Raw genomic sequence first — 53855 nt, forward strand, 5'->3', positions numbered from 1 at the left:
CCGGGCAGCGACACGCCGAAAGTCGTCACCCGCCCACGGCCGACTTTGATACACGCCCTAGGGGCCAGGGGTTGCCGAGGCCGAACCAGTCGGCCTGAGCACGCGGCGGGTCGATGAACTCCATCCGACCGTCGGCGCCGAGGATAGCCCGGCGCCACATCGGCAGCGCTTCAACAGCGTGCTCTGGGTCCGGGTGCTCCCAGATCGTGTGCTGCTGGTTGCCGACGAACGCAGGGTGGAGCTGCTTGACAACGAGCACGGCCGACACCCCGCAGTGGTCCCAGTTGCCGCCTGCATACCAGTAGCCGTTGGCATTGCGGACGACGGCATACGATTCGGTCCCATCCGGCGCAGTTGTGATCTGCAACATCTCGTTGCCGTAGAGGGCGTCGCATACGGCGTGATCGTCCAAAGACATGCTGCTCGAGGCGACCGCTACGATGAACGGTGCGCCGAGCGGGCCGTAGGCCGTGCCCTTGTCGCTCAGCGCTCCGAGGATGCCGCCCTCGTCGTTTACCCACACTGCGTTCCCACCGTAGATCGCCAGCGGCTGGACGCCTTCTCTTCCGCGCACCTCGGAGGGCTTGGGGATGGCCCAAAATTTAATGATCCAGGCCACGTCGTCGCCCTCGGTCTGCTCCTCGTAGAGGTGAGAGGGGAGGTCGTCGCGGCGTCCACCCAGCGTGACTGTGTCGGGGTCCAGTCCGCTGAGCCATCTGTCCAGACAGCCGCGCAGCGGTTTGGCCCGGAGCGGACGAAGCCCTTGCCGCACGACCTCGATCCAGAGGAAAAAGTTGGGGCTGTTCAGTCTGTCGAGTGACTTGTACACCGCGTTGATCCGCTCCGTCGCACCGACAGCGATGTTACTCGGGGATGCCGACCGCGCTTCGACGTAGATCGACCGTCCGTCCTTCTCAGCCAGGAAGTCTGGTCGGCGAGCCGTCCCTTCCAGCACCGGATGGCACGTCACGGTGTATCCCATCCGAAGCAGGCACTCGTGTAGGTACAACTCGAAGAAGGCCCCGTTGAACTGTCTGTCGTCCTTCGATCTCAACCGGCCCCTGACGTCGGCTTGGGCATCAGGGCTCAGGCGGCTGAACCAATCCTCGATCACGTCACGAACTTGGTCCCAGTACGCCCCTGAGACGCGGTCCAAGAACTTGAACCGCCCATCTCCGTGAGCCGCCGGGGACGGATCGGTCCGAGTGATCGCAGAGAAGATGGTCACCACGACAGCATAGCTCGGCGACGCTCATCGTCCACATGCGACAGATTGCTGTACCCGATCATCAAGCAGAAGGGTACAAGCTGAGCGAGCATTCCCGTCGCCGGGATGGCGATGGCGACGCCCTGGTCTACCTGTGGGAGTCGCCCTCCGGGTCGGTGTTGGCGTTTGCCCGCCGTGCGTCGGGTGCTCCGGTGCGCCTGTCCGGACTGGTGGCCCCGCCTCCGCTGCTGCTCCGGCACTGGACAACCTGTACGGCGGTGCACCACAACTACGCCCGGAGGCTGACGGCACCCTGACCCTGCCCACAGCCGGCCCCACCTTCCAAGTGTGGCGCCTCCCCTGACGCCTGTACCGACCGCCGGAGCGGGGAACTGCAGTGTGGAACTGTTGGGGTCGCCCGCCGAGCTCTACAGGCGATATCATGCGGCCATGACGTTCAGCCGGCACACGGTGCACCTACCTGTCCAGAATGCCTCGCAGACCCAATTGGTTGGGTGCGGGTCGTGGTGTCGGAATTCTGATCGGCCGGGGCGACGGTAGTGGCTCAACCGACTCTCATCTGACCATCGATGGTCTACGGCTGCCCAACGGTTCAAAAATCCATATCTTCGATCTTTACGCTACCCAAATTCGATTGACAAGGTCATGTTGCGAGCTCTGATAGCGCGGTATCAACTTCGCATGATGGGGTGGCTGCTGTTCGCCATTGGGCTGATCGCTCTAGCAATCGGATTGCCGGCATTCGGGCTTTCGGCAGGTGAAGATTCCGAAGCTTTCAATAGGCAAGTTGGATGGGCGAATATATGGGCCGGGTCGATCGCGGCTGTTGGTCTTCTCCTAATGCTATCTGGGAGAAGCCAAGACCAATCGAGTGAACTTAACCGCCGAGTAATCTCACTCGCGAAAGCTCAGCGCGACTCGCATAGCAAGCAGCTCGCTCAACTCCTTGGTACCGACTCCTTTGAATCCAGGTCCGCCAAGTTAGAATTTGTGGTCGCGGATGCTCGGACCGGCAAGGCGGCACCTCGTGCGCGAACTGCGGGCGACATCAATACGATCGCAGAGTATTACCGGAAGAACACCTCTGGTCGGTTGTTGATACTTGGGGCTGCAGGTGCCGGCAAGAGCGTGCTGGGAATTACCCTGCTACTTGAGTTGATAGGTGACGTTCTTAGTTCCCAGCCTGCGGACGGTGTAGACCTTAGAGTCCCAGTAATCTTCAATCTGACGTCATGGCCGAGGGCAACTGAATTTCGTGACTGGCTAGCTGATGAGATATCAGTGCGGTTTCGCCTAAGTCCAGCTGCTGCCCGTGAGCTTGTGCGAGATAAGCGCATTTTGCCTATACTCGACGGTCTCGATGAGATGGACAACGAGGCAGAGCTGCCGGATCGCGCAGAATGGGCTGTTGGACAGCTGAACGAGTACATTGCGACGGGTTGGCAGGAGCCCCTGGTGGTGATCGGTAGATCTGGAACTCAATACTACTTTCGATTGCGATCAAGATTTCGTAATATGCAGGCTATCTCGATTAAAGCGATCGGGGTGCGGGAGGTTGAAAAATACCTAGCTGAGCACTGCGGTGCCGAGATAATGGGTTCAATAAGAGATGAACTTAGGCGAGAGTCGAGGAGGCAAAGCGATATGTTCTTCGCGGCAGTCTCCACCCCATGGCGGCTCGCCATGACTGTCGGCTACATCAACAGCGGCAACGACCTTCGAAAGCTGCTACCGACGGCAAATGAGAATCGAATGGCATTCTCGGGCCGACTTGACTCAGAACTCTACGAGACATTCCTGTCGACACGAATTCGTCTCAGTGGGCGCAATGCGCAACACCAAGAGGATCGAGCCCGGCGCCATTTGGCAATGATAGCGCACTTGCTGAACTCGCCTAAGGACGACGAGAAGTCTAGCGACATCGTGCTACATGATTGGTGGAGGCGATTCGGTTTTAGGGTCCCGGCATGGCAATCTCGGGTGGCCTTCGTCGCTGTTGCGATTCAATTCAACCTTCCTTTCGACAAGCTACCTATGGAAGACTACTCACCAGATCCGAATGCTGGTTGGCGCTCATGGGCGATACCATTGGCAAATCTCCTCATGTTAATTACGATAGCTATCGTCACTCCAACTCAAGTGGCCCGGCCAAAAGGGGTGCAAATATCGCGCTTTATGTCAGCGGCAGGATTTACTCGTACGTCTTTAGCGCTAGTGTTTGCCGGGGGATTCGGGTATACCTTTTCCCAGGTAGCTTCGAGTAATGCTTTGGGATTAGCCGGTGGTATGGGCCTCCTCATCTTATTTGCTGCGGCCCTAGGGCGCCGCACTGAGGCCACCAAGGACGCCGCGAGTCCGCACGATCCTATACGTCGAGATTTCATTGCATCCGTGATGTTTGGTCTGGGCATGGGGATATTTATGGGCGCATACATTGCCGACCTCATGGGTCCGATAACGGGCCTACACTTCGGGTTCGCATACTTCTTGGCTATGACCATTGGTTATGCTTCTGGTCGTTACTTCGTAGCCACCGTTCTGGGTTCGCGAGTTGGTCTCCCCCTTCGATTCTCGTCCTATCTCAAGTGGGCGACCCGCGCAGGGATCCTTCGTGTCTCAGGGATCAGCTATCAGTTTCGCCATCGTGAGCTCATGAAGTATTTGTCTGCAACCGTCCCTCCGCCACCTCCGCTCCCGCTTCCGGGACCATTTGGAATACCAGTTCAGCGGCTACCTACTTGGCTGGGAGGTAAGACTGAAATCAAGCCTTAGATCGGTGAATGAGTTCAGGCAAATAGGCGTTTTTTGACTGCCGTCGAAAGACGTCTGGTGGTACAGTCGTTAATTATTTCGGGAGTGGTGTGATGGCTGTCGCCAGCCCGATTTCGTTCGCTTCGTCCATGTCCATGTATTCCTCGGCCGTTGCAACCGCCGGCTACCGGAATCAATTAGCTGGATTGATCCGCCTGGACAGTAATGAACTGCGCCACCTGTTCCATTTCCTGAGCATTGAATCCCTCCGTCGACCTAACAGATGTGCATTATGTGATGAAGACGGACTTGGTGTATCCGGCGGCAACTGCTGCAATGTCCGTTACGGGGATGTATGTCCGAGAGTCGGCTTGACTCGGCTGCGGCTTCGGAGACTGTCAGAGGCTGCTGGGAGAATCGGCCAGTAAGCTTCAGTTCTGATCCGAGAGAGTTCAGATGGCCGCGTACACGTTAGAAGCCAGGACGCTGTGTGCTCGCGCCCTGACATGGTGGGTCGAGTCCAGAGGCATGGGTAAACTGTGACCGCCGAGGAGCAGGGCGAACGGCTTGAGGTCCAAGCCGAGACGTCCGCAGGCGAGGGCGACGCTCCGGTTGAGGTCCAGGTTGAGACGTCCGCAGGCGAGGGCGACGCTCCGGTTGAGGTCCAGGTTGAGACGTCCGCAGGCGAGGGCGACACTCCGGTAGGCGTGGAGCCATCCCCGCAACGGGACCCAATCTCCGAGAGGGTCTCAGCTGCTTACGAGAAGGTGCCAGCGATTGGTGATCGGTGGACCCGCTGGTACGATCTCCCGTACAAAATGTTGTGGTTCCTTCAGACCAGGTGGCGACGCAAGGTTATTCCCAATTTGGTGCTCCGTGCGTTCCAGCGCTGGTCCATTGATCTCAGCCAGTTCAACGCCCTTGAGCGAGATAGAATCTGGGACCCAACGGATCGGTTGCACGATTTCCAAGTGCCCGCTGATGAGCACGTGAATATGCCGAGTATCTGGGTGGTTGAACTGTTCCCGCCGAGCGCTTTTTCTCAACTGGAGCGGGCATTCGATAGGAATGGCTGGGGCCGGAATCGCTGGATGTCTGGCGTCGACGAAACCAACGCCAACTTGCTGCTGAAGTACCGTGCCCGCATGGGATGGAGTTGGTGGCGAATTGCCTCGATTCAGGGTGACAATGGTGCATACCTGATCCCCGATGCAGTGCATGCTCAGTTGCCGCCTGAATTCAGCTACATCGAATTGAAGGCCATGCAGGTTGGCGCCGGCCTAACTGCCGTTGTTGCTCACATCGCACTCTCCGATTTGGGTGCCACTCAAATCGATGAGATATGGCATCAGCCTCACGAGCCGATGCTGACCCGTCGACACGGGCGACTTCACGCACTTGATCGGATGTGGTCTGGGTTTCACGTAACACAGACGGCCCGGGAACGGCTGCATCAGCTGGCCCGGAGGTGGATGAATGATAGCTGTGATGGCGCCTTTGCTGAGGCTAACAGTCCTCAGACGCTAGTCGATATGCTTATTCTGGACCAACACGATCCGACCGATGTGAGCGAGGACCGTGGCCGTGACCAGTTCGACATGTTTCGAGCGCTCGGCATCACGGAGACAGGGATCCACCATTACACCTCTGCTGACATTCCTAAGATGCACTTAGTTCCGACTTCACCGTCGATGGCGCGTGGCATTAGCACTCACCATACATGGGCACTGTGGGGCCAGCGTCAGGCTGTTGCGGACAGCGCTACCCGCATGACTATCTACGGCAACGATCCGAACCAGGCGATAGCGCATCGCTACTGCGATGCAATCGAGAGCCTCTTGGTGGCACTGGCAGTATCTGACTGGCTTGAAACAGTCGAGGCTCGCTATGCGCTGATTCGGGATCGCGCTCGGGCGCAGCATGGCCGCTTTAAGGTCAAGGTCACCAACGATCTCCGCGAGCAACTGTTGACCCTTAGCATTGATGTAGGAACTGTCCAGCGCGACTTGGAACGGTCTTGGAAATCCCGACCGCGATTTGAGGGTGAGGCAGAGTTCACTATTGAGCTCTCGCCACGCTTGCGGGCCGATTCCGATCGGGCAGACGAACCGCTCCATATGAATACCGAGCTGCGGAAGCGTCAGAAAGAGTGGTTCGAGGAACTGCGCGCTGCTGACCGTGACTACCGGGACATCCTCTCGACGGTGGCCTCGCTGGGTGCGTCGGTAGATGCCGCCAAAACTGGTCGCCGCGCGCTGCGGGTTGCCTTCGTGTCGCTGACGGTTGCCTTCGTTACCGTCGTGGTGACCGACATCGGCGACAGTAGTTTGCTCCACGAAGTGATGGAGTTCCTGCGTGGCTGGCTCTGAAGCCGGCTTGCGCAGCGCCCCTGGGTTGAGAACTGCGCCACAGTCAGGGCTGCATGGTTGTCAAGCCGAGGTTAATCTCTTCGGCTGGAGTACTGGTCTATCGATCGCCTACTCGGTGGACTATCGACTTGAACCGGTCATCAACTAACTAACAAGACTTCGGCTTGTATAGACGCAACGTACTGGTGGCCCTCGCGGCGTAACTCGACCAGGTCGACGGACTGGATGACTGTGGCGGCCGGGGGGAGGTGCCGAAGGCTGGCTACCCGCTGGATGAGCGGCAGCGCATCGGCGGCGGCGTTGTGGTACGCGATGCTGACGTGCGGGGCGAATCTGCTTGCCCGTTCGGGTAGGGCTGCCGGTCCGCGCACCTCGGCGATGGAATCTCGGATCACGTCACGGAGCCTGCTGACGGGTTCAGGGGGACCGACACTGAGGCGGACTGCGCCTGGCGACCCGGCAAGCGGGCCGATCTCGACAGGGATGGCGGGGAAGTCGACGCAGCGCCTGCGTACTTCGTTGACCACAGCTGCGGCCACGTCAGGTGAGACTTCGTCGGTGAAGGCGAGCCGCTGCATCGTGATGTGCAGGCTGGCCGTCGGGACCAGGTCGAGGTGGGGTAGGTCGCGCAGTTGCTCTTGACAGTGCATCGCCATTGCGGTGAGGGCGGGGACGTGGCCGAGCATCACCATCCAGTGGTAGGAACGCCGGCCAGGCGTCCACGCCGGGCGGTCCCAGTGGTTGACCATCCGTTGGACCTGTTGGAACTGCGCCCACTCCTGGTCGGCCCAGGGGCGTTCGTGGTCGTGGGCCGGCGCTTTGGGCTGGGCCGTCATCGGTTCCCTCGGCCTTCGCCGAGCCACGTGTAGACCTCGTCTACGAACGACTCGGCGCAGGGATCGTCGAACTTCTCACTGATCATCGTGGCGAGGTCGCGGGTTCGCTGACGTATCGACTCGATCTGGTTGTCCTGGCAGGCTCGCATGGCTTGGCGGGCGATGTCGGTGGCCTGCTCGACGTCAGGTCGGTCCCCGCCTACCAGCGCGGTCGCCAAGTCCAGCCGGACCAGGGCCTGGCTCCAAACAGACGGTGACGTGTCGACGATCGTGACCGCGCGGCCGGCAAGGTTGAGAACCTGCTCGGTACGTCCCAGCGCGAGGTACGCCGTCGCGGCGTTCGACGCCACCCGTGCCTCGCTGTAGAGGCCGAACGAGACACACGAACTCATGCCGGGCTCGGGCGACAGGTCCGAGAGCACCTCGTAGGCGGTGCCGATCGCCTGTTCTGCCTCCAGCGTCTGGCCGAGCTTCGCGTGCGCGCGTGCCTCGCCGTTGACGGCGAGGCGTACCGCCTGTGCTCCACGGCCGGCGAACCGGCGGCCGTCCGCGGCGTAGCCGAGCGCCTTGCGGTACTGCCCGTCGTAGAACTCTGTGAAGCTCTGCGTGCCCCGCACCCATGCCTTGAGTTCCCGATCCTCCGCGTAGTCGGCAAGCTGGAACGCCTCGATTCCGTAGGCCCGCGCCGAGCTGAATCGGCCGAGATTGACCGACATGTAGCTGAGCAGCCCAGAGAGCTGCCCGGCGATGGCGAGCAGCCGCGCGCTGTAGCGGGGCTGCATCCGCAGCGGGATGAGGCTCTGCACCCAGCGTCGCTGGCGCACCACGTCGGCGGCCAGCGTGAGCGGCCCTTCCTCCTCGTAGCGTGCGACGACATCCGAAACGTAGAGATCCAGAGTGTCCAGCAGAGCATGGCTGACGCTCGCGTCGTTGTTCTCGCGGATCCGGGCCAGGATGACCGAGGGCTGCTCGACCAGCCCGCCGGCACTACCTACGCTCCGGGTAACGGGTACGACCCTCCTGTTGTCGGAGACGGCACTGCTCTCGGAACCGACAACAGCAGTATCCTGCCGCGCTACCGTGCGGGGGTTGCGGAATCCGAGTTCGTCGTCGGTGTCGGCGTTGAGGGCGATGCGCAGGGCAGTGCGGTAGTCCTCGGCGGGGTAGCGGATCTTGCCGTTTTCGAGTTTGCCCAGGTAGTTGGCGGTGAAGGCGCTGTGGGCTGCTTGTCCGGGGTCGGGGTAGAGGATCTTGTTGACTGCGTCGGTGAGTTGCCGGCGGGTCAGGCCCAGGCGTTCGCGTGCTGCGGTGAGTGGATGGTTCTGCATGACACCCCCGAAGTGTGGCGCACGATTGATGCGTGGTGGCGCGAACTGCCTGTGGCGGTAATCGATTTTGGACAGTATCCCACCTGGTGAATGCCGGCTTCAACCATCTGCGTCGAGCAATTCCTGTCCCTGCCAGGTAATACGTCAACGACGGAATGTCAATAGGGAGGGCAGGGGATGGTTCCCGCCAACGGGAAGCATCCCTTCCGGTAGTGCGGGATCGCCGCCAGCCACCGGCGGAAGCCGCCGCGGCCGGCGGCAGCAGACTCCGCGGAAGCCATGTCCACTGATCCACGGGTGCGTCGGCCTCATCGTGTCGGCGGTGCTGGTGACGATCCGGGGCGCTTCGGTAGTCTCCAGGTCCTCGATCGGTAGGCCTGGACGGGACCGTCCGGACTATGTCTCGCCTTGCTCGCGGATTTGGGTCTGCCGGTTAGTTTGTAGCTGGCCTGTGTGCTCGGCGTCCCACTCGGCAAGGACCTTCGTAACAAGGTGGTCGATGACAGGCCGGATTGCGTCGTCAGGAACGCCATTGATGTCGAGCCGGGCGATTAGGTCTTTATACATGTCCCGTAATCTCTCCTCCCGGTCATCCGGAGAATCGTCGATTCCGAGACGAGACAGGTGCGTACGCACCTCCGCAGCCTGCTTCAAAGTGGCCATTAGGCCAACAAGGCGCAGTTTCCGTGCCATCCCCTTGCCGATGGTGAACAGCAACGGTGGGAGTACCCGCTGGGCGTGGCCCTCGCCGTACCGGATGAATAGCTCCGTCGGTGCGGCGAGCTGGTTCGCGATAGCTCCAGCCAGCAGACCGACGCAGGCGTCGGTCAGACGAACCGGCGCCCGGCGAGCCCACGAGTTTGCGGGCTTGGTTGAGTAGCGATACTCGGCCGTTACATGTCGCAGCAGTGCCGAGGTGCTTGCGTGAGTGAAGTACTGCGACGCTGGTCGATACGCCATGTCGTACAGGTGGATCGCGAGCGTGGCGCCGGTCCGAGAGTCAATCTGTTCGGTCATCGACCGTACGTTGGGGAGTTTGCACGGATCGCCGAGAGCGCGTATCGCCTCTCGGATAACCGAGTCAGGGATGATCCCGGTGCTTGACATGAAGGTCAGCAACGTCGGCGCGATCTTGATTTCGGACTCGCGGAGCTTGCGGACGGCGTCGGGACCGTGGAGACACCACAGTCCGACGATGCAGGTCTCCATCGCGGTGCGCGCTAGCAGCGCCGCTGACTCCCGCTGATGTGTCTGCACCGCTCGGCGTGTCGCGCGCTGCAACGCTAGCAGCCTCAGTAGCGCCAATCGGGCGTAGTCTTCGCCGGTAGCTGCCGCTTCATCACGCGGCCACGGTTCGCGGATGGCTAGGGCACGGGCACGGCGTCGAACCAGCACACGCCTGGGCAGGTCGGGGTAAGGCAGCATGCTACGAAGGACAATTCGGGCTAGCGTGAACAAGGCGGCTCTCACGATCCGGGATCATTGCAGACTTCTTCAGCCTTGACCTCGGATTTTCGGCACGCCAGAGGAGGCGTTCGACACGGTAACTCCCCGCGTCGCCGGCGCGTCATGCGCCGTTCCCCGTACCCTCCGTCCACAATCCTGGCCATGGACTTGCAGGAGTTGCTCGCTACGCTTGGATCGTTTGTAGTCGGCGGTGGTGTCGCGTCAGCCGGTGCCTACCTTCAGTACCGGTGGACCGCCAGGCGGGAGGATCGCCGCCGCGCGGAGGACGAGCGGGCCAACCGGATAAAGCTTGAGCGCGACGTGACCGCCGATCTAGTCATCGCGATTTACGACTACGTAGAGAGCACCGCGAATCTCAAGTTTGCCCTCGAAAGGGCCAGCCAGGGTGCGACATTGGACAAAGACCGGATCCGGCAGTACCAGGCGAAGTGCGCGCATTACGTCCGGCCCTCGTGCGCGCGCGGTTGACGCTAGGTAATCCAGCAGCCCGGCCGGCACTGGATGCACTCCATGAGCAGGACGTCTGTATGTCGAGCCACTTCAACCTGTTCGTACTGGGAGAACCGTCACCCGATTTCGCCACCCACTTCGTGGAGTTCCAACAGGTCATCGGCAAGTCGAGGGTTGCGCTCGAGGAAGCGGCGCTGACGTACGACGGCGTTCTCCCCGTACGGTCGAGAAGGGCCAGGCCGAGCGTGCGTCAGCGTAGTCCGCAGAAGCTGCATGACGAAGCGCGCAAGCCGGCCCAATGATTGACAGCGATGTGGCACCTGCCGTTGAGTTGTCCAACGGCTGTGGCTGCTGTGCGCTGGCCCATGCAGTACCGCTACGGAACCGGTTTCCAGCCCCAGGGGCGGTTGCCGTACTCGCCGCGGATGCAGGCGAGGCGGTAGTAGGCCTGGTCGCGTAGGGCTGGGTTGTCTCGCGCGAGTTGGGCTGCGAAGGTGACCTTGCGTAGCTCTCTGGCGTCGCGGAGGACCGAGAGTCCCGGCCAGTCGGTGACGTCGTAGCCGTAGTGCTGGCAGAACTCGGTCCAGCCGGGTGCGTACTCGGCGCTGAAGGTCAGGTGGTCGACAGCGACGGACACCAGGTCCCACTCAGGTGGGCCGAGCGCGAATCGTTCGAGGTCGAGCACGACTGGTCCGGCGTCGGTGTCGACGATGTTGCCGGCCCAGGCGTCGCCGTGCACTGCACCGTGGGGGAGGCCGGGAGGAAGCTCGCGGTAACGCTCCTGCAAGCCGTGCAGGTGATCGAGCAGCCAGGCACGGTCGTCGGCTGAGAACACGGTCGCCTCGGCGATTCGCTGCTCCAGGCGTACGAACGGTCCCAGCGGTGGCAGGTCGAGACTCGCCGGCGGCTGCAGGCGGTGCAGCTGTTGCAGCACCTGGGCCAGCTGGCCGATGCTGCCTTCCCGGTGCCGCGGCAGCTCATGCCAGAACGTGACGGCTCGCCCGTCGACCGCGACAGGTTGCGGCAGCTCCTCGATCGCCCGGACAGCCGGTATCCCGGATTCGTTGAGCCAGCGGGACACTCGTACTTCCTTACCGGCGGTGGCGAGCTGGCCGTCGCGGCTAACGCGGGCGACCACGCCGCCGGGCAGGCGGTAGATGACATTCTCCGCAGATCGGATCAGCTCAGCGCCGGTCGCGTCGACCCCGACCTGCTGGCAGGCGAGCAGCAGCGCTTCCTGCGGGTCCGTCATGCGACGGCTCCGACCGTCTCCCGGATCCGGGCGCGTAGCTCCTGCACTTCCGTCAGCTTGCCGTGCGGCCCGGCCATCCGGTGCAGCTCCCGCAGGTCGTCGGCGGCGCGCAGCGAGCGGACCGGCCCGGCGTCGTCGAGGGCCAGGTTGCCGATCGTCACGGCTTCCAGCGGGTCACCTTGCACCATCGTGAGGGACGCCAGCTTGATCCGGGAGATCGCCCTGGAGCGCAGGTACGCCGGGAGATGGTGCTCCACCGAGTAGGCGAACCGCTCGGCCGACTCCGTAACGAGTCTGGTGTGCAGGGCGACGTCGAACAGCGCGTGGGCGGTGTCGCCGTGGTGCTGGGCGTCGTCGTAGAAGCACATCCACGGCGGGTCCTCCGCTGGCGCGGCGTGCGCGAACGCTTCGTCGGCGGCACCGACGGCGGCCAGTGCCTCTTGTGCTCTGCCCGGTCCGAGTTTGGCGAGTGCCCGCGCTCGTACGGTGTGCAGCATGGCGCGCTCGGATGAGGTGAGCCAGTCGGCGCGGACCAGAGCCATTTCGATGTGGGTGAGCCCGTCGTCGGGCTGACCGCACCACACCGCCTGCCGGGCCAGGCTGGACAGCAGCATCGCGCGCTGGTGCCAGTCGCCGCCGATGCTGGCGCAACGCAGGGCGAACGTGAACCGTTGCCGTGCCGCCTCGTGGTGGTAGGCGTCGAAGAGCATGAACGCCACGACTCCCGTCAACTGGGCCAGCGCCTTGTGCAGCGCGGGGCGTAGGTGCGCCGGGCAGCTCACCTCCAGCAGCCGGGACATGCGATGCAGCTTGTCGTCGGCGATCTCCCGGACCAGCGCGCCGCCGTGCGCGTTGTCCCACTGCTCGAAGATCTCCGCTGCCTCAAGAACCTGGGTGATGTGTTCCTGGCTGACCTGACGCGGCAACTCGTCGACGACCGGTGGGCCGAGCAACGACATCAACGGGATGGCGTCGGACGTCAACGAGGCAGCGGCGGCGGGACTCAGCCCTGTTGCCGGGGACTCGTATCGATTTGATCGAACGGCGAGCATGCCTTTCGTTCGCATGCTGATATCCCGCCGGCGGAATCCGAGTTCGTCGTCGGTGTCGGCGTTGAGGACGATGCGCAGGGCAGTGCGGTAGTCCTCGGCGGGGTAGCGGATCTTGCCGTTTTCGAGTTTGCCCAGGTAGTTGGCGGTGAAGGCGCTGTGGGCCGCCTGTCCGGGGTCGGGGTAGAGGATCTTGTTGACTGCGTCGGCGAGTTGCCGGCGGGTCAGGCCCAGGCGTTCGCGTGCTGCGGTGAGCGGATGGTTCTGCATGACACCCCCGATGTGTGGCGCACGATCGATGCGTGGTGGCGCGAACTGCCTGTGGCGGTAATCGATTTTGGGCAGTATCCCACCTGGTGAATGCCGCCTTCAACCATCTGCGTCGAGCAATTCCTGACCCTGTCAGGGAATACGTCAACGACGGAATGTCAAGAGGGGAGGCAGGGGATGGTTCCCGCAACGGGAAGCATCCCTTCCAGTGGTGCGGGAGCGTCACCCCGTCCCGGCCGGGACGCCTACCGCAGGCGGTCAGTCATCGGCCACGGTGTGTGCGGGGTTCGGCACAGACGCCGTACCGCTGAAGTTGCCGGACCCCGACGCGGCCTGCCGCCGCCGGAAGCCCCCGTAACCGGCGGCGGCAGGCCCCGCGAAGAGCCCAGGCCCACCGGCCAACACAGTGGACGTACCCGGAAAGGGGTTGTGATGCTGGAAGCGGTGCCTGCCGCCCCGGTTGCCCGACGACGAGGTCCCGGTCGTGCCGGAGGATGCGCTGCCGGATGTTGGCCATGATGCGCCGGTAGTGCGGCTCGAACTGACGTGCGGACATGCCGAAATCGTGCCCCAGCTCGGCCTTTGCGGGAGACCCGCCGGGGTGGCGTCGATCCCGTGGGGCGGCGCTCAGCTGCTCCTTCGACGATCGGCGCTACCTCGGCGAACCCCATCGACGCCCCGGCCGAGCCGGTGCACACGGCACCGTCGGCCACTGCACGCGACCCAGGAGTGCTCCCGATTGTCGGCGTTCGGCGGAACGTGAGCCGTCGGACGCCCGTACCAGCGGCCCTGTGGGCGTACCGCCGTTTGTGGCTGCGTGCGCAGGGCAGGCGGCCCGACCTCCGCGCCCCCGTTCGGGGTCGGGCCGCCCATCCCACTTTCCCCACCGAGCCGCGATGTAGCGGCGATCCCGTGACCTTCGAAAGGGCGGTCCCACCCGTGCGCAGACTTCTCGACCGTGTCCTGTTCCCTCGGCGTACCCGGCGGCAGGCCCGGCTGCTCGCCAGCCTCGCCGACCGGACCCGGCCGGCCGCCCGGCCTCCCGCCGCTGCTGGCGGCGGCGGGTCGCGTCCGCCGGCCCGGCACGGCGGTAACGCCGGCAGCCACCTCTACTACGGCGCCAGTGTGGTGCGGCCGTCGATCAGCCCCGGGCTGGTCCGCGACCGGCGGTTCGCGGTCCGCGCCCGGCGCGGTTGCGACCCGGCCGAGGTACGCGCCTTCCTGCACCTGGTCGCCGACGAGTTGACGGCGGTGCGGGCCGAGTTGGCGGTCACCCGGGACGAGAACGTGCGGATCAAGCAGGCGTTGCGGGACTGGCAGTCGCGGCAGTTCCAGGCCCAGCCGGTCAGATGAACACAGTGGACGATGCTGGGAGAGGGGTACGTTGATGCTGGATGTGGTGCTCGCCGCGGCTGTCGCGCTGCTGGTCGGCGCGGTGGTCGGGTTCAGTTTGTGTCGGCATCGGCACCGCTGGTGTCCCGGCTGCGGCCGTACCCTGACCTGCCCGGCGTGTCCGACCGGCGGGCTGCTGCCCGCGCAGGTCGAGGCGGCCGGGCGTCGGTGGGCGCCGCAGCCGGCGCGGACCGTGACCCTGCGGCGGACCTGGGTGTGGCCCGGCCGGTCCCGGCGGCGGGCCGGGCGGTGACCGCGCGGGTGGTGGCCGTGGTGGGCCGGGTCGGGCATGTGGCGTGGCGTCCGTCGTGGCGGTGCCGGGCCTGCCGCCGGCCGTGGCCGTGCGAGCCGGCCCGCGCGGAGCTGATGGCGAGCTTCGACCGGATCGGCCGCTGCATGTACGTGGCCCAGCTCGCCGCCGAAGCCGCCCGTGACCTGCCCGACCTGACGCCGGAGCAGTCGTACGTGCGGTTCATCGCCTGGGCGCGGCGGCGGGAGCCGGCATGACGGTCTACCGCACCCAGGCCGCCGCCGCCACGGCTGCTGTTGCTTCTGGTGGTGGGGTGCCGGTGCCGGCTGCGGCGGTACGGGGCCGGTCGCCGCTGCTGGCGGACGAGTTCTTCCTGTTGGCGGCCGATGATGTGACGGGTCGGCCGCGTCTGCCGGCCGGGCCGGTCGGGTACGGTCTGGCCGCCGCCCTGCTGGCCGACCTGGTCGACGCGGGCGCGCTGCGGGTGTACGACGGCCGGTTGTGGCTGGCCGCGCGGCACGTACCGGTGGACGCGCTCGGCGGCTGGATCCTGCGCTGGCTGGCGGCGGAGCCGAGGCACCGGCGGGTGGGGACGTGGTTGGCGTTGCTGGCGCCGCGGGCCCACGGCCAGGTCGCGCGGCGGCTGACCGCGGCGGGCGTGGTCCGGCCCCGGACGGTACGCCGCCGGCTGCTGACCACCGCCGTGGTCCATGTCCCTACGGACATGAACCGGGCCGCCTGGGCCTGGGCCCGTCTGACCGTACGCCTACAGCGCGGCGAACCGTTGCCGGCGTTTGAGGCGCGGCTGGGCGGGTTGTGTCTGGTGACCGGGCTGGACGACTTCGTGCTCACCGGCCTGCCGGCGGCGGCCCGCCGGCATCTGCACCGGGAGACCGCCGCCCGGTTGCCGGCCGAGATCACCGAACTGTTCACCATCGCCCGCCACCGCCTCGACGGCGCCGCCCACCGCCGCCGCCGCTGACCATCCCCAGCCTTCCCTCCGTTACCCCTTGACAAGCGGGCTCGACGCTCGGCGGCAGGAGTTTGGCATCCTGGCGCCATGGCTGACCGGGAGCGGTTCCTGACGTTCGATCACGAGTACCGAGACGGGCTGCACGTCTACGTCGCTCGTCCGACCGAGGCGGAGCTGCCTGGCCCGGCGTGGACGGGGTTGTGGGAGCAGGACTATCCCGAGGAGCCGCACCGGAACCCGTGGCGTCGGTACGCGATCAACAACAACGACGGGGAAGCGCTCGCGGTCTGGCGGGCGTTCGCGTGGGCGCTCACCGCCGGCCGGAGTCGGTACGCCATACCCGCCTACTACCGGGATGAAGCAGCGCGGCTCCTCGGCATCGTCCGGGGAGCGGTGCAGTTGGTCCGCTGGGAGTACGAGGTCGACTCTGAGTCCTCCGAGTGGCCTGCGGCCGACGTCGGGTTCGTCCCTGGCCGAGCCTGCGTCCCAATGCGGCCACCGCCGGATCAGTGGGAACGCGACCACGCTGGGTTTGCTGGGTTGTTCACGCTCGACAGCTTCGACGATCTCCTCAACCTGCACCTGGCTGTCTCGTTCGATGCCAGCTCGGAGCTCACGCTCTTCGCGCTCTCCGATCCAGACCGGACCGAGCCTCTGATCGCAGCCCTCAACCAGGATGACCGCCCGAACCTGGCGGACATCCTGCAGCCCGGTGACATTCTCGTGGACTTGACGGTGGCGCACGATCTAGGCTTCACCAGCAAACTCACAGTGAAGGCTGCCGAGGCGGTCGAGGAAATTGGTCGGCTTGCCGACCACTTTAGCCAGGCGTTTCGCCGCTACCTGGGGAAGCTCGACCGGATCGATAGCTTCGAGGAGTTCTACGCAGCGATCGACGATCTGCTCGCGCCGCCCCACGCAACACGCGTCTCCTGACGGACGGCCCAACCGTGGCAGCGATCCACCCGGCTGCCTGCCATCGGTCAACCTGCCGTGATCAGCTCGCGGTACAGCGGAGAGTCCAGGAACCTCGGGACGATCTCGCCGTACGCCCGTCCGAACTCCAAGGTGCGCACGTCGGTGCCGGCCACGAACCGCATCGCGGCACCCTCCCCGCAGACCACATCCTCGTCCGTGGCGTCGGTTGGCGCGTAGAAGATCGAGAACTCGCCAACCGCGCCGGGGAACTTCGCCGACGGGGCGAGGCCCCGCCAGAACAGGCGCAGCTCCGGCACGGAGAGGCCGGTTTCCTCGATCAGCTCCCGGTGAGCGGCCGTCAGTGGATCCTCGCCCGGATCGACGTTCCCGCCCGGCAAGCACCAGCGGTACGGGTCGACGCTGGTATTGCCGTCACGGAGCTGTAACAACAACCGACCTGCCGGATCGACCAGGATCACGCCGGCAATCCGAGCATCCACTCGTACGGCCACTCGAGCAGCCTACTGCTGCACGCCGAAGGGTGGCGTCGATCCCGTGGAGCTGCCGGTCGGCCGGATACGGTGCTGCCATGCCGTTGGAATGGTCGCTGAGGAAGTGAGCGAGGCTGACCTCGTGGAGGATCTACCGGGCCTGACCGTCGCCGACGTCCGTGTAGCGTTGCGCTCCTCGGCAGAGCTTGGCCCGTCTGGCCAGCGGACGCTTGCTGCCCGTGCGGCCGGTCGGAGCGGGCACGACGACATCTCCGAGCGCGTCGAAGAGTTGCTGCGCACTGGAGCCAGTACGCCCCGCCGGTATGAGTGGATCGCGGTTGATCCAGCTCAAGCGTGGGGAGCACCGGATCTCACCGAGGAGGGACTCGATGGACGGTGACAAAGGTCTGGACCGCGCAGAAGAGCTGGTCCTCTGCCCCCTGGAGGATTCGCCGCTTCCCCTGTGGGAACTCGGCTGGGACGAGGCCGAGTCAGCGAGTTGGTTCGCTGAAATCCTCGGGCCGGGCCTGGTCTCGTTGGTGGCCCGAGGCCTCGTCGAGGTGCGCAGATTCGACGGCTGGCCAGCCGAATGGGATCACGGCACCCTTGTGGCAGGTGACGAACTGCTGCGAGAGAGTGGGCGCGCCGAAGCTTGGCGCGACGATGGAGGACACAGGGTTCTCGCGGCGCACATCACGAGAGCCGGCGTCAGGTTTCTGTGACCCTGGGCTGTCCCCGGAAGCCGTTCCTGTCTCCAGCTCAGCCAAGAGAACGGGTAGCCAACGCATCCGCCACGGGAGCGGTGTGCTGCGCGGTTCGTCAATCTGGCCGTACGGATGTCTGCTCGAAGATGGCCTCGGGGTCGGCACCGAGGCCGCGCAGTAGTCGAGCGGCTGGGCCGTCGCGGTCCCGCAGGATGCCCGCCAGCAGGTGTGTCGTGCCGGCGAACGGGTGACCGGATCTGACCGGCGGTGTTGTGCTCGGCGACCGGCTCCGGCAGGTCCACGCCGGCAGCGTGTAGCTGCTCGTCCAGCTCCAGGATGCTCAACAACACCTCGACGGTGCCGGTGCGCGCGCGGCCGAGCCGGATTGCCTGTAGGGCGGCATCCCGCTCCACGACGCCCCCGTCGAGGCGAGTCGGAAAGGCGAGAGTGGCGGCACGGCGTCTATGGAGGCGACTGGCCCGATCTGACGGCTTGCGATGGAGCAGGCCTCGATCCAGTCGATCCTGGCCGCCGAATACCGCGTGAGCTGGTCGGCGGCCGTTCCCACGCGTACACCTTGGAGCTGATCTCCCGGGCCGGGTTCGACCTGCCGCAGGTGCAGCGGCCGACGGCCGGCGACTACCTTGAGGTCCGTGGCGTGCGGTTCGTGCAGGAGCTTCAGCCGTCGGCGCTCGCCCCGGCGTACGCGCAGGCGGCGATGCGCGCCTACCGGCGCGGCGTGATCAGCGCGGACCGGGTCGTCGAGCTGCTGCACCGGACCGTGACCCTCGACGACCTGCCCTCCCCGCACCCGATGCCCATCGAAGCGTCGCTGCGAACCAGCAGCCCATGATGGCCAGCTGACAGGTACGGCACGGCAATCGTCACCGGTCGCAAGGAGCACTATGTTCCATGAATCCGTTCAGCACGCCTATCCTGGCCTTGCTGTGGCCTCGTTCTGGGACGACAGCGAGTACGCGCTTGACACCTACGTCGACGCGCCGCCGTCGGACGCTCTGATCGCGTCGGTGCAGGCCGAACTGGGCTTCCGTCTGCCGACGTCGTACCTGACGCTGATGAGGTCGCACAACGGCGGGATACCGCGTGACCCGTGCTGCCCTGCGCCGAGCCGGACCACATGGGCGCAGGATCACGTCGCCGTGGACGGCATCATGGGGATCGGGAGGAAGAAGCGATACTCGCTGGCAGGTGAAGCCGGCAGTCGGTTCTGGATCGAGGAATGGGCCTATCCGCCGATCGGCGTGTACTTCGCGACCTGCCCCTCTGCTGGGCACGACATGATCGCGTTCGACTACCGGGACTGCGGCCCGGACGGCGAGCCGCAGGTGGTCCATGTAGATCAAGAGTGGGACTACCAGGTGACCGTGCTCGCCCCAGATTTCGTGTCCTTCCTGCTGGCGTTGCGGCCCGAGAGCGAGTACGACGACGAGTGCTGAGAGAAGCGGACGTCATGGGATCGCCCGAATAAGTGACGACAGAGCTCGTCGCCCGTACTGCGGGCGGCGGACACGGGTGTTGAGGCGGCGGGGACTTCATCGAGGTGAGGCTCAGATACCTCACCTCACGATTTTGACGTGCGTCAGCCTCACCTCGACGACACATTTGGATGCCAGACCAGCCCGGCTACCCGCCGGCACGTGAGCACGCGCGCCGGCAGTAGGCAGGAGCCTGATCATGATCGATCGGCGTAGTCCGGCGACGACAACGACCGGTGGGCTGGTGGACGAATGGCCAGGCGACGACGCACACCGTGGCGCATCCGGCGGGAGGCGCCAGGCTGATCGTTGAGGGCTGACACCTCGAAGGGTTCAAGCTCGGGACGCTCCGCGAGGGCGAGTGCGCAGGCATACGGCCTGACGTCAGGCAGCCGCAGCATCATCAGCCTTTGCGCCAGTACGCCGAGCAGCACTGTCCGGTCGGCGTTCGGGTGCCGGGCGATCGTGGCGATCAGGCGGTTGCGATCCCATCGGTCGAGGTCGTCTGTCGGCAAGGTAGACAGGGTTCGTGCGTCGGCGAGCGGATGGTCGGCGACCGCTTGGCGCACGAACGAGTACGGGCTGGCTGCCAGAGCCCGCGGCAGGAGTTCCCCGACCTCGCACGCCACTACCACCGGGCCAACAAGCTCTCTGGTCGGGCTCGTACTTCGCCGGCTCCGTCGGCGGCGCGCCACCGAGCATCGTGAAGCAGTACATCGAGCGGCAGAACCGGCCAGGTTAGGGCACTGCTCGGGCCCTGGCGGCCCTCCCAGCGCGGGCCTACCCCCCCGGCCTGAAGGCCGGAGCACTGGCCCGCATTCCGGTAGCTCTATGTTCAGGCAGCGTTGAGCTTTCGCAAGACGTACTGGTTGAGGCTCATGCCGTCCTCAGCTGCGCGGATAGCGAGTTCGCGGTGCAGGCTCTCACCGACGCGGAGGTTGAACTTGCCTGAGTAGCTGCGGTCAGCGAACGGCTGCGGCACCTGTTCGCCCTGCTCCTCCATGTCGGCGAGCACCTCACGCAGTAGATCCTGAAGTCCCTGGAGAGCCTTGATCTGGGAGGATGCCAGCCACGAGAGGGATGGGAACTCGGCGCAGGTAGCGAGAAACTCGCCGTCCTCGGCCGACCACGTAACGCGGTAGGTGAAGTGAGACACCTCGGGCCGGTCAGCGGACTGCATCACAGCACCTCCTTCTTCTCGATCGCCTTGAGCACCTGCCGCACCTGATACGCCTTGGCCTTGCCTTTGTCGTTCTGGATGTTGACTCGCGGATCGCCTGGCCAGGGCATCTTGAACACCGCATGGGAGCTGCTGTCTTGTCGCGGCTTCCCGAAGTAGTGCTCGCACACCCGGTAGAGGTCGTTGTAGGCGATGTTTTGCTGGCTTCTTCGCATCGCTTCGACGAGCTTCTCTACGGACGGCATGGCTTGATGGTACCGCCGGTGGTACTACAGCTGCAACCTGTCGGGGCATGGAAGGCGCACTAGATCTTGCCGATCTATCCTTCAGCGGTGTGATTTTCACACCGGCGAGGCAAGATTGGGGCTGTGATGCGTGCGCCGTTGCGAAGCTGGGTGGAGGTGGGTGGCCGGGTGGCCGCCGCCCGCGAGCTGGCCGGGTTCAGCCAGCGCGAGCTGGCCGAACGACTTGGCGTCCATCGCTCGGCGTTGACCCGTGTCGAGCTCGGCCAACGTCAACTGGACGCGCTTGAGCTGGCGCGGATCGCCGAGCTGCTCGGCCGTACCGTCGAATGGTTTCTCACCGCCCCGGCGGAAACCCTCGCCAGCCGGCGGGCCGGGATCTCGGCCGACCATGACGTGCAGCGACTGGAAGACGCGCTGGACCAGGTCAGCCGCGACGTCGAGCTGCTGTCCGACGTCGGAGCACTGACGCTGGCGGCCACAGGCCTGCAATCGGGCGTCACCACACTCGCCGAAGCGGAAGCCGGCGCGGCCGAAGCGCGCGCCCTGCTCGGCTGTGGGGACGGCCCCTTGGTCGACCTGCAGGCGATGGTCGAACGGCTGGGCCTGCTCGCGTTCTCGCTCGACCTGGGTCCGGGGGTGATCGACTGCGGCTATCTGCGGACCGGTCAGGTGGGCGTGGCGCTGGTCAACGGTGCCGCGATCGCCGGTCAGCGGCGGGTGAATCTCGCGCACGAGCTCGGTCACCACCTGCTCGCCGACGAGTACGCGGCGGACGTCAGTGGCGGCTCCGGCCGGTCCGAGCGGGAAGCGTTGATCGACGCCTTCGCGATCCACTTCCTGATGCCCGGGCCGTCGGTCAGGTCCCGCTGGGCCGAGCTGTCGGGCGAGTGGGACTACCCCCGTCAACGACTGTTCGTCCTGTCGGCCGAGTATCGGGTGAACTGGTCGGCGGTTGTTTCCCACGCGTACACCTTGGAACTGATATCCCGGGCCGAGCGCGACCTGTTGCAGGCGCAGCGGCCGACCGTCGGCGACTACATCGAGGTACGTGGCGCGCGGTTCGCGCAGGAGCTTCGGTCGCCGGCGCTCGCCCCGGCGTACGCGCAGGCGGCGATGCGCGCCTACCGGCGGGGCGTGATCAGCGCCGACCGGGTCGTCGAGCTGCTGCACGGCACCGTGACCCTCGACGATCTGCCCACCCCCGCATCAGATGCCCATCGAAGCGCGGCTGACGGCCGACGTGCATCGAGGTGACGCTCGGACACCTCACGGGGCAATTTTGACGTGCGTAGGCGTCACCTCGACGGAGCATCCGAAGCGGCTGCTGGAGTTGTACGAGCTCCGGGCTGCGACCACAGCCGCCTGGAGGTGCCCGGGGTCGACTCCGCGAACGTTGAGCGGCGGGTGCACGCTCCGGACAGAGTTGGGCCTCGATCGTTTCCGGCTCCGCGACCTCCGCCCAGGTCAGGCGCAGGTTTGCGGGCATCCACGCGGTCAGCCGGTTTCACCCTCAGGGATCAGGACCACCCGATCGGTCCAGGTTGTCCGGTACCCCTCGGACACCAGATGCCCGGCCAACGTACGACGCAAGGTCGAACTGCCCGAACGCCCCTGGTGCTGGCGGACCGATCAGCGGGCTGCGCGCTACCGGCGGCACGTGGTCAGTTGATTGCGCCCTACGATTGTTCGCCGGGACCCAACAGCCGAGCGCCATGGAGCAGATATGCCGTTGACGCTGCGCCATGCCCTGGATGATCCGCCGCTGCGGCCGCTGCCGGCTCCGGTCGGTGACCTTCTGCTCAGGCTCGACGCGCCGCCGCGGCTGGCCGCGCATCTGCGCGCCGTATACGACGTCGCCGCCCAGCTCACGGGCTGGCTGGCCGTCCACTACCCGGCCCTGGCCGTCGATCGCGACGCCGTACTCTTCGGCGCTGCCACCCACGACATCGGCAAGACCGTTTACGTGGCGGAGTTGTCCGGGCCGGGTTCGCGGCACGAGCCGGCCGGTCAACAGATCCTGCTCGACGCCGGCGTCGGCCCGTACCTGGCGCGCTTCGCCGCGACGCACGCCAGTTGGCAGTCGCCCGGCATCGAGTGCGAGGACCTGCTGGTCAGCCTGGCCGACAAGATCTGGAAGGCCAAACGGGTCGTCGACCTCGAACAACTCGTCGTCGACCGCCTCGCTGCCTCCTCCGGGCAGGAGCCCTGGCAGGCTTTCGTCAACCTCGACGATCACCTTGACGGCATCGCGGCGGACGCTGACCAGCGGCTCGCCTTCCAGAACAGCTACCCCATCACGGCCGGCTGACGTCGGTGCGCGCTTCGTTGGCGGTCTATCCCGGTACGTTCGACCCGTTCACCCCGGGGCACCGTGACCTGGTGGCCCGTGCCCGGGTGATGTTCGACCGGATCATTGTGCTGTTGGCGGTGAACGCCGACAAGCAACCGACCGCCGAGGCCACGGCCAGGGCGGTACGCGTACGCGACGCCCTCCCAGCGGACTGGGGCAATGTCGAGGTCGACACCTGGACTGGCCTGACCGCCGCCTACTGCCTGCGCCGTGGCGCCACGGTCATCGTCCGTGGCGTGCGTACGGCTGCGGACCTCCACTACGAGCACCAGCTCGCCGGGATGAACGAGCGGCTCGGCATTGAGACCGTCTGGTTGCCGACCCGTCCGCAGCTGACCGCCACCTCGTCCACCGTCGCACGAGCACAGCATGCGGCGAAGTCGGCCCGTGCGTCGTACGACGCTGGGGGTCGGGTCAGTTCTCCACGAGGGTCCGCAGTGTCCGGCGAAGCTGACTTGTCGCACTCGGACTGATCCCGGCCAGGAACGCACTTTCGGCCTTCCCGTACGCCACCTGTGCCGCGTCGTAGGTCTGCAACCCCTGTTCGGTGAGCTCAACGACGTTCCTGCGCCGGTCTGTGGGGTCCGGTCGGCGCGTGATGATGCCCTTGCGCTCAAGCACATCCAGCAAGGCGACCATCGTGGTGCGGTCGATGCCGAGGGTCTGCGCCACCTGCAGCTGCGAGGTCGGTTCCCGGTGGGCCAGGACCCGGAGCGCTCCGAAGTCCTTGCTGTCGATCCCCAGCGGCTCGAGCGCTGCGTCGGTCAACGCGGTGAGCTTCAGGGCCGCGTGCTTGAGGAGGTACCCCAGGACCTCGTGCGGGTCAGCGGTGGCGCTCGGCTCGGTGGACACGGCTCCCATCTTAGGCATAGTCTGATCGTCAGTATTGCTGACGATCAGACTTATCGCGAAAGGCTCGTCATGATCCTCGTTACCGGAGGGGTCGGTTTCATCGGCTCCCACACCGTCCGCGCCCTCGCCGAGGCCGGCGAGGAGTGCGTCCTGCTCCAGCGCCGCACCCCCCGAATCCCCCCACACCTGGCGGACCTGCCCATCCACGTCGTCCAGGCCGACGTCGCCGACCTCGACGCGCTGCTCGCCGTCGGCCGGCGGTACCCGATAACCGGAATCGTGCACCTCGCTCTCGCCCTGCCCTGGCCGGCGACCGACGTCGACCCGATTGGAGCGACGGGAGGAGCCCTGGAGGCGTTCCTCAACATCGTCCGCGTCGCGCGGACCTGGGGTGTGCGCCGCGTCGTCACCGCCAGCACCATCGGCGTCTACGGCTTCACCTCTGAAGGCGCGCTGACCGAGGACGTGCCGATCCCCTTGGGGCACGGCCACGCCATCCCGACGTTCAAGAAGATCACCGAACTCCTCGCCGGCCACCTCTCGGACGTGACAGACGTCGACATCGTCAACGCCCGCATCTCCGGCACCTGGGGTCCCGGCGGACACCTGCCCGACCCGTTCTTCGCCGCGCCCTCCCTGGCTCATGCCGCAGCCCGGCGCAGCGAACCCGACCTGTCCGGACTCCTCGCACCGCCGCACGCCGAAGACGCTCTCGACCTGCTCTACGTCAAGGACACCGGTCGCGCACTCGCGTTGCTGCAGCTCGCCGAGAAGCTGACCCACTCGACATACAACGTCGCCTCTGGTCGTGCCACGAGCAATGCCGACGTCGTCACCGCGATCGCCTCCGTCGACCCCGGCTTCCGGTGCGAACTTCCCTCGGGCGGAGACCGCCCGGTGAGCTGGCTCGACATCACCCGCCTGCACGAGGACACCGGATTCAACCCCCGGTACGACACCGCCGCGGCTGCCGCTGACTACATCGCCTGGCTGCGCGCGGGAAACCAGCGGTAACTCCCGGCTGACTGTGCGGGTGAGGGGGTGTGGTCCGGCCTGGCCGGGCTGCCCGGCAGCGTTGCTCCTACCTCATTCGGCCCCGGTAGCCGACAGGGCCCTCTCCGACCCGCTGATGGGTCCCCAGGAACGCGCCGTCGTCAAAGGCGATCGTGCCGGTTCCGCCCCGGTTGTCGCGCCAGGCCAACCGGGTGAGCGGGCGACCACCCACCCCCACCGCGAGCAGGAGGTCGTGCGAGGGGTACCAGCCACCACCCCAGCCTTCCTGGGCCACGTATCGCGAGGCATCGCTGGTGGCGGGACTACGTTCGATGAGCTGGCCGCGGAACTCCTTCGGTCGCTTGCCCGGCCGGCGACACCACCCGTAGAAGGCAGCCTGCTGGGCCTCGAAGGTGACGGCGTACTCGGCGCCGGAATCGTCGGCCCAGGCCACGTGCTCGAGAAGGCAATGCTCGCCCCGGTCGATGAAGATAGTGACCTCACCCCGCCTGGTGGCGTACCTCAGCACCGGTTCCGCGGTCAGCTGGCTCTCGAGCGCCGACCTGGCCTGGTCGTGCGCGTGCATCGGGTCGATCGTCACCCGGTACAGCCACAGCATGCTCTCGGCGTCGTTACCGCTCTCCACCCGCAGCGTGTTGCGGCCGGCCAGCAGATCCTCAGCCGGGACCGCGAAGATCAGCCGCTGCGGCAGCCCGCCACCATTCGGGATCCGCAGCCGGTCGGCCAGTGGCCTGCCGTTGAGGCGAACGGTGAGCGGGGCGTATCCGGGCGAGTCAGAGAGCATCGACGCAAGCGCCACGACGGCGACGCATGCCTCGCCGACGACCTCCGGGTCGGGTACGTCGAACTCCAGCTCGACCGAGCCGCCTGCCCCGACGGCCAGGTGACCGTCGGCGTCCCTCGCCCGGTCGATGTCGGTGATGCTGACGTTGCCGGTGCGTGCCGGGTCGGTGCCGAAGTCGGCGTAGGTGGGTTCCATCTGGACCCCGGCGCGGTCGCTGACACGCGGGGCAGGAGCCGGCTGCGGGTCCAGCAGCACCTCGTACGTCGCGACCGTGCGTTCGTTCTTGCCGTACCCGATGTTGGCCGCGCCGAAAGCGGGCCGCACCTTGCCGACGTGCAGCGCGCCGTTCTCCTCGTAGCCGTGGGGAACGGCGCCGGGCGGGATCTGCCCTGCGCTGGCGGTCTCCCAACGGTATCCGCTCTCGGAACTCTCCATCCAAGGAGGATAGATCTACTCCTCGGGCCGACGGCCACCCTGGGTCGTCAGGACGCCGTCAGGGTCTACCTGTCCCGGGTGCCGTCCTGCTGTTCCAACCAGGTCAGGATTGCCCGGGTCGTTTCCTCCGGCTTCTCCTGCTGGATCCAGTGACCGCAGTCCAGGGTGACCACGTCCACGTTGGGCACGAACTCTGCCAGTCGGTCGGACTTCGCGATCATGTCCCGGTCGCCGTAGATCATCAGCGTGGGCTGCTGGATGATCGGGTCGACGTCCGCCAGCAGATGCCAGTTGCGGTCGAGGTTGCGGTACCAGTTGATGCTGCCCGTGAACCCGGTCGACTCGAAGGCGGAGACGAACACGGCCAGTTCGCTGTCGCTCATCACCGGCTCACCGAGCGGTGCTGCCGCCCTGGCCAGCTCGATGAACGCCATGCCGGGCTGAGGTTCCATCAGGGGCAGGTTCTTCCGGTACAGGTTGCGCAGGAACTGGAAGGTGTTCTCGTCGAACACGGCGTCCGCGACCCCCGGCTGCCGGTTGAAGTGGACGAAGTAGAAGTCGCCACCGAGTACGGCTTCCATCAGCTCGATCCAGGGCGTCTCCCCGCGCTCCTGGTACGGCAGGCTCAGGTTGATCACCTTGTTCACCCGGTCCGGATGCAGCAGGGTCAGCCCCCAGACGACCATCGCACCCCAGTCGTGGCCGACGAAGGTGGCATCTTCGTATCCGTAGTGATCGAGCAGCGCGACGAGATCACCCGACAGGTGCGCGATGTCGTAGTCGGTGACCTCTGTCGGGCGCGACGAATTACCGTAGCCGCGCTGGTTCGGGACGATGACGTGGTAGCCCGCCGCCGCCAGGGCCGGCATCTGATGGCGCCACGAAAAGGCATGCTCCGGCCAGCCGTGACAGAGCACGATCGGCTTTCCGGCGTTCTGACGGCCAGCCTCGAAGACTTCGAGCTGCACGCCGTTGACGGGGACAAGACTGGGTTCGGGAAAGTTCATGCCGCCATCCTGCCGACCATAACCGGTCACCTCATGACCGGTTTATCTGACAATCTTGGCGGCATGCGCACCGACCGGCTGGTGGCCGTACTCCTGCTGCTGCAGCAGCGCGAGCAGGTGACCGCGGCGGAAGTCGCCCGGGAGCTGGAGGTCTCCGAGCGCACCGCCCGCCGCGACCTCGACGCCCTGGCCATGGCCGGGGTGCCCGTGTACGCCACGCAGGGGCGTGGCGGCGGCTGGCGCCTCGTCGGCGGTGCCCGTACCGACCTGTCCGGGTTGACCGCAGGCGAGGCCCGCGCCCTGTTCCTGGTCGCCGGGCCGGCCTCGGCCGCGACACCGGAGGTCAAGGCAGCGCTGCGCAAGCTCGTCCAGGCCCTGCCGGAGCCCTTCCGGGCCCAGGCGCAGGCAGCGGCGTCGTCGATCGTCGTGGACCCGCAACGGTGGGGGACCAGCCGGGCCGACCGCCCGCCGCCACGCTTCCTCGACGAACTCCAGGACGCGGTGATCCGGGGCGTCCAGGTGCGGCTCGGCTACGTCGACAGCACCGGCAGCGTGAGCGAGCGGACCGTCCACCCGCTGGGCGTCGTTGCCAAAGATCCGTGGTGGTACCTCGTCGCCGCCACCGAGGCCGGCCGGCGGACCTTCCGGATCGACCGGGTGTCGGCCGTCGAGCCGACCGACGATGCCGTGCACCGGCCGGCGGACTTCGACCTCGCCGAAAGCTGGCGGGAGATCGCCGACGAGGTCGACCGCAGACGGATGCCCGTCGAGATCCAGGCGGTCTGCGCGCCCGACAGGATCGGCACGCTCCGGATGGCTCTCGGCGACCGGCTCGAGGTGGGTGGCCCCACGACCGACGGCCGCGTCGAGGTGGTGATCCGTGGCTACAGCGAGTACACGCTTGCTGGCGAGCTCGCCTGGCTGGTCGAATGGCTCGAGGTCGCCGGCCCCGCCGGTGTGCGGGACCAGCTGGCCTCGATCGGCACCGCGCTCGTCGAGCGGTACGGCCGAGGCCCCGTCACCCGGTCTGGAGCAGGCCGCGGTTGGCCATGAAGTCCCGTAACGTCTCGACGTCGTCGGCGGACATCAACTCACGGGGGATCACGGTCGCCGGCATCCGGCCCACGTACACGATCCAGAAGCCGGGAGTGTCGAGCACCTTGCTGACCCTGTCCCAGGCGATGTCGCCGAACTCCGTACCGCTGCGCATCGTGATGGTGTCGTCGGTGATGTCGTAGCCGCCGTCGACCGCGTACTCGCCGGACCGGCGCCGGGCGCGTGAGCGCACCCACGGCCCGTACAGCATCGACAGCACGCCGGCGGTGACCAGCGACATCCACAGCAGCGAGAACTGCTCGCCCCAGCCGTACTCCCGCGCGGCGACGAAAGCGGCCACCCCGGTCACCGCCAGGATCGCGCCGATGTAGCCGTACTTGGCCAGCCGCACCCGGCTGAGCGCGGCGGCCGCCCTGCCCGGGTAGTCGGGATCGGCCGGGACGTCGAAACGGATGCGCACCCCAGCACGATAGTGCCCGTACCCGCCAACGCCGCTGTCCGCAGCTAGACATCGGCGAGGATCCGGGCGAGCTCGGCGGGTCGGGTGAGCATCGGCCAGTGCCCGGAGTCGATGTCGACCAGGTCGAGGTCCTTGGCCCGGGCCAGCTCGGGGACCTGCCCGGCGGTGATCATCTCCTGCGCATGGGCCGGCGTGAACTCCGGGCACACCAGCACGACCGGTACGTCGAACCGCCGCTCGTCGGTCAGCCGTACGACACCTCGTGCGCACCGGACCGAGCATGACCGCCCGCGCCGTTCGGACGCCCGAAATCCGGCGGGAACGGCCCGGCGCCACCGGTCGCCAGTGTTTCCGCTGCGGGCAGCGTGGCCTGCAGTTCGCGGGCGCGCCGGCACAGCGTGGCGACCTTCTGGCGGTAGACCGCTTCGGCCAGTGCCTCCCGGGCGCGTGCGGCGGCAATCCGGGGCCGGGCGGTTGGGGTGCGTTGCTGCGCTACGGCGAGATCGAGAAGGAGCCGTGCGGTGGCGAGGCCGGTGCCGCAGCCGCGTCGAAGCGCCGCGCCACGCCGCAGTTGACGGTCCACGACTGCGCCTGAGATGTGGTATTTGATCATGGTTAGGGTGTATCGCCAAGGTGTCGAGGTGCAGCGGTCGGGCACACTGTGCGGATGAGCGTTGCTGGTTGCCTCCGACCGTCCCACCTCCCCGACACCGACCGGGTGCCGGTGGTACGGCGATGACCACCGTCGGGTCGGGTGCCCTCCTGACGGTGGTCGAGGCGGTCAGCCGGTCCCGCGACCTTGGCGAGTTCGCGGAGGCTGGCTGTCGCGAGCTTTTCCGCCTCATGCCCTGTGTCAGCGTGTCGTACACGGAGGTCAACCTCAGGACCGAGGTGGTATCCGGATACCTGTGGCCGTACCCGGGTATCGAGTGGTTCGAGCGGTACGCCGCACCGCTCGGCCGCATCGCACGACAGAACCCGCTGGTCGCACACATTGCCGGCGGCGGCTCAGTGGCGTCCTGGGCGGACGTCGACCCGAAAGACGCATTTCGCCAGACCGCTCTGTTCCAGGAGTTCTACGCCGCGAACGGCATCGAGAGTCAGGCCGCACTGGGCGTCCTCAACCAACCCGGGCTGGTGACCGGCTTCACGGTCAACCGTGACGGCTCGCCGTTCAGCGCCGACGAGTATCAGGTCCTGTGCGACCTGCGCCCGCACCTGATCAACCTGTACCGGCTGGTCAGTGGGTCGGGACGGGCCCGCGCCAACGACGTCGTCCTGGCAGCGGACGGGTGGACCGTGGTCCGGCTCGCCGAGGGCGGCACGGTGTTGACCACGAGCGTGGAGGCGGAGGCGATCGGTGACCGGGTCGGGCTCGACCTGCGCGTCGGAGCCGACCTCACCTCGACGTGGTTCTGGCGGCGGCTCCGCGAGACCATCGGGGCGCGCTGGCAGGTCGGCAGAATGACCAGGCCGATCCATCTCGGTACCGCCGACTGCCCGGTCGAGGCGATGGTCGCCACGACGGCGGTCGGCCCGTACTCGTTGATGTTGCGCGACCGGGACGCCGTACGCCGCCGCCGCTGCCGGGAGTTGGGCCTGACCGGCCGGCAGGCCGAGATCGCCCGGCTGGTCATTGCCGGCGCGACCAACGTGCAGATCGGCCGGGCGCTGGGCATCACCGCCTCCACGGTGCGCAAACACCTGGAGGCGACGTTCAGCGTCGTCGGCGTACAGTCCCGGGCGGCTCTCGTGGCGGTCCTGCTCGGGCCCCGGCCTACGGGCGGGCCGGATGATTTCCAGCGGTCACGGCTTGTCGAGGATGCAGACGATCTCCATCTCGACCGATGAGCCGGCACTGGTCGAGCCCACCAGGCGTACCAGCGCGATGTCCTCGCTCGCGCCCTGGGTGACCGGCCCGGCGATCTCGATCGAGTCGAAGGTGCTCTTGAAGCCGCTTTCCTGGTTGACGTGCCGGAACGTCTGATTCGAGATGGCGGTGAACGACTGGGCGTCGGGGTCGCCGGAGTCGAAGTTGTCGACGCCGAGAAGGAGCCGGACGTCCTCGGCGAAGGGATCCTCGACGGGTTGCGCACCGAGACTCCTGATGAACTCGCACTCGCCCTCGAAGTCCTGGTGAATGGTGCCGTCGACGGTGACCGCCCCGGTGCCTTCGTCGGATCGCTCGTAGCCGTCGCCGTCGGCGGGCGGGTCGTCGGACCCCGGTTGCGCATCGGCGGTCGCGGTGGTCCCGTCGTCACTACTGACGGTCGTATCGGCGGGCTCGCCGGGGGACCCCGAATCGGTGCACCCGGCCAGGGCGATCGTCGAGAGGACAGCTATGAAGGCGAGGCGGGACCGGAATTTGACCATGGTCGCACCGTAGGGACGGACGGCGCACGGGCCAACGGGACGAACGTCGTATTGCGCCGGCCGCGGTCGTCCACGTCCCTGACTGAAATACCGTTCAATCCGGCGACGTCTGCCCTTGCTCAGTCGAGGCAGAACTCGTTGCCCTCGACGTCCCGCATGACGAGGCACGACTCGCTGACACCGTCGGCGCGCAGCAGCCGTACGCGTACCGCGCCGAGCGCGACCAGTCGTGCGCATTCGGCCTCGAGCGCGGCCACGCGCTCGTCACCGACGAGACCGGTGCCGACCCGTACGTCGAGGTGCAGCCGGTTCTTGACCGTCTTGCCTTCGGGCACGCGCTGGAAGAACAGCCGTGGCCCCACCCCCGTGGGGTCGACACAGGCGAATGCCGAACCCTGACGATCGGGCGGCAGCGCGCGGTCGAAGTCGTCCCAACTGGCGAACCCCTTCGGGGGCGGCGGTACGACGTACCCCAGCACCTCGCACCAGAAGCGGGCGACGCGCTCAGGTTGTGCGCAGTCAAAGGTGACCTGGAACTGCCGGACCGACGCCATCGCCCCAATATAGAAGGCTTCTGTCCGTCGCCACCGCCGGCCCGGCCGCCGCCTCCACCAATCCCGCCGAGGACCTGACCGGCGAACACTGTGACCGCAACCAGTGGCTGCGCGAGCAGGGACGAACGGTCGGCGGCATCAAGCTCGACCTCGGCTACCGCGCCGATGCCGAGCCGGAGGTGCACGAACTCTGCGTACACGTCCCAGGTTCCGACCCGGCGGGCAGCCCGGTCGGCGGGGAAGCCGTACACGCCGGTGGCGATCGCGGGGAAGGCGACCGTGCGCGCGCCGAGTTCGTCGGCGACCTGCAGGCTGCGCCGGTAGCAGGAGGCCAGATCTCGGCTTCGCCGTGGCCGCCGCCTTCCCGGATCGGCCCGACGGTGTGGATGACGTGCCGTACCGGCGGGTCCAGGTCGAACGCGGGTGTCGCCTTGGCGTCACCCGGCTCGCACGGGGCGAGCGCGCCGCCGGCCCGCGCCAGGCGCGGGCCGGCCGCACGGTGGACGGCTCCGTCGACGACCTTGATGACTGCCACGATGCGATCCTGTCTCGCCTTTGGTCGCTACGTCGAAATCCACCGCCTCGATCTCGTTCGCCGGCGGCCACGACGTCATCGAGCAACTGCTGGACGAGGTCCGGACGGTCCGACTCCATGGCGAACGACGCCTGACACTGATAGCCGAGAAACACCCGCTCCGGACCGTAGCCACTCCGCGAACTCTTCAGAGGCCGAGGTGCACCTGCTTGGGAATCTCGTGCGAGGGCCAAGTGGGTGTCCTCGTCAGCCGACGCTCGGCCGGTCGGCGCCTCGTCACCGGGCGGTTAAGTGATCATGCTGCACCACAGTCGGCGGGTGGCCCTCGTCGGGTGAGACGTGTGGTGTTCGTCTGCCGGACAACTCGGTGCAGCGTGCTTGAAAGACTTCTATCGATTTAATGTTCGGCATGAGTGAACCGCACCCCCACCGCTGCCACCACCACCACCACGAGCGCGACGACCACGAGTCGGGCCAGCTGCCGTACGGCCAGATCGATCCTGCCGGGCACCCGACCGGCGGCCTCGGACGCAGATCAATGCTGGCCGCCGCCGGCGGCCTGCTGATGCTCGCCGCCGTTCCCGGCACCGCGCGGGCCGGCACCGCGATGACAGCCGGTGCGGCGTCGGCCGGCGCGCCGGCGATGGCCGCGCCCGGCGCTTCCCGGGCGTCGCGGATCAGCCAGGGGACCACCCTGGTCCACGCCGACCTGCACAACCACACCGTGATGTCCGACGGGGACGGCAGCGCCGACGACGCGTTCGCCTCGATGCGCGAGGCCGGACTCGACGTCGCCGCGCTCACCGACCACGCCACGATGTTCGCCATCAGCGGGCTCAGCCGGTCGGAGTGGCGGACCACCGGTGCGCTCGCCAACGCGGCCGACGACCCCGGTCAGTTCACCGCGATCCGCGGCTTCGAGTGGTCGCACCCGTTGCAGGGTCACATCAACGTGTGGAACACCTCGGACTTCGCCGACCTGCTGCGGGCCGGCAGCCCCGGCAGCCTCTACCGGTGGCTGGCCGGTCGGCCCGGCGGCCTGGCCAGCTTCAACCACCCGGGGCGGGAGATCGGCCGGTTCGACAACTTCTCGTACGACGCCTCGGCGCGGCAGCAGCTCGTCGGCCTGGAGATGTTCAACCGGACCGACGACTACCTGTTCGAGGGCTGGTCGTCCTGGGTGGCATCGCCGCTGGTGGCCTGCCTCAACGCCGGCTGGCGGCCGGGTCTGACCGGGGTCACCGACGAGCACGGGACCAGCTGGGGCTTCCACGAGGGCAAGGGCCGCAGCGGTCTGTGGGTCGCCGAGAACACCCGTGCGGCGGTGTTCGAGGCGATGGCGGCCCGCCGCTGCTTCGCCACCCGGGTGTCCGGCCTGCGGCTGGACGCGGCCGCCAACGGCGTACGGATGGGTGGGGTCATCGGGCTGGTCGCCGGTGACGTCCGGTTCCGGGTGGACCTGGACCGGGGTGCGGTGTGGGACGGCAAGCCGCTGCGGATCCAGGTGCTGCGCCCCGGGACCTCGGTGCCGACCGTCGTTGACGTCGTCGACACCGTCTCCGGGTCGGTCGCCGACTTCACCGTGCCGCTCGACGTCGCCGACGGCGACTGGGTCGTGCTGCGGGTCTCCGACCCGGAGCTGGCCAACCCGACGCCCGGCCCGTCCGGTCATCCGTGCAACGACTTCGGGGTGGCGTACAGCAGTCCATGGTGGCTGCAGCCCTGAGCAGAGGTGGCGGAGGCAACGTCGGCGGACACCCGGACCAGTTTGAGGGATAGACCCGAACGTGTCCGGGTCACCACCAGTGTGGCTCAGGTGTTGACGGTGCTCCTCGACGATCCGCAGGCTGGCCGGTACGGCTTGGAGCTCATGCAGGCCACCGGTCAGCCCAGTCGTGGCGGCCCGTGCCGAGCTCGCGGCCCTGCGGGCGAAACTGCGCCCGCGCGGCGCCGGTGGCACTCGGGCCGCCGACGCCGCCACCTTCACATCGGCGCCGGGGTGGTGAGCACCTTGCCCCAGCGGATCGCCGAGTGGGCTGCTGGCTGCGGCGGCGCGGCGTTGGCCGGCACACCTGCGCGAAGGAGATGAGCCGGGAGTGGGCCGGCGAGTTGTACGCCCTCGGCCATGGGGAAGGCGCTGTCGCTGCGCCGCGGAAGTGGCGGCAGCTCCGCTTCGCGGCCAGTCTCGCGCTCGCCCGCCCGCCGGGCGCGGATCCGGTACCGCTGCCCCGGCTGCCCAGACCCTCACCCACCCAGATACACGCGGGATGGCTGTTCCTTGCGCCGCTGTTCGTGCTGGTCACGGCAGCGATGGCGGTGTCCTCACCTGGCCTGGCTGATCGACGCGGTGGCGCGTACACCGATGGCCTCGGTCATTACCTTCTTCGCCGTGAGCTATGTGGCTTACATCCTTATCGCGGCAGTCGTCGGCACGCTGCTGGCCCGGCGGCTGCTGCGACGACGTGCCGGCCGGCCGGTCAGCCCGGCAGGCTGTGGGTGGGCGACCCTACCCGTGACAGCCGGCCTGCTCACCCTCGATGTGCTGGCCCGTAGCGCGAACAGGGTCTGGGACGGCTCCTGGTTCGCCGTCGCCGTGGCACTTTGTCTGTCGGTGCTGCTCCCGCCGGTGGCGGCGGGCGTCGCGGCGCTGTCCCGCCGCAGGAGTCTGGTGTCGGCCGTCGGCTCGGCCGTGCTGGCCGCTCCCGCCCTGACGCTGGTCAGCGCCTACACGATGGTGCTGGTGGCACCCCAGACACCGGCCGAAGCGGCGGGTCAGCCCTGGTGGTGGCTCACCTATCTGGTACGCGAACCGATCCTGCTGTTGACGTACGACGCCTTCGACACCTCGTTGCCGATAGAGGCCGCCCTGGCGATCCTGCCCAATCTGACCCTCGTCTCGATGGTGCTTGCCCTGGCCCATGCGATCGGACTCGCCCGGCCGATCGAGGCCGCCGCGACCAGCACGTCGACGGCACCCGATCCCGGCCGGGGCATCCCCGGTCAGCGTGGGTCCGAACGGACCAGCCCGACCGTGACCAGCGCAGGTTTGACCGGCGCAGGTTTGACCGGCCAGACCCCGGCTGTCGCACGTGGCCCGTGGTGGCACCGCACCGCCCTCGCCGGTGCGGTCTACTCGGTCCTGGCCTGGGCGGTCACCTTGGCCTACCTGACCCCCAACATCGGGGTACAGAACTCCTGGACGGGCCCTCTGCCGGACGGCTCATGGCCGTCCTCGGAGCCCGCCGGCTGGCAGGGGTGGTCGACCCAGGAGGGGCGGGTGTGGATGCACGAGTTGCAACTGTGCGGCATCGTGTGTGCCGCACTGTGCCTGTTGTGCGCCGCCGCCTACCGAGGCCGACCACTGCGACCGACGCTTGCCGGCTCGGTCGTACTGCTGGGAGTCAACATGGCGGTGGTGCGCGGCGGTTGGGCGGATCCTCGGCTGCTGCCCTGGCTCGCTGCGGGTGGGCTCGTTGTCGGCATTGTGGTCTGGTCGGCGTCGACCCGTCCGGCCGTGACCAGACGGCCGCCCGCGCGACCACGTCGCCTCGTCGTCACCATCACGGTGCTGGCCGCGTTCCTCGTCCCGGGCGGCTTCCTGGCCCGGCTCTACATCGTGCCCGGGGTATCGGCTCCCCCGTCCCTGCTGCTGGTCGCGGTGGGCCTGCCCACCGTACTGACGGTGATCGCCGTCATGGGTGTCCTGGCCACGTCGAGGCGCCGGCCGCGCCGGCCGTTCTGGCGGCTACTCGACAGGGTGGTTCTCGTGGAGTAGTGCCTCGGCTTCGAGGAGAAGTTCGTCCAGTTGCTCGTCCGTCAGCTCCGCATCTTCGACCAGCCGGAACAGGAGCTGTCCCTGAATCTCGGCCATCACGCCGACGTCTAGGTCTTCGACGATCTCCTCGACGCCGGGCATGTCCATGTCCAGCATGGCGTAGATCAGGGCTTCGCCCTCCTTGGCGGGAAGCTCTCGTCCTTCTAGCAGTCGGGCTCGCGCATCCGCTACGAATCGGATAATCTCGCGGGCGTCTTTGTTCTCGGCGAATCGTCGCTGAACGGCGACGAAGAAGCTGTAACCGATGATGGCAACAGGCGTGCCCTTGCCCTCGCTCTGGAACTTTTCGGTGAACGAGTCGTAGGTTTCCCAGTCCTGGCGAAGCAGGGCGCGAAGGAATTTGGTTTCCTCTTCCATTTTCTATCCTTTTTCCTTGGTGTCGTCGTTTCTTGTCCGCCTGCGCATGCGAGACATCAGCTCTACGCCCTTCGCTCCGACGATGGCCACTGCCAGCGCGGCGAGCAGCCCATCACCGACGGGCGCACTTGGCTGGTGAGTCGGCCGGAAAGAAAAATCCGGCGTCTTGCTGACCGCTGTCCCGCCGGAGCCCTTTGCGGCGTCCTGGAGAATTCCGCCCAACTTGCCGAAGTGCTGCAACCCGTCGTCCGAGCTGCGCACCTGGCCGACGCGGCCGAGTGCCTTGGCAGCCAGCGAACCCTTCTTGTGGCCAGGTCTGGCCAACGCCTCGCCAGACGGCATGCCTCCGGTGGCGGAGGTACGGGTCGGGACGGAGCCCGGGGCGACGCGGTTGGCGTAGTGGGAGATCTCGGCTGCTGCTTCGGCGATGAGCCGGGCGATCTTGCCGGACTTCGCGGCGGCCTCGCTGGCCTGCGTGCGCGCTGCGGTGGCGTGAGAGCTGTCAGCGCCCTCGGTCGCGGTCTGGTAGTGCCGCGCACCGGCCGCGGACGACTTCTGTGCGGTCTTTGCCGCGACTGCCGCGCCATCGAGGTCGTCGAGAATCTTCCGTAGCACCGCAATGACGTCGCCGACGCTGCCGCTGCTCACCCGAGAGCCTTCGAGTACCTTTCGGCGCTGTCAGTGCAGCCGTCGATCCTGTTGAGCGCCAGCTCGCCTTCGTGGTCGGCTTCGCGTAGCCGGTGGAGTGCGGTGGTGACGTGGGAGTGCTGGCTGTCGGTGAGGACCGCGATGGCGGCGAGATGACAGGACCGGACGGTCTCCCGTACGGAATGGATGGTGTCAGCTGCCGACCGCAGCGCCTCGGTCCCCTCGCGTAGCCGGCTCTTGACCTCGTTGACGCTCATCGCCGCTACCCGAGGATACCGGCGTACCGGCGGGTCGACTCGCCCGCTCGGTGGATGAGGCCGGCGGACTCCTCCAACTGCCGCTTGGCCTGCTCGCAGCGGCCGATTGCCTCGCTCACCAGGTGATGCCCGGTGCCGGCCGAAACAGCGTGGAGCTGGCTGAGCATGTTGTCCAGGGTCCTCACCGCCGCCATGAGCTGCTGCCGGCTCGTGTTGCCGTGCTCTGCGGCCTGGGCGAGACCGGCCTTGATTCCTGGATGCTAACCAAGTTGAACCACGAGTTCCACGTGTTCCTCCCCGACGTCGGTCCTGCGACGAGCCCGGCTACGGCGGTCACTCTCCTACATGGTCGAAGCCTATCGGAGTGCGTCAACTTCAGGCTACGGAAGGTGATGGCACTTCAGGCGGCTGGTCAGTTCAGTAGCCGCTCGGCCCAGTAGATCTGCCGGTCGGGGCCGACGCTGACTAGGGCGACCATCAGGTCCTCGACGGCGGCGGGAGCGGACGCGATCGCGAACTCCGGCGGGGTCTCCGGATGTGCCGGGTGCAGGACGAAGGAGTACGTGACCGGTGTGGCGTCGACCGACGTGACCACGACGACGCTGCCGGAGGAGTGGAAGCCACCGTTGACCTCACGCGCACCGACACCCTGCAGCCAGGGGTAGCGCTGTTCGACAGCGTCGAGGACGCCGTCGGAGCCTGATCCGACCTGGTCCGGTCTATTCGACCTGGTGGAGATGATCCCGGGCAGGGTGCGGGTCCGTCTGTCGAGCACCGCGATGATCAGCATCGCGCCGGGTTTCGCCTGCGGTGGCGGCGTCCACCTGACCTGGCCGAGGAAGACTTGGGCGCCGTCGGATGGAACTTCCAGCTGTTGACCGTCGAAGGCGGCGTCCGCAGTTGCCTGGTCGACCAGCCGCAGCGTCGCAGTCGGCTTCAGGATCTCCGGCCCGTACGGCGACCGATGGTGCCACCACCGCCACCCGGTGATGCCACCTACCAGAGCGAGCACCAGGACGAGCGAGCTGAGCTTCCAGGCCGAGCGATGTCTCATGCCGGCCAGTGCAGCACACGAAGGCGAGAACTCGCCAAATCCGACGCCACGGTCACAACTACTGCACCAGCCTACTCTGCGATCACATCTTCAGGTAGAAGTGATCCTGGGTAGGTTAGGCCATGCCTATGGTTCGGGTATGGGGGAGAAGGAGCAAAGCGGGAAGGGTAGTGATTCCGGTGCCGGCACGGCATCGGAGGCAGGGGCTGCCTGGAGTGCGTGGAGTTTCGGGGGAGCTTGGCGGCAGCATGCGCTCGCCCGAGCTCTTTACCTTGAGCACCAAAGTCGGCTCCTCTGTTCAGACAAAGATGATCACCGTTTGCGGGAAGCCTGCAAATTTGTCCGAGTCGATGTTTCCCTCGCACGTCAGGCTGCTGGAAGCGTCTGGCCCTTCCGGGGCTCACTCGAACGGACCTGGTCGCACATCCACGCAGCTGAGCTTGTGCTGCTCAAGGTTGCCGATGAGGAGAGGCTGAAGGGCTGGTCGTCATCCGTGCTGGAGCTGGCCAAGAAGCGTCTCCACGAGAATGACTGCAGATTGGTAAAGCTCCGTGAGCTGTGCGGACGAGACGGCATCGGGAGCCATGAGCGAAGGGTGACGGGCGGTTGGCGTAGGATCTTCACGGGTAAGGAAAAGTGTGCCGAGGTGAGTGAACTTCGCTATGCCATGATGGCTGCCTTGGTCGGAAGCTACACCGCGATAAATAGTTGGTATTCTCGGGTGCGCGGCGTGCGGAACATCTTGATTTCCGTGACGATGCTCGCCCTGGCATTGGTTCTCTGTCTCGGTATCTGGGGATACAAGTCTCCCGACGTGCTGAGTCTATGTTTTGGGACGGACCCCAGCACTCTGGTGTGTCCGCATGATCCGCTGACAAAGGACCAGGGCATGCAGCCCACTGCCGAGGACAGGGACCGGCAAGCCGAACCCGACCGGGTCGACGTGACGCTGGTCCTGGCGTTCGGGTTCATCGGGGCAGTGTTGTCCGGGATCCCTGCTCTGGCCAGGCTGCACAGGTCAGCGGTGCCGTACGACCTGCGCCTTACTTCGGCTGCGCTGAAGTTGCCCGCCGGCGCTCTCTCTGCCTTCGTGGGAGTTACCTTCATTCGCGGTGAATTCGTTCCAGGGCTCACCCAGCTCGATACGGGAGCACAGATCCTCGCGTGGAGTGCCGTTTTCGGAGTTTCCCAGTACGCCATAACCCGGCTCGTGGACAACAAGACATGGGAGATCGCTTCGGATCAACGCGGCAACCCCGAGGGGGACGATGACTCCAAGTCCGGCAGCGCGGCAGGTGGTGAAGGGCGCGCCAGGTTCGACTGAGTGACGCCAGGCCTACCTGCCGTGGCGCCGCATCGCGAGCGCTCGCCACAACGGGTCTGGCTGTAGGTGAGAGAAGATCGGCATCGACGACATCGTGCGCGTACACCTGATCGTCCCTGCGGGGCGGCCCTGAGAGTGCCGCTACGCTCTATGTTGCGCTCATCTGCTGCGTATGATGTTGCTGCTGCGTCGCAGTCAGGACGTGAAGGCGACCATTTCCCGAAGCCATTCGGACAGCCGCGCAGCTTCGCTGACTGAGGCGGTTCCCAGGGGCTGTGTGCGGCGGAACCGTTGCGTGGAAACCGCTGTTATGTCCTCGGTGCGCGCCCAGCTGGGGCGGGTTAGTCCGGACTCGGGGGAGTCAATCCGCACATGGTGCTCCAAGCCGCGATCCCGAGTGGTCAGCGGCACCACGATTGCCATACCAATGGGGAACCGGCAGTGGGTGGTGGAGCCGACGATGACGGCCGGACGTACGCCACCCTCTTCGTGCCCGACCGGGTTACCGAAGTCCACCAGCCACACCTGCCACGGTGCGAGTTTGGTGTGGCTCACTCGTTGTACTCCGGGTACTCGTCGCGCCCGGGGGGCATGCCGTCACCGGCGGTGTTGTCGGTAAACGACGTCTCGGCCCGGTAGCTGGCCCATTCTTGCTGGTCGGACTGTAGCTCGGCGTACCGCGTCATGATCTTGTTGACCTGGTGTTCCCTGATGAGCCGCCGAAGCGCCTCGGCAAGGGGGACGCCTGCAAAGTCGCGTCTGGCGATCTCCGCCAGTTCGTCTCGGAGACCCCCGTCGAGCTGCATCGTCGTAGTGGCCATAGCAAACACTATAGCTCATGGTATGGCGAGCGGTCACTGAGCGATTGTCATCGCGTACGAGGACATGCCCAGCGCCCCGCGCCCGGTGACCTGAGCGGCTGGTGACAGCCCAGGTGGTTGCCTGGTCGCCGGCTGGGAGCGGCCGGGCAGCTCCAGGTGCCTGCGCCAGGCGGCGAGGCCGAGGAGGTCGGTGGCGCGGCTTCGCGGCCCTTGTCTGCGGATTGGGCGCAGGGCTGGTACGAACGGCTGCGCAGATAGGCTGGCCGGCATGGGCGAGGCGACGGGTGACGGACGGCCGTTGCTGGGCCGGACTGGCGGCGGCAGTCCTGAGCAGGCCGACGCCCACCGCTGGCAGGTGTTCGGAGCGCGGACCGTGTACGAGCGGCGGCCGTGGGTCAGTCTCGACCTGGTCGACGTCCAGCCTCCCGGTGGCGAGCGGTTCGAGCATCACGTCGTACGGCTGTTTCGCGCGGCCATCGGCGTCGTCGTCAACGATCAGGACCAGGTGTTGATGCTGTGGCGGCACCGGTTCGTGTCGGACCAGTGGGGGTGGGAGCTTCCCGGCGGGATCGTCGACGACGGCGAGAGCCCGGAGACGGCCGTGGCACGCGAGGTCGAAGAGGAAACCGGCTGGCGACCGTACGGAATGCGGCCTTTGGTCTCGTACCAGCCAATGGTTGGCATGGTCGACTCGCCGCACGACGTCTACTACGCCAGGGAGGCGACGTTCGTCGGCCGGCCCGCCGTGTCCGACGAAGCCGGTGAGGTTGCGTGGGTGCCACTCACCAGCATTCGGCAGCTACTCGACCGGAACGAGATCCTGGGTTCCGGATCGATCGTCGGACTGCTGCACGTGCTGGCGTTCGGCGTGCCGGTGGACTAGATATTTGCCCCGATTCGGGCCAATAACTGATTGAGGCGTCGCTGATTCCTGAGCGATCCCGTCCGGCTGGCCAGCGCCCGAGCACGTCGTGCCTCCTGCTCGGCTTCGCGCAGGTCGCCGCCGGCAAGGTGCGCGTGTGCGAGGCCGATCCGCAGGCCAGCCTCGGCACGGGTGAACGTGCCGTCCATTCCAGCCAGAGCGGCATGTAGCTCATCGACCGCCGAGCGCTCGCCCAGCAGGGCATGCGCGTTGCCGCGCCAGCGCGTCAGGTGGGCTTCGTTGAGGAAGATTCCGGCCACCTCCTCGTCTCGCATCTCCGATCCGGCCGGCAGCGTCGCGGCGGCCTGGTCCAGCGCGGCGTGGGCTGCCGACGCGTCCGACAGAGTGGCGGCGAACTCGGCGTGAGCCGCGTGCAGCCACGCCAGCAACCGGGCAGGGGCCTTCCGCTCGGCCAGCGAAACCGCCTCCAGGATCAGCGCGTGGGCAAGCTCCGGCTTGCCGGCATCGACCAGCACGTACGCCTGTTCGCCCATCGCGTGCGCGACCAGAGCCGGACTCGCCGCTTCGACCGCTGCTCGTCGCGCCAACTCGTAGCAGCGCCAGGCGCGGTCGACCGCGCCGACGTCGAGCGCTTGCCAGCCTGCGAGCGTCGCGGCACCGGCGAGCGCCCGTGCGACCGGCCGGCGTGCGGACGGGAGTACGGAGTATGCGAGGGCGTTCTCCAACGTCTCGACGTGGGCGCGCATCTGGTCACCGAGCGCGGGAGCGCCCGCCTGGCGGTCGATGGAGCGGAAGAGTTCGGTCTGCTGCGTCAGCACGTCGACCAACCCGACGTCGACCGACTTGGACGCCTCGATGCGCTTGGCTAACTCGGCGTACGCGCTGTCGAGTGTCTCGCCTTCCGTTGTCGCTGCCCCGAACAGCTCGGCGTCGGTCAGTCCGAAAATCGCCCGCAGGACAGCGCGGTACTCGCCGTTTACTGACCGCCGACCGTTCTCCCACTCGGAGACGTAGACCTTGAGACTTGCCCGAGTGGCGGTAGCCGTGCCAGCGGCAGCACGTCGTCGAGCGATTTCGTGAACGAGTCTCGCCTGCGACCATCCGCGTGACTCCCGTGCTGCCTTCAGCGCGTTCATGCCCCGCCTCCGTCCGGGTCATGCTCAGACTGCCCTACTCGGACTGGGCTTGGCAGGAGTTAACAGCCAGATGTTAACCACTGTGGTCTGCAGAGACGCCGCGATGACGGGTTGACTGGTGACGCCGGCAAGCCGGAACCCGGAAGTCAGTCCTCGCGTTGGGTTGGTCGGTTCTTGTGGATCCACTCGGCAACCGCGTCGCGGGACCAGATGCGGCCCGTGGCGAGGACGTCCAGCGGTGCGGGGAACGACGGGCGGTTGACGATCTCGGATGCCCGCTGACGGGAGACACCACCGAGCATCTGCTGGATCTCGGACATCCCGGCCAACCGCATGTCAACGAACGTACGGAGGTTACGACCAGCACCCCCGTCAACTTGATGCACTTGACACCCGTAAGGGGGATGGGTGATTCTCAGTCGCGCACATCTTCAGAGGAGGGGAGTCGACCGTGACGCAGATGGATGACGACCGGTGGCGGTCGTGTGGGTCGGACTGGGATGACCCGGGAACCGGCCCCCGGCCGGTGCCGGTCGACGTACCGCCGCCGGTGCTCATGCCCGACGCCCGGCGCGGTGACGCCGATGTCCGGCCCCGCACCGCTGCCCGGAGCGCAACCGGGCCGGGTAGCGCGCACCCCGACCTCGGCGACTGCGCCTGATCCGGATTTCCGCAGCTCACGCGGCGGAACCAAGGTCTGCCCCGGTCGCCGTACCGCCAAGGAGGGCTGCGGTGATCGGGGCGGGGGTGGCCCCGCCCGAGTCGGCAAGGGGCAGGGCCACCCCCATCCACCAGACACACCACCAAAGCAGTCACCGCACCACACAGGGGAGGAGCACTGATGATGCGAAGGATGTGGCAACGGACGCGGGTCCGCTGGGGACGCCGGCGGATGGCGTCCACCCCGCCCAGCCGCTGGCCGGCTGGCGACCCCGGCGTCCACCGGGTGCCCGGCACCAACATGCGCTCGGCGGCGTACCGGCCGATCCGGCCCTGGCAGGTTCGGAATCAACGGTTCCGGCCGGTCGGCGTCACGGCCCGCGGCCTCGACCCGGTCGAAGTCGGCGCGTTCCTCGACCGCGTCGCCTACGACCTCGGTGTCCTCTACGCCGAACTCGACCGCACCTGGGAGCAGAACAACCGGATCAAGGACGCGCTGCGCCGCTGGCAGTCCACCCAGGCCGCCATGAACCAAGCCGCGATCAACCAGGCCGCCGTCCGGTGACCGAGCCCGACAACCCCGGCGTCACCGTCGTCGACTGCACCACCTGCGACGGCGGTGGCGTCACCTCCCACCGGTGCAGCTGCACCTGGTACGGCGACCAGCTCATCGTCGACGACGACCAGTTGACCGCCGGCAACCCGGGCGGTACGGCGTACCGCGACTGTCAGGTCTGTCTCGGCACCGGCACGAACTGCGTGACCTGCGACCGCTGCGCCGGGCTCGGCCGCCGCCGCGCCCAACTCGTCTACACCGTCGCCAACGCCGACACCGCCGCCGTCGCCTCCGTCAACATCGTGCCCGGCGCGCTCGACCCGGTGCACCGCGGCGGCCGCTGGTGGCTCGACCTCGACGCCGTCGTCACCGAACTGGCCGACCGGGTCGGCGCCGACCACCTCTACGACCCGGCTGCACCCGAGCGGGAACTTCTCGTCGGCGGGCTGGTGCTGCCCCGCGACTGGCGACCCGACCTGCCGCAGGCACGGCGGCACGCCCTGGAAGCGGCGGCGATCGCCAACTACACGTACCACCCGTGGCAGGTCTGGCTCGGCCGGACCGCCCCGCCGGACCGCCCCGACCCGGCCCGCCACCTCGGCCAACTCTGCGCCCTCGCCGAACTGCTCTGCCTCGACCTGGTCGTCGAAACCCGACCCGACCCGTACGGCGACGACCGCTACGGCTGGCAGCTGCGCCTCGAACTGCCCGACACCGGCGTCGGCGACGCGTTCGCCAGCGGCGTCGGCAGCACCGACAGCCTCGACGCGGCGATCGTCGCCGCCGACGCGACCCGCCTCGCCACCGGGATCGGCGACCGTGGCGTCGACGTACCCGCCCACTACCTGCGCCCCGGCCGACCCGGCCCGCCGATCGGGCCGCCGAAACTCGACCTGGACCAGCTCGAACGCCGCATGATCGCTGACTGCACCGCACTCGGCACCGGTGAGGCCACCCCCGGCGCGCAGGCCATCTGGCGCGACGGCCGTTGGTGGCACACCGGCCTGCGGGTGGTCGCCGTCGTCGAGGAATTCACCGAACGCACCACCGGCCAGATCTCCCGGCGTACGGTCGACAAGCTCGCCCGCTCGTGGCAGCCGCCGCCGCCCAGCTGGCAGGGGCCGGCGATCCCGTCCGAACCCTGCCCGTACTGCGTGCCGGAGCAGGGGTTGCGCCGCTGCGTCTGCACCGTCGGCGCGCCCGCCGCCGACCCGGAGTGCCGCTACTGCGGCGGTGCCGGGCGCAGCGGCCGGTACGCCGCCGGCCTCAGCCGCTGCTTCAGCTGCGGCGACACGCTGCGCATCCGGCACGGTGCCGTCGTCACCGTCACCGACGGGCAGCACTGGGCCCGCCACCTCAACTGGGCACTGCCCGACGAAGCCACCGCCGTGGTGCCGCGGATCGGCAGCCAGCCGGGCGGCAAACCCATCCACCAGGTGCCGCCGCAGTTCCGGCTCCCGGCGCACCTCGGCGACCTGGCGGTACGCGGCCAGCCGATCGGCCCGGACCAGCTCGCGCCGCTCGACGATCACGAGATTTTGCTGGTGCAGGAGCTGTGGTACGGCTACGTTACCCTCGACCACCCTGGGCAGGACCCGCTGACCGCATATTTGGCGAACGTCGCCAACGGGCACCCCGGCGGCCGGGTGCTGCTGCACGCCGCCGAGCCGGACGCGCCACCGCTGGCGCGGGTGCTCGCGTTGGCGTACGGGCTGGGGCTCGCGCTGATCGTCACCGTCGCCGACCATCGCAACGAGGCCGGTACGCCGTACCGCATGCAGGGGGTGTCGTGGGGTGCGTACTTCGCCGCGCCCGGTGCCGCGATCGGCCTGCGGGCCTACCCGCACCGGCCCACCCTCGGGCACGCGCTCGCTCAGGCCGTCGAGTACGTGTGCGGCGCCACCCGCTCGGCGACCCCGGTCGACCCGGGTACGCCGATCGCCGTACCGCAATCCGTACCGCAGAACGTGCCGACGCCGGCGGCCGACGGTGACCACGATGACCTGGTGCCGTCGCTGTCGTTGCTCGCGGGGTACTACGCCGGCGAGACGGTGATCGTCTCGCTCGCCGCGTCCCACTGTGAGGTGCACGTACGCGAAGGTCCCGAGACCACCCGTCGGGTCGCCACCGCCGCCGACCTGCCAGCCGCCGTCACCGCCCTGCGCCTGCGCCCACCCGCCACCTGACGACCTGCGGTGGCCCGCGCCCCGATGTCCTGGTGCCTTGGCGCTCCGAGAGCATTGCTCATGTGGAAGTAACATCCTGCGTGGACCATGGGATAACGGTACGACCGATCGTTGACCTGGCATACGTACTGCTCGGGCTGTTCTTTCCGGCATCGCACAGGATCGTGATGATCGGCGCGGCGGCGGCAAGCAACATCAAGCCATTGGACGGTTGCAACATATGATCGTTGTCACCTTGGCTTTACCGTGTGTGCTCCTCTGTGGCGGTCTTCCTGTGTTCTCTGAGGCCAGGCCTCGAGTGCTTGAGATCGTCGCTGATGGCCAGTGATCAACGGTGATCGGAGGGTGTTGCCATGTGTGGACACCGCGCCGAATAATCCAACCGCTGGCCAGCTCTCGTTGTCCTTCCGAAGTAAGCGGGGAACAGTGAAGAGACTCGCGAAGGCCGTAACTGTTGCTGTGGGTGGCTTGGTGCTCAGTTTGACCTTGGTGTCGCCGGTGCGCGCTGAGGGAAGCTGGTCGAGTAGTGTGAGCAATGCCCTCACCGGATTCACATCCCGGGACTGGACCGACAACAGCAGTGACTCGGCATCGACTCGTACGGTGTGGTCCGGTTGTTCGGTGGTAGCGGGAACCTACCAGAACACTACTCTCGACCTTGCTCGTAACAGGACCTGGCCGCTCCCCGATGTGATATACGGCGAGCGCACCTCGTCGTGTGGAACGTTCAATTGGGGTCGGATGACCGACGTCGGTAGCTACCACTGGACCATCAAGAAGATCAACGGATCGACCTCCGGCTGGCGAGTCAACGTAAACTCGCTGACCACCTACTACTGACCTGATGCCTTGATCATCTAGGATGGGGTGGCAAGTCAGCCATAAGGTCCTGACTTGCCGCCCCATGTCTGCCGTGTTCATGCCTCCAGAGGTTGACCCTGTGCCCGTACTGATCGCGGATTGTTCTTTCCGGTATCGCAAGGACATCCCGGTGTTCCGTGCCCTGACCGTCGAGTTCGAGCCCGGTGCGACCGTGCTGCTCGGCCCCAACGGTGCTGGCAAGTCCACGCTGCTGTCGCTGATCGTGGGGCTGCTGCAGCCCGACGCGGGCACGGTGCGAGTCGGTGACCTGGTCAGCGATGTCCGGCGTACCCGATCGCGGTACCGCCGCTCGGTCGGTTGGCTGCCACAGCACGTCGCCGCGATGCCCGGCCTGAAGGTGCGGGAGCAGGTCGCCTACGCCGGCTGGCTGAAAGGCCTCAACCGCCGTGACGCCTGGGTCAACGCGGCCCGCGCGCTGGGCCGTGTCGGCCTGCAGGACCTGGCGGAACGGCCAAGCAGGGCGCTCTCCGGCGGTCAGCTTCGTCGGGTCGGAATCGCACAGACCCTCGTCCACGACGCGAAACTGATCGTCATGGACGAGCCGGCCGCCGGGTTGGACCCGCAGCAGCGGCGGGTGCTGCGCGAGGTGCTGAACTCAGTTGCCGGCGACGTCGACCTGCTCGTGTCGACGCACCAGACCGAAGACATCAGCGACATCTACCAGCACGTGGCAGTGCTGGACGGCGGTGTCATCCGGTTCCACGGTGAGGTGCCGGCATTCCTGGCGCGGGCCAGGCCCGGTGTCGAGCCGTCCCGGCGGGCCGAGGACGCCTACGTGCAGTTCATCGGCGCCGAGGCATGAGCGCGGACGCGTACGGCGCCATCCGGACGATCTACCCCTGGCGTAGCCGCGCCGAGACCTACGTGACCGTGCCGATGCTGGCCCTCGTGCTGTTCCAAGGTGCGGCGGTCGTCGAAACGGCCACGCCCGGCTACTGGACGGCTGCGGTGGCCAAGGCCAACCTGATGCTGTTCATCGTGGTGCCGCTCTGCGCGGTCTGCGCCGCCTGGGAGGGGATGCGGCACCGCAGTGGCGGTATCGACACACAGACCATCGCTCGGCCGATGTGGACAGTCGTTTTCGTTGCGGTCGGCCCGACGCTGGTAATGGGGCTGGCCGGGGTCGTCGCGGCGGTGCTGTCGACCGCCCCTGCCGCAGTCGGCGCGCCCGGCGGTCCGCACCTCGGGCTGGTCGGCGTCTACCTGCTGGTGATGGTAGGGTACACCGTGGTCGGATACGGGCTCGGTCGCTGGCTGCCGCCCGCGCTCGCGTTGCCGGTCAGCCTGGGCGGCTCCTACATCTGGCTGGCCTACCCGGCCGCCGTCGAGCCGTTCTGGATCCGCCACCTCAACGGGCTGTCCTTTGAAGGCTGCTGTGCGATCGATCAGCAGCCGGACGCGCGGGCGCTGCTGGCCGCCGCCCTGTTCGCCGTCGGTATCGGCGCAGGCACGCTGGTCGCCCTTGCCGGCGCCCGCCCGGGTCACGTCGGCGGTGCGTTGAGCTTCACCGCGTTGCTAGTGGTCGCGGTCACCGTGGCGGCACCGCTCGGCCCGTCTTCCGGCGGCCCGCGCGCCGGAGCGCCACAGTGCGTCGGGCAACGGCCCACGCTGTGCCTGTGGCCGGAGCAGGAGACGGCCCGGGATGCGATCCATCCGGCGCTGGCGTCGGCGTATCCCCGGCTCGCTGCGGTCGGCGTCACGCTGCCCGAGACGGTGACCAGCCAGGAGAGCAACGCGGCCGACGCTGTCTTCATCGTCCTGCCCGCCGAGTCGGACCCGCAGACGGCGGTGCTGAGTCTGGTCTCCAGCATCGTCCCGGACACCGTGCCCGCCTGCGCGGCCGAGGGGGAGTGGCCCGGTGCCCACAATCGTGCGGCGTTGCTGGTGTGGATGGCGCTGGCGGCCGGCGTACCGGCGTCGGAGCTCGGCCCGGTCGCGCCGCCGGAGCTGATCGACCTGGCGGTACGGGTGCGTCAGCTCGACGAGGACCGGCAGGCTGCCTGGTACCGAGCCAACCTCGCGCCGTTGGCTGACTGCACCACCGTGCCGCGCCTCGACCCGGAACTTTTCACGTCGGACGATCCGCAGTGATCTGGTGGTGGCGTACCCGCGCCCTGACGACGGTGACCGTCGCGTACGCCGCGAGCCTGGCCGCCGCGACGGTGATCGGCGGTGAGGTGCTGCCGCTGCCCAGCCTGGCCGGGGCGTTGCTGGTGCCGGTTGTGTTCGCCCTGCTGCTGCCGCTTGTCCCGATCGTCGTCCTCTGGCACGGCATCGACCGCAGCAGCGGTGACCTGGACGCAACGGCGGTACGTTCGGTGGCCGCCCGCGACCTCGGCGTCGCCGCAGCGATGGCGCTGATGACCGCGGTTGCGGTCGGCGTCGCCTCGGCGGTCGGCTGGTGGCAGCTCGGCCCCGGTTACCTGCGTAATCTCATCGGCTGTCTCGGGTCGGCCCAGATCGTCGCCCCGTTCGTCGGCGCACGGCTTGCGGCGGTGGTGCCGGTCGGCGCGGTGATCGTCAGTGCGCTGTTCGGCACCGGTGACGGTGGTCTGGTCCGTTGGTGGGCGTGGCCGATCGCCGATGCCTCCTCCGGGCCGGCCTTCGCCCAGGCCGTACTGCTGCTGGTGGTCGGTGCGGCGGTGGCGGTGTGGCGGTTCAGCCGAGGCTGGCCTGCCAGGCGAGGCGGATGGAGGGCCGCTTCAAGCGCTTCATCATCACCACAGCCACCGCCGTCGCTGCGGCGGCCATGATCCTGACCACCGGCTGTACGCCAGGGTCAGGCGGTTCCGGATCATCCGACCCGAATACCTTCGAGTTCTGGTCGTTCACCGGAATCAACCAGAAGGCATCCGTCGAGGCGTACACCAGAGACCGACCGGACATCGACGTCAGGCTCACCGAGGTGGGCGACACCAGCGAGACGGCCCAGGCGCTCACCGCCGCACTGGCCGGCGGCAATGTGCCCGACCTGGCGGCCCGGCCGCAAGCAGCTGCGGCTATTCGGCGACCGGGAACTCGACACCGGTCAGCTTCTCGCTCTCCGTCCACAGCCGGCCAGCGGTGGCGGCGTTGTCGGCCGCCGGGCTGCGACGCGCGGCGACCGGCGGGCCGACCATGTCGAACAGTCGGCCCGGCCCCCAGTAGCTGCCACCGTCGACCGCCGGGTCGGTGGCGGCGCGCAGCGTCGGTAACGCTCCGTCGCGCGGCGTCATCGCGATCAACCGGCTGACGGTGGTGACGAAGCCACCGGTGTGCCGGGCCAGGTCGGTGGCGGTCCACCCAGGATGGGCGGCGGTCGCCAGTACGGGCGACCCGGCTCCGGCCAGCCGGCGTTGCAGCTCCAGGGTGAACAACAGGTTGGCGAGTTTGCTCTGCCCGTACGCGGCCCACCGCCGGTAGCGACGCCGCTGCCAGTTCAGGTCGGCGAAGTCGATCCGGCCGGCGCGGTGGGCGTTGCTGGCGACGGTGACCACCCGGGCGTTGGCGCCGGCTTGCAGCAGCAGTGGCAGCAGCCGGCCGGTGAGCGCGAAGTGGCCGAGATGGTTGGTGCCGAACTGCAGCTCGAAACCCTGCCGGGTGCGCCGCAACGGGGTCAGCATCACCCCCGCGTTGTTGATCAGCAGGTCAAGCCGCTCGTGGTCGGCGTGCAACACCTCGGCGAACCCGGCCACCGAGTCGAGGTCGGCCAGGTCGAGCCGGGCGCAGCTTACCGTGCCAGTCGGCCGCTCGGCGCGGATCCGGTCGGCCGCCGTGCCGGCCCGTCCGGCATCCCGGCAGGCGAGCACCACGTGGGCGCCTCTGGCGGCGAGCATCCGGGCGGTCTCGAAGCCGATGCCGGAGTTCGCGCCGGTGACGACGGCGGTCCGGCCGCTCTGGTCCGGCAGGTCGTCGAAGGTCCACGGTGTCATCGTCACTCCCGGGTCAGGGCCTCGCCGCCGGCGAACACGATCGTCACTGCGGTCTGCATTCCGGTTCGGTACTCGTCGACCGACGAGAGCTTGTGTTTCAAGCCGAACGAGGTGGCGTGCAGGTGCTCGGCCAGGTCCCGGGCGGACAGGCCGGCTGCCCGCCACCGGTCGGCGACCCCGCTGTCGGCGAGGACCTGCTCAACCCCGTCGACCAGCCCGCGCTCGATCCGCTCGGCCAGCGAGCAGCGCAGCGTGGCCGCGGTGTTCAGCAGCTCCTCGAAGTTGCCGTGCACCGCGGCCCCGACCGACGGGCCCTGGCACGCTTCGAACGCGGCGAGGATCCGCCCCGGCGGGTCGAGGTCGTCGCGGGCGAAGGCGGCCCCGGTCGCCGCGCACACGCCGGTCACCATCCGGTCCACGGCGGCGACGAACAGCTCGTCCTTGGTCTTGAAGTGCAGGTAGAGCCCTTGCCGGGAGATGTCGGCCGCACGGGCCAGGTCGTCCATCGACGTCTTCCGGAACCCGTACCGGATGAACACGTCGATCGCGGTGTCGGCGATGGCGTTCCGCCGGGTGGCGCTCGGTGTCACGCTGGGCGCTCCGTGTGCCCGAGCGCCCCGAAGGGGTACGCCACTCCGCTCAGCTGCTCGCTTTCGGTCCACAGCCGGCTGGCCATGACGGTGTCCTTGGACCGGGCGGAGCTGCGGGCCGGTGCGGGTGGCCCGGAGGTGCCGAGCCGGCGGGCCGGCCCCCAGTAGCTGCCGGCGGGCGCCTGCGGGTCCGTGGCGGCGCGCAGGCTGGGCAGCGCCCCGGCCGCTGGTTGCATCCGGATCATCCGATCGATCCGCGACCGGCTCTCGCCGGTGGACCGGCCCTGGTGACGGCCGATCTCGGTCGAGGTCAGGCCGGGGTGGGCGGCTACGGCCCGCACGGTCGACCCGGCCTCGGTCAGCCGGCGCTGCAGTTCCAGGGTGAACAGCAGGTTGGCGAGTTTGCTCTGTCCGTACGCGGCCCACGGCCGGTAGCGGCGTTGCCGCCAGTTGAGGTCGTCGACGTCGACGCTGCCGGTCCAGTGGGCCAGGCTGGAGACGGTCACCACCCGGGCCGCCGGTGCCGCGTCGAGCAGCGGCAGCAGTTCGCCGGTGAGCGCGAAGTGGCCGAGATGGTTGGTGCCGAATTGCAGCTCGAAGCCCTGCCGGGTGCGTCCCAGCGGCGGTGCCATCACGCCGGCGTTGTTGATCAGCAGGTCGAGCCGGTCGTGGTCGGCGCGGTAGGCGTCGGCGAACGCGGTGACCGAGTCGAGGTCGGCCAGATCCAGCTCGGCCCCGGTCACCGCGCCGGCCGGCTGACCGGCCCGAATCCGGTCCAGCGCCGCTTCGCCCTTGCCCTCGTCCCGGTACGTCAGCACCACATGTGCGCCTTTGGCGGCGAGCATCCGGGCGGTCTCGAAGCCGATGCCGGTGTTCGCCCCGGTCACCACCGCGACCCGGCCGGTCTGGTCGGGAATGTCATCGAATGACCATGCAGCCACGCTGACGCCTCGCTTCTTCGTTGCCTACTTGACAGCCGCGACAAACTTTACGTGATGCACTCAACCTGTCAAGTGTGCTGGTCCGGCGTTAGCTCGAAGAGCAGTCGGATCACCGGGCCGGCGAGCACCGCCGGGTCGTCGTCCGTGTCGTGCGGCAGCGCCCCGGACAGCCACAGGGTCGCGAAGCCGTGCACGATCGACCAGGCCGCCAGGCGGGCGTTGTCCCGGTCGCCGGCCGGCACCCGAGCGTCGTCCAGGCTGGCCCGTAGCGCGCGGCCGGCCCGTTGGCGCGCGGTGACCAGCTCCGGCGCGTCGAAGTTCAGCAGGCTCGGTTGGAACATCACCTCGAAGTGCGCCCGGTGGGACGAGGCGAACCGCACGTACGCCTGGCCGGCGGCGAGGATGTCGCCGCCGGCCGCCGCCAACTGGGTCGCCAGCAGGTCGAGGCCCTCGGCGGCGATCGCGGTGAGCAGGCCGGTCTTGTCGCCGAAGTGGTGTGTCGGGGCGGCGTGCGAGACCCCCACCCGTCGGGCCAGGTCGCGCAGGCTCAGTGCCGCCGCCCCGGATTCGGCGATCGCCTCGGTGGCGGCGGTCAGCAGGGCCCGCCGCAGGTCGCCGTGGTGGTACGGCTGTTGCCGCATCATGCCTCCCCTCATCTTGCCGTTGACAAGATGCTACCCGGAGCGGCTATCTTGTCGGTGACAAGATAGCCGGGCGCGTACGGCGCCGACCCCGAGGAGAAGCCCTGATGAGTACGGCGGACCGATGGCTGACCGTGATCGCGCTGGTCAGCGTCCCGACGGTGATGTTCGGCGGCTACTCGTTGATGCGGCTGGCCGCCGCCCGAAAACTGACCGACTTCCAGCTGTCGCTGTTCCGGGCCGGCCACGCCCACGCCGGCGTGCTGCTGGTATTGACCCTGACCGCACTGAGCATCGCCGCCCGCGCCGGACTGTCCGACCCGTACACCTGGGTGGTTGGCGCGCTGCTGGCCGCCGGCACGATCAGTCAGTCCGGCGGCTTCTTCCTGCACGCCGGGATCGGCCGCCCCGGACAGTGGTCGGTCGGCAACACCCTGACCGTGCTCGGCGCGGGGCAGCTCACCGTCGCGCTGCTGCTGCTCGCGTACGCCGTCGCAACCAGCTGACCTGCCACTACGCCGACCGTAAGACTTTCGCAAGAGATCAACTACGGCCGGCCGGGCGCCGCCGCCGTAGGCTGATCCGCGTGTGGAAACGACTCCTTGCCAACCCGTTGAGCTGGCTGCTCGCCGTCGTCGTAGCCGCCGGACTCGCGTTCGGCGGTTACTGGTTCCAGCCGTGGAAACTGTTCACCGACGACGTGGTCGACGAGGCGCTGCCGCAGGTGCAGATCGCGGCGACCGGCACCCCGGCACCGGACCCCGCCGCGCCCGGGACCGACTCACCCGGGTCCACCCCGTCCGGGACCGCCTCGCCCGGCGCCGCACCGGCCAGCCCGTCCCCGGCCGGTAACCAACTGCTGGCCTCCGGCGAGTTCGTCACCCACGAGCACGAGACCACCGGCACCGCCGAGGTCGTCCAGTTGGCCGACGGCCGCCGTCAACTCGTGTTCCGCGACTTCGCCACCTCCAACGGCCCGGACCTGCGGGTCTGGCTCTCCGACCAGCCGGTGCTGGACGGCCGTGACGGCTGGTTCGTCTTCGACGACGGGCAGTGGGCCGAGCTGGACCGGCTCAAGGGCAACCGGGGTGACCAGGTGTACGA

60 protein-coding genes and 4 pseudogenes (1 of these 64 running past the window's edge) are annotated in these 53855 nt (G+C 67.6%); 32 read left to right on the forward strand and 32 right to left on the reverse strand.

Annotated features, from left to right (window positions below; translation table 11 throughout):
* Positions 1-25: 25 nt before the first annotated feature.
* Positions 26-1228 (reverse strand): hypothetical protein, encoded by a 1203-nt coding sequence (locus ACFHWS_RS11845; protein ID WP_416568173.1) that lies wholly within the window; start codon positions 1226-1228, stop codon positions 26-28.
* 681 nt (positions 1229-1909) lie between these two features.
* On the opposite strand from ACFHWS_RS11845, the gene ACFHWS_RS11850 reads away from it, so the two are divergent.
* Both ACFHWS_RS11850 and ACFHWS_RS11855 read left to right on the forward strand, forming a co-directional pair.
* Positions 1910-4000 carry a hypothetical protein gene (locus ACFHWS_RS11850; protein WP_416568174.1) on the forward strand — a complete coding sequence of 697 codons (2091 nt, stop codon included), beginning with the start codon at positions 1910-1912 and terminating at the stop codon, positions 3998-4000.
* Positions 4001-4518: 518 nt separating this feature from the next.
* Positions 4519-6348, forward strand: coding sequence for a hypothetical protein (locus ACFHWS_RS11855; RefSeq protein ID WP_416568175.1), 1830 nt, complete (start codon positions 4519-4521; stop codon positions 6346-6348).
* Between the two features lie 140 nt (positions 6349-6488).
* Here ACFHWS_RS11855 and ACFHWS_RS11860 read toward each other — a convergent pair whose 3' ends face one another.
* From ACFHWS_RS11860 to ACFHWS_RS11870, 3 genes are all read right to left on the reverse strand, one after another.
* Entirely contained in the window at positions 6489-7184 is a 696-nt protein-coding gene (locus tag ACFHWS_RS11860; protein ID WP_416568176.1) for a 2'-5' RNA ligase family protein, read from the reverse strand.
* Entirely contained in the window at positions 7181-8512 is a 1332-nt protein-coding gene (locus tag ACFHWS_RS11865) for a hypothetical protein (RefSeq protein ID WP_416568177.1), read from the reverse strand. Before ACFHWS_RS11865 ends, ACFHWS_RS11860 begins: the two co-directional genes overlap by 4 nt.
* A 396-nt stretch (positions 8513-8908) precedes the next feature.
* Positions 8909-9721: a hypothetical protein gene (locus tag ACFHWS_RS11870; RefSeq protein ID WP_416568178.1), complete on the reverse strand. Its 813-nt coding sequence runs from the start codon at positions 9719-9721 to the stop codon at positions 8909-8911.
* Positions 9722-10120: 399 nt separating this feature from the next.
* Here ACFHWS_RS11870 and ACFHWS_RS11875 point away from each other — a divergent pair, with 399 nt between their 5' ends.
* Together ACFHWS_RS11875 and ACFHWS_RS11880 are read left to right on the forward strand one after the other, a co-directional pair.
* Positions 10121-10447, forward strand: a complete 327-nt coding sequence (locus tag ACFHWS_RS11875) for a hypothetical protein (protein WP_416568179.1) — start codon at positions 10121-10123, stop codon at positions 10445-10447.
* A gap of 59 nt (positions 10448-10506) precedes the next feature.
* A complete protein-coding gene (locus ACFHWS_RS11880) occupies positions 10507-10731 on the forward strand; it encodes a hypothetical protein (RefSeq protein WP_416568180.1) in 225 nt (74 codons plus the stop codon).
* 74 nt (positions 10732-10805) lie between these two features.
* Here ACFHWS_RS11880 and ACFHWS_RS11885 read toward each other — a convergent pair whose 3' ends face one another.
* Positions 10806-11681: a phosphotransferase family protein gene (locus tag ACFHWS_RS11885; protein ID WP_416568181.1), complete on the reverse strand. Its 876-nt coding sequence runs from the start codon at positions 11679-11681 to the stop codon at positions 10806-10808.
* Positions 11678-13000, reverse strand: a complete 1323-nt coding sequence (locus tag ACFHWS_RS11890) for a hypothetical protein (protein ID WP_416568182.1) — start codon at positions 12998-13000, stop codon at positions 11678-11680. The genes ACFHWS_RS11885 and ACFHWS_RS11890 overlap by 4 nt, the downstream gene beginning before the upstream one ends.
* A gap of 996 nt (positions 13001-13996) precedes the next feature.
* On the opposite strand from ACFHWS_RS11890, the gene ACFHWS_RS11895 reads away from it, so the two are divergent.
* From ACFHWS_RS11895 to ACFHWS_RS11915, 5 genes are all read left to right on the forward strand, one after another.
* Positions 13997-14353, forward strand: a complete 357-nt coding sequence (locus ACFHWS_RS11895; protein ID WP_416568231.1) for a DivIVA domain-containing protein — start codon at positions 13997-13999, stop codon at positions 14351-14353.
* Positions 14354-14387: 34 nt separating this feature from the next.
* Positions 14388-14645, forward strand: coding sequence for a hypothetical protein (locus tag ACFHWS_RS11900; protein ID WP_416568183.1), 258 nt, complete (start codon positions 14388-14390; stop codon positions 14643-14645).
* Positions 14609-14899 (forward strand): flavin reductase, encoded by a 291-nt coding sequence (locus ACFHWS_RS11905; protein WP_416568184.1) that lies wholly within the window; start codon positions 14609-14611, stop codon positions 14897-14899. The genes ACFHWS_RS11900 and ACFHWS_RS11905 overlap by 37 nt, the downstream gene beginning before the upstream one ends.
* A complete protein-coding gene (locus tag ACFHWS_RS11910) occupies positions 14896-15624 on the forward strand; it encodes a GOLPH3/VPS74 family protein (protein ID WP_416568185.1) in 729 nt (242 codons plus the stop codon). The genes ACFHWS_RS11905 and ACFHWS_RS11910 overlap by 4 nt, the downstream gene beginning before the upstream one ends.
* Positions 15625-15702: 78 nt before the next feature.
* A complete protein-coding gene (locus ACFHWS_RS11915; protein ID WP_416568186.1) occupies positions 15703-16551 on the forward strand; it encodes a hypothetical protein in 849 nt (282 codons plus the stop codon).
* 47 nt (positions 16552-16598) lie between these two features.
* Here ACFHWS_RS11915 and ACFHWS_RS11920 read toward each other — a convergent pair whose 3' ends face one another.
* Entirely contained in the window at positions 16599-17033 is a 435-nt protein-coding gene (locus tag ACFHWS_RS11920) for an NUDIX domain-containing protein (protein ID WP_416555440.1), read from the reverse strand.
* 380 nt (positions 17034-17413) lie between these two features.
* On the opposite strand from ACFHWS_RS11920, the gene ACFHWS_RS11925 reads away from it, so the two are divergent.
* The gene (locus ACFHWS_RS11925) at positions 17414-17746 is read left to right on the forward strand and encodes a hypothetical protein (protein ID WP_416555238.1); all 333 of its coding nucleotides are present in this window, start codon (positions 17414-17416) and stop codon (positions 17744-17746) included.
* Positions 17747-17843: 97 nt separating this feature from the next.
* On the opposite strand, the gene ACFHWS_RS11930 is transcribed toward ACFHWS_RS11925, so the two are convergent.
* Positions 17844-18038, reverse strand: coding sequence for a Clp protease N-terminal domain-containing protein (locus ACFHWS_RS11930; RefSeq protein WP_416555442.1), 195 nt, complete (start codon positions 18036-18038; stop codon positions 17844-17846).
* Between the two features lie 267 nt (positions 18039-18305).
* Here ACFHWS_RS11930 and ACFHWS_RS11935 point away from each other — a divergent pair, with 267 nt between their 5' ends.
* Both ACFHWS_RS11935 and ACFHWS_RS11940 read left to right on the forward strand, forming a co-directional pair.
* Positions 18306-18581 carry a hypothetical protein gene (locus ACFHWS_RS11935; protein ID WP_416568187.1) on the forward strand — a complete coding sequence of 92 codons (276 nt, stop codon included), beginning with the start codon at positions 18306-18308 and terminating at the stop codon, positions 18579-18581.
* Between the two features lie 52 nt (positions 18582-18633).
* Positions 18634-19185 (forward strand): SMI1/KNR4 family protein, encoded by a 552-nt coding sequence (locus tag ACFHWS_RS11940; protein ID WP_416568188.1) that lies wholly within the window; start codon positions 18634-18636, stop codon positions 19183-19185.
* Between the two features lie 236 nt (positions 19186-19421).
* Here the strand turns inward: ACFHWS_RS11940 and ACFHWS_RS11945 are convergent, their stop codons facing one another.
* Positions 19422-19793: a hypothetical protein gene (locus ACFHWS_RS11945; RefSeq protein ID WP_416555458.1), complete on the reverse strand. Its 372-nt coding sequence runs from the start codon at positions 19791-19793 to the stop codon at positions 19422-19424.
* An 80-nt stretch (positions 19794-19873) separates the two neighbouring features.
* Between ACFHWS_RS11945 and ACFHWS_RS11950 the strand changes: the two are divergent.
* Positions 19874-19966, forward strand: a pseudogene (locus ACFHWS_RS11950) (transposase); the annotation flags it as partial.
* A gap of 93 nt (positions 19967-20059) precedes the next feature.
* On the opposite strand, the gene ACFHWS_RS11955 reads toward ACFHWS_RS11950, so the two are convergent.
* The gene (locus tag ACFHWS_RS11955) at positions 20060-20404 is read right to left on the reverse strand and encodes a type II toxin-antitoxin system HicB family antitoxin (protein WP_416555244.1); all 345 of its coding nucleotides are present in this window, start codon (positions 20402-20404) and stop codon (positions 20060-20062) included.
* Positions 20404-20649, reverse strand: a complete 246-nt coding sequence (locus ACFHWS_RS11960; RefSeq protein ID WP_281553199.1) for a toxin HicA — start codon at positions 20647-20649, stop codon at positions 20404-20406. Before ACFHWS_RS11960 ends, ACFHWS_RS11955 begins: the two co-directional genes overlap by 1 nt.
* A gap of 126 nt (positions 20650-20775) precedes the next feature.
* Between ACFHWS_RS11960 and ACFHWS_RS11965 the strand changes: the two genes are divergently transcribed.
* From ACFHWS_RS11965 to coaD, 3 genes are all read left to right on the forward strand, one after another.
* On the forward strand, positions 20776-21903 hold the full coding sequence (locus tag ACFHWS_RS11965; protein ID WP_416555246.1) for a helix-turn-helix domain-containing protein: 1128 nt from the start codon (positions 20776-20778) through the stop codon (positions 21901-21903).
* Positions 21904-22372: 469 nt separating this feature from the next.
* Positions 22373-22957, forward strand: a complete 585-nt coding sequence (locus ACFHWS_RS11970) for an HD domain-containing protein (protein WP_416568189.1) — start codon at positions 22373-22375, stop codon at positions 22955-22957.
* A 5-nt stretch (positions 22958-22962) separates the two neighbouring features.
* Positions 22963-23472, forward strand: coding sequence for a pantetheine-phosphate adenylyltransferase (gene coaD / locus ACFHWS_RS11975; protein WP_416568190.1), 510 nt, complete (start codon positions 22963-22965; stop codon positions 23470-23472).
* On the opposite strand, the gene ACFHWS_RS11980 is transcribed toward coaD, so the two are convergent.
* Complete coding sequence (locus tag ACFHWS_RS11980; protein WP_281553203.1) at positions 23414-23851, reverse strand: MarR family winged helix-turn-helix transcriptional regulator; 438 nt, start codon at positions 23849-23851, stop codon at positions 23414-23416. The two genes, coaD and ACFHWS_RS11980, sit on opposite strands and share 59 nt — an antisense overlap.
* Before the next feature lie 69 nt (positions 23852-23920).
* On the opposite strand from ACFHWS_RS11980, the gene ACFHWS_RS11985 reads away from it, so the two are divergent.
* Positions 23921-24865: an NAD-dependent epimerase/dehydratase family protein gene (locus tag ACFHWS_RS11985; RefSeq protein WP_416568191.1), complete on the forward strand. Its 945-nt coding sequence runs from the start codon at positions 23921-23923 to the stop codon at positions 24863-24865.
* A 67-nt stretch (positions 24866-24932) separates the two neighbouring features.
* Here ACFHWS_RS11985 and ACFHWS_RS11990 read toward each other — a convergent pair whose 3' ends face one another.
* Positions 24933-26084 (reverse strand): hypothetical protein, encoded by a 1152-nt coding sequence (locus ACFHWS_RS11990; RefSeq protein WP_416568192.1) that lies wholly within the window; start codon positions 26082-26084, stop codon positions 24933-24935.
* 65 nt (positions 26085-26149) lie between these two features.
* Positions 26150-27091 (reverse strand): alpha/beta fold hydrolase, encoded by a 942-nt coding sequence (locus ACFHWS_RS11995; RefSeq protein WP_416568193.1) that lies wholly within the window; start codon positions 27089-27091, stop codon positions 26150-26152.
* 33 nt (positions 27092-27124) lie between these two features.
* On the opposite strand from ACFHWS_RS11995, the gene ACFHWS_RS12000 reads away from it, so the two are divergent.
* Positions 27125-28144 (forward strand): helix-turn-helix transcriptional regulator, encoded by a 1020-nt coding sequence (locus ACFHWS_RS12000; protein ID WP_416568194.1) that lies wholly within the window; start codon positions 27125-27127, stop codon positions 28142-28144.
* Here ACFHWS_RS12000 and ACFHWS_RS12005 read toward each other — a convergent pair.
* The gene (locus ACFHWS_RS12005) at positions 28110-28607 is read right to left on the reverse strand and encodes a YcxB family protein (RefSeq protein WP_416568195.1); all 498 of its coding nucleotides are present in this window, start codon (positions 28605-28607) and stop codon (positions 28110-28112) included. The two genes, ACFHWS_RS12000 and ACFHWS_RS12005, sit on opposite strands and share 35 nt — an antisense overlap.
* A gap of 44 nt (positions 28608-28651) precedes the next feature.
* Positions 28652-28873 (reverse strand): annotated as a pseudogene (locus ACFHWS_RS12010) (alpha/beta hydrolase); the annotation flags it as partial.
* 143 nt (positions 28874-29016) lie between these two features.
* Here ACFHWS_RS12010 and rnhA point away from each other — a divergent pair.
* Both rnhA and ACFHWS_RS12020 read left to right on the forward strand, forming a co-directional pair.
* Positions 29017-29139 (forward strand): annotated as a pseudogene (gene rnhA / locus ACFHWS_RS12015) (ribonuclease HI); the annotation flags it as partial.
* Between the two features lie 203 nt (positions 29140-29342).
* Positions 29343-30458, forward strand: coding sequence for a helix-turn-helix transcriptional regulator (locus tag ACFHWS_RS12020; protein WP_416555262.1), 1116 nt, complete (start codon positions 29343-29345; stop codon positions 30456-30458).
* On the opposite strand, the gene ACFHWS_RS12025 is transcribed toward ACFHWS_RS12020, so the two are convergent.
* The 3 genes and pseudogenes from ACFHWS_RS12025 to ACFHWS_RS12035 all read right to left on the reverse strand — a co-directional run.
* On the reverse strand, positions 30414-30980 hold the full coding sequence (locus tag ACFHWS_RS12025; RefSeq protein ID WP_416555264.1) for a hypothetical protein: 567 nt from the start codon (positions 30978-30980) through the stop codon (positions 30414-30416). The genes ACFHWS_RS12020 and ACFHWS_RS12025 overlap by 45 nt on opposite strands.
* A 119-nt stretch (positions 30981-31099) precedes the next feature.
* Positions 31100-31534, reverse strand: a complete 435-nt coding sequence (locus ACFHWS_RS12030) for a VOC family protein (protein ID WP_416568196.1) — start codon at positions 31532-31534, stop codon at positions 31100-31102.
* A gap of 218 nt (positions 31535-31752) precedes the next feature.
* Positions 31753-32051: pseudogene (locus tag ACFHWS_RS12035) on the reverse strand (macro domain-containing protein); the annotation flags it as partial.
* Positions 32052-32478: 427 nt separating this feature from the next.
* On the opposite strand from ACFHWS_RS12035, the gene ACFHWS_RS12040 reads away from it, so the two are divergent.
* A complete protein-coding gene (locus tag ACFHWS_RS12040; protein ID WP_416568197.1) occupies positions 32479-33795 on the forward strand; it encodes a CehA/McbA family metallohydrolase in 1317 nt (438 codons plus the stop codon).
* A gap of 663 nt (positions 33796-34458) precedes the next feature.
* The gene (locus ACFHWS_RS12045; RefSeq protein WP_416568198.1) at positions 34459-35844 is read left to right on the forward strand and encodes a hypothetical protein; all 1386 of its coding nucleotides are present in this window, start codon (positions 34459-34461) and stop codon (positions 35842-35844) included.
* Here the strand turns inward: ACFHWS_RS12045 and ACFHWS_RS12050 are convergent.
* The 5 genes from ACFHWS_RS12050 to ACFHWS_RS12070 all read right to left on the reverse strand — a co-directional run bounded on the left by ACFHWS_RS12050 (position 35815) and on the right by ACFHWS_RS12070 (position 38220).
* The gene (locus tag ACFHWS_RS12050) at positions 35815-36261 is read right to left on the reverse strand and encodes a hypothetical protein (RefSeq protein WP_416555274.1); all 447 of its coding nucleotides are present in this window, start codon (positions 36259-36261) and stop codon (positions 35815-35817) included. The two genes, ACFHWS_RS12045 and ACFHWS_RS12050, sit on opposite strands and share 30 nt — an antisense overlap.
* A gap of 3 nt (positions 36262-36264) precedes the next feature.
* Entirely contained in the window at positions 36265-36909 is a 645-nt protein-coding gene (locus ACFHWS_RS12055; protein ID WP_416555275.1) for a hypothetical protein, read from the reverse strand.
* Positions 36906-37166, reverse strand: a complete 261-nt coding sequence (locus tag ACFHWS_RS12060) for a hypothetical protein (protein ID WP_416555277.1) — start codon at positions 37164-37166, stop codon at positions 36906-36908. The genes ACFHWS_RS12055 and ACFHWS_RS12060 overlap by 4 nt, the downstream gene beginning before the upstream one ends.
* A 5-nt stretch (positions 37167-37171) precedes the next feature.
* On the reverse strand, positions 37172-37333 hold the full coding sequence (locus tag ACFHWS_RS12065) for a hypothetical protein (RefSeq protein ID WP_416568199.1): 162 nt from the start codon (positions 37331-37333) through the stop codon (positions 37172-37174).
* 245 nt (positions 37334-37578) lie between these two features.
* On the reverse strand, positions 37579-38220 hold the full coding sequence (locus ACFHWS_RS12070; RefSeq protein WP_416555281.1) for a hypothetical protein: 642 nt from the start codon (positions 38218-38220) through the stop codon (positions 37579-37581).
* A 139-nt stretch (positions 38221-38359) separates the two neighbouring features.
* On the opposite strand from ACFHWS_RS12070, the gene ACFHWS_RS12075 reads away from it, so the two are divergent.
* The gene (locus ACFHWS_RS12075; protein ID WP_416555283.1) at positions 38360-39544 is read left to right on the forward strand and encodes a hypothetical protein; all 1185 of its coding nucleotides are present in this window, start codon (positions 38360-38362) and stop codon (positions 39542-39544) included.
* A 195-nt stretch (positions 39545-39739) separates the two neighbouring features.
* Here ACFHWS_RS12075 and ACFHWS_RS12080 read toward each other — a convergent pair whose 3' ends face one another.
* Together ACFHWS_RS12080 and ACFHWS_RS12085 are read right to left on the reverse strand one after the other, a co-directional pair.
* On the reverse strand, positions 39740-40099 hold the full coding sequence (locus ACFHWS_RS12080) for a type II toxin-antitoxin system PemK/MazF family toxin (protein WP_416568200.1): 360 nt from the start codon (positions 40097-40099) through the stop codon (positions 39740-39742).
* A complete protein-coding gene (locus ACFHWS_RS12085) occupies positions 40096-40365 on the reverse strand; it encodes a hypothetical protein (protein ID WP_416555287.1) in 270 nt (89 codons plus the stop codon). Before ACFHWS_RS12085 ends, ACFHWS_RS12080 begins: the two co-directional genes overlap by 4 nt.
* Positions 40366-40633: 268 nt before the next feature.
* On the opposite strand from ACFHWS_RS12085, the gene ACFHWS_RS12090 reads away from it, so the two are divergent.
* A complete protein-coding gene (locus tag ACFHWS_RS12090) occupies positions 40634-41248 on the forward strand; it encodes an NUDIX hydrolase (protein WP_416555289.1) in 615 nt (204 codons plus the stop codon).
* Here the strand turns inward: ACFHWS_RS12090 and ACFHWS_RS12095 are convergent.
* Together ACFHWS_RS12095 and ACFHWS_RS12100 are read right to left on the reverse strand one after the other, a co-directional pair.
* Positions 41245-42384 (reverse strand): XRE family transcriptional regulator, encoded by a 1140-nt coding sequence (locus tag ACFHWS_RS12095; protein WP_416555291.1) that lies wholly within the window; start codon positions 42382-42384, stop codon positions 41245-41247. The two genes, ACFHWS_RS12090 and ACFHWS_RS12095, sit on opposite strands and share 4 nt — an antisense overlap.
* Before the next feature lie 146 nt (positions 42385-42530).
* Complete coding sequence (locus ACFHWS_RS12100; protein WP_416555293.1) at positions 42531-42719, reverse strand: hypothetical protein; 189 nt, start codon at positions 42717-42719, stop codon at positions 42531-42533.
* Positions 42720-42835: 116 nt separating this feature from the next.
* Here ACFHWS_RS12100 and ACFHWS_RS12105 point away from each other — a divergent pair, with 116 nt between their 5' ends.
* The 6 genes from ACFHWS_RS12105 to ACFHWS_RS12130 all read left to right on the forward strand — a co-directional run bounded on the left by ACFHWS_RS12105 (position 42836) and on the right by ACFHWS_RS12130 (position 49421).
* Positions 42836-43045, forward strand: a complete 210-nt coding sequence (locus ACFHWS_RS12105; protein ID WP_416555295.1) for a hypothetical protein — start codon at positions 42836-42838, stop codon at positions 43043-43045.
* A gap of 300 nt (positions 43046-43345) precedes the next feature.
* On the forward strand, positions 43346-43609 hold the full coding sequence (locus tag ACFHWS_RS12110) for a DivIVA domain-containing protein (protein WP_278174808.1): 264 nt from the start codon (positions 43346-43348) through the stop codon (positions 43607-43609).
* Positions 43606-45786 carry a hypothetical protein gene (locus ACFHWS_RS12115; protein WP_416555297.1) on the forward strand — a complete coding sequence of 727 codons (2181 nt, stop codon included), beginning with the start codon at positions 43606-43608 and terminating at the stop codon, positions 45784-45786. Before ACFHWS_RS12110 ends, ACFHWS_RS12115 begins: the two co-directional genes overlap by 4 nt.
* Positions 45787-46777: 991 nt before the next feature.
* The gene (locus ACFHWS_RS12120; protein WP_282233860.1) at positions 46778-47470 is read left to right on the forward strand and encodes an ABC transporter ATP-binding protein; all 693 of its coding nucleotides are present in this window, start codon (positions 46778-46780) and stop codon (positions 47468-47470) included.
* Positions 47467-48759, forward strand: coding sequence for a hypothetical protein (locus ACFHWS_RS12125; protein WP_416568201.1), 1293 nt, complete (start codon positions 47467-47469; stop codon positions 48757-48759). The genes ACFHWS_RS12120 and ACFHWS_RS12125 overlap by 4 nt, the downstream gene beginning before the upstream one ends.
* A complete protein-coding gene (locus ACFHWS_RS12130) occupies positions 48756-49421 on the forward strand; it encodes a hypothetical protein (RefSeq protein WP_416568202.1) in 666 nt (221 codons plus the stop codon). Before ACFHWS_RS12125 ends, ACFHWS_RS12130 begins: the two co-directional genes overlap by 4 nt.
* Positions 49422-49667: 246 nt before the next feature.
* Here ACFHWS_RS12130 and ACFHWS_RS12135 read toward each other — a convergent pair whose 3' ends face one another.
* From ACFHWS_RS12135 to ACFHWS_RS12150, 4 genes are all read right to left on the reverse strand, one after another.
* Positions 49668-50579, reverse strand: a complete 912-nt coding sequence (locus ACFHWS_RS12135) for an oxidoreductase (protein ID WP_416568203.1) — start codon at positions 50577-50579, stop codon at positions 49668-49670.
* Between the two features lie 2 nt (positions 50580-50581).
* Positions 50582-51169, reverse strand: coding sequence for a TetR/AcrR family transcriptional regulator (locus tag ACFHWS_RS12140; protein ID WP_416555305.1), 588 nt, complete (start codon positions 51167-51169; stop codon positions 50582-50584).
* On the reverse strand, positions 51166-52110 hold the full coding sequence (locus ACFHWS_RS12145; protein ID WP_416555307.1) for an oxidoreductase: 945 nt from the start codon (positions 52108-52110) through the stop codon (positions 51166-51168). Before ACFHWS_RS12145 ends, ACFHWS_RS12140 begins: the two co-directional genes overlap by 4 nt.
* A 68-nt stretch (positions 52111-52178) precedes the next feature.
* A complete protein-coding gene (locus tag ACFHWS_RS12150) occupies positions 52179-52754 on the reverse strand; it encodes a TetR/AcrR family transcriptional regulator (protein ID WP_416555309.1) in 576 nt (191 codons plus the stop codon).
* A 104-nt stretch (positions 52755-52858) separates the two neighbouring features.
* On the opposite strand from ACFHWS_RS12150, the gene ACFHWS_RS12155 reads away from it, so the two are divergent.
* Positions 52859-53257: a hypothetical protein gene (locus ACFHWS_RS12155; protein WP_123603506.1), complete on the forward strand. Its 399-nt coding sequence runs from the start codon at positions 52859-52861 to the stop codon at positions 53255-53257.
* Positions 53258-53337: 80 nt separating this feature from the next.
* Positions 53338-53855: the 5' portion of a DM13 domain-containing protein gene (locus ACFHWS_RS12160; protein ID WP_416555311.1), read on the forward strand. It continues 97 nt past the right edge of the window; only the first 518 of its 615 coding nucleotides appear in the window; its start codon is at positions 53338-53340; its stop codon lies beyond the right edge, outside the window.

Source organism: Micromonospora sp. LOL_013 (assembly GCF_048060315.1).
In the GTDB taxonomy this organism is placed as follows: domain Bacteria; phylum Actinomycetota; class Actinomycetes; order Mycobacteriales; family Micromonosporaceae; genus Micromonospora_E.

Excerpts from the sequence above, each read along its gene's own strand:
- ACFHWS_RS11850 (WP_416568174.1), top strand. The coding sequence starts at position 1,910 with ATGATGGGGTGGCTGCTGTTCGCCATTGGGCTGATCGCTCTAGCAATC.
- ACFHWS_RS11860 (WP_416568176.1), bottom strand. The coding sequence starts at position 7,184 with ATGACGGCCCAGCCCAAAGCGCCGGCCCACGACCACGAACGCCCCTGG.
- ACFHWS_RS11865 (WP_416568177.1), bottom strand. The coding sequence starts at position 8,512 with ATGCAGAACCATCCACTCACCGCAGCACGCGAACGCCTGGGCCTGACC.
- ACFHWS_RS11870 (WP_416568178.1), bottom strand. The coding sequence starts at position 9,721 with ATGGAGACCTGCATCGTCGGACTGTGGTGTCTCCACGGTCCCGACGCC.
- ACFHWS_RS11875 (WP_416568179.1), top strand. The coding sequence starts at position 10,121 with ATGGACTTGCAGGAGTTGCTCGCTACGCTTGGATCGTTTGTAGTCGGC.
- ACFHWS_RS11880 (WP_416568180.1), top strand. The coding sequence starts at position 10,507 with ATGTCGAGCCACTTCAACCTGTTCGTACTGGGAGAACCGTCACCCGAT.
- ACFHWS_RS11885 (WP_416568181.1), bottom strand. The coding sequence starts at position 11,681 with ATGACGGACCCGCAGGAAGCGCTGCTGCTCGCCTGCCAGCAGGTCGGG.
- ACFHWS_RS11890 (WP_416568182.1), bottom strand. The coding sequence starts at position 13,000 with ATGCAGAACCATCCGCTCACCGCAGCACGCGAACGCCTGGGCCTGACC.
- ACFHWS_RS11900 (WP_416568183.1), top strand. The coding sequence starts at position 14,388 with ATGCTGGATGTGGTGCTCGCCGCGGCTGTCGCGCTGCTGGTCGGCGCG.
- ACFHWS_RS11910 (WP_416568185.1), top strand. The coding sequence starts at position 14,896 with ATGACGGTCTACCGCACCCAGGCCGCCGCCGCCACGGCTGCTGTTGCT.
- ACFHWS_RS11915 (WP_416568186.1), top strand. The coding sequence starts at position 15,703 with ATGGCTGACCGGGAGCGGTTCCTGACGTTCGATCACGAGTACCGAGAC.
- ACFHWS_RS11925 (WP_416555238.1), top strand. The coding sequence starts at position 17,414 with ATGGACGGTGACAAAGGTCTGGACCGCGCAGAAGAGCTGGTCCTCTGC.
- ACFHWS_RS11940 (WP_416568188.1), top strand. The coding sequence starts at position 18,634 with ATGTTCCATGAATCCGTTCAGCACGCCTATCCTGGCCTTGCTGTGGCC.
- ACFHWS_RS11955 (WP_416555244.1), bottom strand. The coding sequence starts at position 20,404 with ATGCAGTCCGCTGACCGGCCCGAGGTGTCTCACTTCACCTACCGCGTT.
- ACFHWS_RS11960 (WP_281553199.1), bottom strand. The coding sequence starts at position 20,649 with ATGCCGTCCGTAGAGAAGCTCGTCGAAGCGATGCGAAGAAGCCAGCAA.
- ACFHWS_RS11965 (WP_416555246.1), top strand. The coding sequence starts at position 20,776 with ATGCGTGCGCCGTTGCGAAGCTGGGTGGAGGTGGGTGGCCGGGTGGCC.
- ACFHWS_RS11970 (WP_416568189.1), top strand. The coding sequence starts at position 22,373 with ATGCCGTTGACGCTGCGCCATGCCCTGGATGATCCGCCGCTGCGGCCG.
- ACFHWS_RS11985 (WP_416568191.1), top strand. The coding sequence starts at position 23,921 with ATGATCCTCGTTACCGGAGGGGTCGGTTTCATCGGCTCCCACACCGTC.
- ACFHWS_RS11990 (WP_416568192.1), bottom strand. The coding sequence starts at position 26,084 with ATGGAGAGTTCCGAGAGCGGATACCGTTGGGAGACCGCCAGCGCAGGG.
- ACFHWS_RS11995 (WP_416568193.1), bottom strand. The coding sequence starts at position 27,091 with ATGAACTTTCCCGAACCCAGTCTTGTCCCCGTCAACGGCGTGCAGCTC.
- ACFHWS_RS12000 (WP_416568194.1), top strand. The coding sequence starts at position 27,125 with ATGACCGGTTTATCTGACAATCTTGGCGGCATGCGCACCGACCGGCTG.
- ACFHWS_RS12020 (WP_416555262.1), top strand. The coding sequence starts at position 29,343 with ATGACCACCGTCGGGTCGGGTGCCCTCCTGACGGTGGTCGAGGCGGTC.
- ACFHWS_RS12025 (WP_416555264.1), bottom strand. The coding sequence starts at position 30,980 with ATGGTCAAATTCCGGTCCCGCCTCGCCTTCATAGCTGTCCTCTCGACG.
- ACFHWS_RS12030 (WP_416568196.1), bottom strand. The coding sequence starts at position 31,534 with ATGGCGTCGGTCCGGCAGTTCCAGGTCACCTTTGACTGCGCACAACCT.
- ACFHWS_RS12040 (WP_416568197.1), top strand. The coding sequence starts at position 32,479 with ATGAGTGAACCGCACCCCCACCGCTGCCACCACCACCACCACGAGCGC.
- ACFHWS_RS12050 (WP_416555274.1), bottom strand. The coding sequence starts at position 36,261 with ATGGAAGAGGAAACCAAATTCCTTCGCGCCCTGCTTCGCCAGGACTGG.
- ACFHWS_RS12060 (WP_416555277.1), bottom strand. The coding sequence starts at position 37,166 with ATGAGCGTCAACGAGGTCAAGAGCCGGCTACGCGAGGGGACCGAGGCG.
- ACFHWS_RS12065 (WP_416568199.1), bottom strand. The coding sequence starts at position 37,333 with ATGCTCAGCCAGCTCCACGCTGTTTCGGCCGGCACCGGGCATCACCTG.
- ACFHWS_RS12070 (WP_416555281.1), bottom strand. The coding sequence starts at position 38,220 with ATGAGACATCGCTCGGCCTGGAAGCTCAGCTCGCTCGTCCTGGTGCTC.
- ACFHWS_RS12075 (WP_416555283.1), top strand. The coding sequence starts at position 38,360 with ATGGGGGAGAAGGAGCAAAGCGGGAAGGGTAGTGATTCCGGTGCCGGC.
- ACFHWS_RS12085 (WP_416555287.1), bottom strand. The coding sequence starts at position 40,365 with ATGGCCACTACGACGATGCAGCTCGACGGGGGTCTCCGAGACGAACTG.
- ACFHWS_RS12090 (WP_416555289.1), top strand. The coding sequence starts at position 40,634 with ATGGGCGAGGCGACGGGTGACGGACGGCCGTTGCTGGGCCGGACTGGC.
- ACFHWS_RS12095 (WP_416555291.1), bottom strand. The coding sequence starts at position 42,384 with ATGAACGCGCTGAAGGCAGCACGGGAGTCACGCGGATGGTCGCAGGCG.
- ACFHWS_RS12100 (WP_416555293.1), bottom strand. The coding sequence starts at position 42,719 with ATGCGGTTGGCCGGGATGTCCGAGATCCAGCAGATGCTCGGTGGTGTC.
- ACFHWS_RS12110 (WP_278174808.1), top strand. The coding sequence starts at position 43,346 with ATGCGCTCGGCGGCGTACCGGCCGATCCGGCCCTGGCAGGTTCGGAAT.
- ACFHWS_RS12125 (WP_416568201.1), top strand. The coding sequence starts at position 47,467 with ATGAGCGCGGACGCGTACGGCGCCATCCGGACGATCTACCCCTGGCGT.
- ACFHWS_RS12135 (WP_416568203.1), bottom strand. The coding sequence starts at position 50,579 with ATGACACCGTGGACCTTCGACGACCTGCCGGACCAGAGCGGCCGGACC.
- ACFHWS_RS12150 (WP_416555309.1), bottom strand. The coding sequence starts at position 52,754 with ATGATGCGGCAACAGCCGTACCACCACGGCGACCTGCGGCGGGCCCTG.
- ACFHWS_RS12155 (WP_123603506.1), top strand. The coding sequence starts at position 52,859 with ATGAGTACGGCGGACCGATGGCTGACCGTGATCGCGCTGGTCAGCGTC.